This is a genomic window from Acidovorax sp. BLS4, from assembly GCF_032929295.1.
Taxonomy (GTDB): Bacteria; Pseudomonadota; Gammaproteobacteria; order Burkholderiales; family Burkholderiaceae_C; genus Paracidovorax.
On record NZ_CP136797.1, the window covers coordinates 4,150,000 to 4,206,593 of the forward strand.

Below are 56,594 nucleotides of genomic sequence, written 5' to 3' on the forward strand. Positions count from 1 at the left end.
GCCCACCCAGCACCGCCACCATGAGGTTGGGCGCGATGGCGAGCAGCAGCAGGCCCACGGCCTCGCCCAATGCCGCCCACAGGGCAACGCGATATGGCCCGAACTGGTCGGGCCAATGGCCAAGAAAAAGCCGTGATCCCACATATGCGAAGCCGAACACGTTGAATGCCAGGATGCCGTTGTCGATGCCCTTGGCCGCCATGTACAGCGAGACGAACGAGGCCAGCGCGGCATACCCCATGGACCCCAGCGCCAGGGTGACGCCAGGAAGGCACGCCGACCGAGGAAAGAGGGCGCTTTTGGCCGCCGCGGGCACCTTTGGGGGCGCGGGCTTGGCCATGACGAAAGCGAAGCCGGCCAGGGGCGCGGCAACGCAGAGCATCCAGACGGCGGAGAACCCGGCTGCCTGCATCAGCGCCGCGCCGGTCAGTGCCCCCAGCGTCACGCCCGACCACATGCTCACCCCGTAGAGCCCGATGATCTTTCCGCGCCGGGCTGTGGGCGCAAGCCCCACCAGCCAGGTGGCCCCGGCGGTGAAGGCGCAACCTTCGCCCATGCCGTGCAGCACCCGTACGGCAGTCAGCACATCCACCCGCTGCGCCATGGCGTAGCCGGCGCCGGCCAGCACGCAAAGGAGGGCGCCCAGCAGCATCAGCGTCCGGTGCCCGATGCGGTCCGACAGCCGGCCGGCGACGGGCCGGGTGAGCACCACCGCCACCGCGATGGCGGCGATGACAGTGCCCACGTCCACATCGCTGCCGCCGAGCGTGTCCTTGACGTAGAAGGGCAGCACCGACAGCGTGGCGCCGATGCCCAGATGGCAAAAGAAAAGGCCGAGGAAGATCGGCATGAAAGGCCGGTAGAAAGCCAGGCCGGTCTGTGGGGCGTTCATGGGGGCAGTCCTTGTCGGGTGGGCACGCGGGCCATCCCGCGCGCGGTGCTGCGGGGCTCAGTCGGCCTTCACGACATGGAAGAAGTGCGTGGGCAGGTGCACTGCCAGCCCTTCGTAGATCTCCGCGCAGACCGCCGTGCCTTCCGTGGCGAAGGTGCCGGCGGGTGGCGTGCCCACGCGGATGACCGACTTGCCCGTGTGCAGGATGCGCGCCGCAACCGCGAAATCGCCGACCAGCGCACAGCCCGGGGCCACCATGCGGGTGCGCACGATCTTCGTGCCGTTTTGCTGCAGGTCGCCCAGGATGCCTTTGCCCAGAAGGCCGTGGTAGTAGTCCACCGGGTTCACGATCATGGCGTGCGCGGTGGCACCGTTTTGCTCGATCGCGTTGCAGGCGGCCATGATGCCGTCGAAGTAGCTGGTGGCGTAGGGCAGCCGCGTTACGCCGGGATGGTTGAGCAGGCCGTGCGGGCCGAAGGTGAGCGCCTGGTTTTCCGCCGTGGCCAGGCGCACGAGAAGCCGGTAGTCGATGAATTCGGCGATGCCGCGCTCGTCGCCCGCCAGTTCCGGCGGCAGCTGGACCCAGGCCGAGATCGGGCGCACGATGCCTTCGCCCATGCCGAAGCGGAAGGTGGCCTCCTGGCGCAAGTCTCCTTCGTGGATGCCGCCGGTCTCCACTTTGGGGGGGCGGCTCTCGGACCAAAAGCGGTTGTGCGTCTCGCTCACCAGGCGCTTCCTGAAGAGCTGGCTCACCATCAGGCGGGGCCGGTCCTGCGTGGGCTTGAAGGCCTCGGTGATGGTGAAGTCGAAGTGCACTTCGGTCGTGTCCCCTTTTTTCAGGTACGCCTGGGCGAACTGTTCGCCGGAGGACAGGGCCTCGACGGGGCGGAGGGGGGCGATGGCATTGGCTTGGATCGACGACATGGTGTTGGCTGCTTTCTCTCGGTTGGGAAGGGGTGAGAACGACGTGAAAGGCGGAACGTGTCTGGAAGGGAACTGGGTGGCAATCGCGCGGACGCGCGAACCTCAAATGGCGTGCTGTACGAGCTGCTGGTAGAACGGGTAGTGGTGATCGAAGTACCCCTTCAGCAGCGGGTTGTTGGCCACGGTGTCCGGGTACGCCTTGGCGGTGGCCGCAAAGCCCGAACTGCGCATCGCGTCCAGATGCCATTGGCGGGTGCGGCTCCATTCCGGCCGATCGCCGGGCTGCCATTGAAGGGCCGAGGCGATGAAGGGCAGGCCGACTTCTTCGCAATAGCGCTGCACCACGGCCTGCGGTGTCTTGACCAGGCGGTCGGCATCGACGAGCACCGGGGCCGACCCCTTGAGCCGGGTGGCCAGCTCGAAGATCTCGAAAAGGTGTTCGTAGCCCACTTCATGCAAGGCGATGGTCGGCTTCATGTGGTACATCGAACTGATCGTCGGCGCAGGGTCGCGCACGATGAAGGTGTGTTCGATGTCCGCCACCTCCTCGGGGTGGTCGAACAGGTACCGGTAGCGGTGCTCCACCGTGTCCTTGAAGAACACGGGGCGATGCGCTGCCAGCGTGCGCAGGTGGTCGAAGAAGGCGCGCTCGGACCGCACCACCACCTGGCCGCCCGAACCATCGGGCAGGGGCACTTCGCCCGTGTCGAGCAGTGTCACCAGGGGCTCATGGATCACGGTGACGTCGTTGCGCTCGATCATCATGCGCAGGAAGGCGGTGGACAGCGCGCGTTGATGCGCCCACAGGGCAATGATCTGTTTCATGCAAGGCTCCGGAAAAAGGGGGCGAGAGGGGGCTCGGCCGGATGGCCCTTCACTGGGACCACGCGGTGGGCGAGCGGTCCCAGCGGTGCGCGCGCAGCGTCTGCAGCAGCGGAGCCTCCATCCGGCGCCCGTCGCTCACGCTCAGATTGGCCTCGACGTTGCGCAGCTGGCGCATGCCGGGAATCACCGTCGAGACTGCCGGGTGGTGCAGGATGAAACGCAGCGCCATCTCGGGCAATGCCATGCCCTCGGGCAACACCGTGCGCAGCCGCTCGGCGCGGTCCACGGTGGGGCCAAGGTTTTCCGGCCCGAAGTAGGTCGATCGCCAGTCCTCGGCCGGGAACACCGTGTCGTGGGACAGCGTTCCCGTCAGCCCGCCCTCATCGAAAGGCACCCGCGCGATGAGGCCGATGTCCTTCTGAGCAGCCACCTGGAACAGCCGGTCTTCCGGGGCCTGATCGAAGATGTTGTAGATCACCTGAATCACATCGATCAGCCCGGTGTCGATGGCCCGCAGGCAGTTGTCCGGCTCCCAGCGGTTGACGCTGATGCCGATGCCCTCGATCAGCCCTTCGGCACGCAGGTCCCCCAATGCGCGCTGCCATTCTTCTTCGTGCGCCCAGCGATCTTCCCAGACGTGCAGCTGCATCAGGTCGATGCGATCCGTGCCCAGGTTTTCCAGGCTCTTCATCGTGAACTCGCGGATGTGATCGGCCGGAAAGACGTCCTGCAGGCGGTCACTCGGTCGGGGCGGCCATTCACGGTTCTTCGGCGGGATCTTGGTTGCCACGTACAGCCGGTCGCCCGTGTGCGCACGCAGCAGGCTGCCCAGCATCTGCTCGCTGATGCCGCGCCCGTACACCCAGGCGGTGTCGAAGAAGTTGCAGCCCAGTTCCACCGCGCGCTCCAGGCAGCGCGGCGCCGTTTCGTAGTTGGCGCCAGTGAAGTTGCCCGGACCTCCCGCGATCCCCCACATGCCATAGCCCACTTCGCTCACCTGCCAGCCAAGCCGGCCCATTCGTCGATAGTGCATCGCGCCCACTCCTGTCGATCAAAGAAAAGAAATACGGGAAACCAAAGCAGTTGAGGGGATCAGCCCACGGCCGATGGCGCTGCGGCACCGGACCGGAGCAACTGCCGCGCGTAGCGGCCGATGGAGGCTGAGAAGTCCCTGCCGTCTTCCGCGGCCATGGCCTGCTCCAGCCCCGCACATTCGTCGCGCCGGAAAAGACGGGGGTTGTCCGTCAGCAGTGCGGACAGGGCGTCGGCGAAGGCCCGTTCATCGCCTGCGGCTGGCAGCAGGCGGCGGACCACGGTGAGTGCCCGCGGGCCGCCCGCTGCCACGGCCGCATCGAGCCGCTCCATCCAGGCCGTGCAGGACACCTGCGGCATCGGGGTGCCGGCGGCTTCGAAGATCGTCGGAAAGGCCATTCGCTGTGGATGCAGCAAATGGAAGGTGCGGCCCCATGCCTGGGGCGAACGCATGGCGAGCACCACGCGGCGCGCCACGTAGTCCGCAGGCGACCAGTCGGAGACGATCTCCGCGGCCGGCCGGACCCCCAGGTGCGCGATGGCCGTCAGCAGAAAGTGGGTCAGCGCGCGCTCATTGGGCAGCTGAAGCAGACCCTCTGCGGCGGCCGGCATGACCTCGCCCAGCCGGTAGATCGATACGTTGGCGCCTTGCCTTCGCGCTGCGTCGAGCAGGCGCTCCGCTGCCCATTTGGAGCGGCTGTAGCCACTGGCGGGCCGGACGCCCTGAGCGAGGTCGAAGTCCTCGGCGAGCGGCGAAGCCTGCAGCGCGGCGTGCTGGTCCAGCGTCCCGAGGGTGGAGATGTGGTGCAGCGGCTTGGCCCGGCCCTCCAGGGCCAGGCGCAGCGCCTCCCGGGTGCCCAGAACATTGGTCGCGCGGTGGGCGCCGTAGTCGTACAGAAAGTTGACCATCGCCCCGCAATGCAACACGGCGTCGCACGATTGCGAGAGCTGGCGCCAGGCGGCCGCTTCCAGGCCGAAGGCCGGCTGGCCCAGATCGCCCGGAACGGCCACCAGCCGGCCTGCAAAGTCCGGCCGCCACAGGCCTCGTTCCTGCAAGTCTTTTTCCATTGCCGACTGTGCGTTGCCGGCATGCCGGCACAGGGCATGCACCGTCGCGGTGGCGTCGCTCGACAGGATTTCGCGAACCAGGTGGCTGCCCACGAAACCGGTGGCACCCGTCATGAAGATGCTGGAAGGCCGCCTTGGTGCGTTGTGATCCGACCGGCGCGCTGCGACCCAGCCGGCGGGCAGCGTGGCGTCGCGTTCCATCGCCTGTTCGTCCTGGGGTTCCTGGCTTTCTTCGCGGCCTTCGCAATGGCCCGGGGTGGCGCTGCGCTGTTTCGCTTCGATGCAGCCAGCGATCTGCCGCGCGGTCGGCTGCGCCATCAGTTCCGCGATGCGCACGGGCACGCCAAAGCGTTTTTCCAGCGACACGATCAGCGACACGGCCTGCAGCGAATCGCCGCCATGGTCGAAAAATGGATCGTCCGCGCCCAGGGCCGGCTGGTGTAACTGACGGCGAAAGACCGCCAGCACGGCATCGGCCAGCGAAATGCCCGCGTCTTGCTGCACGGACGTGTCCGCCGCGGTGTCCAGGGCAGGGCGCTCGAGCTGGCTCAGCAGCGCCCTGCGGTCGAGCTTGCCGTTGTCGGTGGTCGGCATCTCTGCCAGCAGCACGATGTGCCGCGGCACGGTGTGGCGCGGCAATGCCCCGCGCAGGTGGGATTCCAGCGCGTCGCGTGTCAGGCCGGCATCGCCGGCGGCAAACAAGGCCAGTGCCCGGTCGTCACCTTGGCCCACGGTCATCGCTTTGGCGTGGTTCACGCCAGGGCATTGCTCCGCGGCGCTTTCGATTTCGCCCAGTTCGATGCGCACCCCACCGACCTTCACCTGAAAATCCCTGCGGCCCGAAAAGCGCAGCCGGCCCAGGCTGTCGAAATAGCCGAGGTCGCCGGTGCGGTAGAGCTTGGTCCCCGCAATCGAGGCAAAAGGGTTGTCCACAAAGGCGGCCGCCGTGCGCTGTGCATCGTGCAGATAGCCGTTACCGACGCACACGCCGCCCACCAGCAGTTCGCCCCGGGCGCCGGGCGGCAAGGGCCGAAGCGCCGAGTCCACGACGACGACATTGCAGTTGTCGATCGGCCGTCCCAGCGGGATCGACAGTCCGTCGGCATCCTCGACTGGGTGGAACACCATTCCGATCGAGGTTTCCGTCGGACCATACGCATTGGTGATGCGCAGCTCTGGCAGGATGGCACGCAGCCGGTGCACCATTTGCGGCGTGATCTCTTCGCCACCTACCACCAGTTCACGCAGCGTGGCGAGCCGACGGCGGATGTCATGGCTGTGCTCTGCCAGCACCACCAGTTGGTTGAACACGCTGGGCACGAAATCCGTCATGTCGACGCCGTGCCGTGCAATCGTCTCTACCGTGCCTTCGAGGTCGAGGTGGGCCCCCTCCTGCGGAATCACGGTGCTGCCCCCGGCCGTCAGCGGCCAAAACAACTGCCATACCGACGAATCGAAGGTGTGCCGCGTGTTCTGCAGCACGCACCGTATGCCGCCGTCGCGGTGGAAATAGCGCGTCATGAACTGGAACCGGTTGGACAGTCCCGCATGGTTGTTCATGGCGCATTTGGGCCGTCCGGTCGTTCCAGAAGTGAAGATGCCGTAGATGGCCTGTTCAGGGGCAATAGGAGCCTGGATGCGGGCGGCCGAGGTGCCGTCGAGAAGAGCGACGTCGACCGCCACCGCACGGTTCCGGTGGCTGGCCGGTACGTTGGAAGCGTCGGTGCACAGCACCGTGTGGCTGTTCAGCGCCTCCAAGGCTTGCTCGCGACGCTCCATCGGCCAGCCCGGGTCCAAAGGAACGAACGCAGCGCCCAGCTTCATCAGCGCGAAGTAGCAGACGGGCAGCTCCAGGCTGTTGCCCAGCAGCACCGGAACGGGCGTGGCCGACCCGGTTCCCCGGGCTGCCAGCAGGCCGGCCAAAGCGTTGGCTTTGCCGTTGAAGTCCCGGTAACTGAGCGCTGAATTGCCGAAAAAATACGCTACCTTGTCCCTGTGGCGATCCGCCGATTGTTCCAGCCAATCGGGAATCGAAAGAAACGGTCCATATTCGTGTGAATGGCCGGAGAGCATATTGATTGCATATTGAAGCGATGCAACTCCAATGCCCGCTGCCTGCGACGCGGATATATTCTTGTCCCCCATCATGGTGCACAGGATTTCCAGATACATCTCGGCAATGGCATTGCAGGCTGGTGCTGCAAAATCGCGGGCATTGGCAATCACCACGGCGGACGCTATTTCATTTTCCAGTTGGCAGTGGATCAGAATTTTAGCGGATCCGATTTCAATGGGAGTGGTGTGGTCCGCCAGTTGCACCATGAGCGCACCATTTTCGGGAATTTTTCTGGATAAATCGATGAATGCACCAACTTGGCTGGCAGGGCATTTTCTCCATTGGGCATCGGTATTGGCAGGCCACAAGGCACGGAACATCGGTTGATGCACTGCCGGCCGCACCTCGAAGCCCGACGTGCGTGGCACGCGGCTGCGCCAGAAGTCCAGCACCGCGACGGGGATTTGCAGGTCGAGCCGGTCGCAGAGCTCGAATGCGGCCACGGCAGCCAATGCCCTGAAGTCCATCCGCGCTTCGCCGTCCGGCACAACCTCTGCCCGACGCGAGTACTGCCCCAGAACGTGGCTGCCGAGGGCGTAGGTGCCACCGGACATTTCTTTTTCTGTGGGATTTTCTGAAGGCTGCCTTGGTGCTTGGGGCTTCGCGCTGTTCACCGTTTCAGGAGCGATCGAAAAATGGCTTGAATCCACCCGCATTGGAATTCCCCTGTTTGTTTTCCATGTTCGCAACCCCATGCCTGCAGTGCTTTCGCAATGGGTGAATACCCATTGCGAAAGCAAAAGACAAAGCTTCGCCCAACTGGATAAATCCAGCGGATTAAAGCGATTCCTTTTTCTGAAGATCCCCGATCCCGTGCTTTTGGTCGATCTGAATTTTTTCGGGGGTTTTTGTTGCGGATTCAGTTTCTAAAAAAACAGGTTTGTTTGTCGATGCCTTTTTTGATCTTTATTTGTATGGTGTGTAAATTATTGTTTCTGTAACTGCTTTTTAATTCGCATTTTTATATTTCGGATAAAAGCCCGGCTGCCTTGCCGCATTAACCGTGGGTTTTTGGGGTTTTTTTAGAGGATTCGAAGCCGTGCGTTCGCTTTGCTTGCGTTATCTGCTCAGCCACGCCGCTTGCTGGCGAAGCTAAAAAACTCGCATCGATATTGGTTCATGGCGGCCTGCAGGATCGCCTTCCCCTCGGCTGAGCAGACGGATTTGGGCATGGGTGGGCCTGGGAAACCGCTTTTGGGAGCCTTTGAACTCAGGAATGGACGGCCGCGACGGGCATGGAAGCGGCGCAAGCGCTCCGCTTTCGACGGAGAGGCTTGGGATGAACCTGCTGAAGCGGCGTCGGGCAACGCGCAGATGGCTGCCGCTCCGGCTGCTGGTGCCGCGCGTGCGAACGTGTGAGTGGGGCGCCTCTTCGATTCCAGGGCGCTGGGCGGGCGACTCAGGGCGATGGCATTCCGGTGCCAGATCAGCACCCACGGCCCTTGGACAGATCTGCCCCGGGGGCAGATGGATCGGTGGTGGCTAAGGCTTTGCCTCGGCGGCAGGGGATTGCGCCGCCGGTGCCAGCGGGTAGCGAATCGCATCAGGGGGACCGAGCACCGCCATCTGGTCGATCACCGTGACCACATCGGCCGTCTCTGCCAGTTGTTTCACGAATGCCTCCCGGTCGAAGTCGGCGGCCACGCAGCCCTGTACGTAGATGATGCGTCGCTGGAGCATGAGCCACAGGGTCGACTTGCGGTCCCATTGCGTCTGCTCCGCGATGTGGGTAAGTCGCCGTTTCACGGCCTCGCTGATTTCGCCGTCGTACCGATAGCCGCTGGACAGGCGGCAAGTGCCCTGGATGTAGCAGCTGTTGCCGCGTTCGGCGCGGTAGTGTTCCTCGCGCTGCCATTCCTGCCGGGTCAGCAGCGGCCCCAGGGGTTGCGGGCAGTCCGCCACGGCATGGGAGATCTGAAAGAAAGGGTCGTTGCCCCAATTGCGCAGGTCTTGGTCTGCGCGTGCGGGCGCAATGAAAGCCAGAGCCAGCATGGCGCTGGCAGCCCAACGCGCCTTTTCGGATTGCCGCATGGTGTTTGTTCTCCCTTGGTGTCGATGAGCCTCGCCGGCCTTCAGCGGCGGCCTGCGCTCTCCTGCCTGCGCCAGATTTGGCGAAGGCCCCGCTGTCAGGTCAGTGTGAGCGTACCAATGCTTCCGATCGGTGTCGATGCTTGTACAGGCAGGCATGGCCGGCATCCCTCTGAGCAGGGTGCCCGGTGGAGCGGGACTCAGTTCACGCGCCGCTTGTCCAGCTTGCGTGCCAGGGTGCGCCGGTGCATGCCGAGGCGCCGCGCGGTTTCCGAAATGTTGAAGCCGGTTTCGGCCAGCACCTCGTGGATGCGCTCCCATTCCAGCGTCTTGATCGAGCTGGAGCGGTTGGTCAGCTCCACTTCGATATTGCCCTCGGTTAGGCCGAAGGCGGCCTCGATGTCGTCGGTGTTGGAAGGCTTGGCGAGGTAGTGGCATGCGCCGAGCTTCACGGCCTCCACGGCCGTGGCGATGCTGGCGAAGCCCGTCAGCACGACGATCAGCATGTCTTCGTTGGCGGAGTGGAGCTTCTGCACGCAGGCCAGGCCCGAGGCCTCGCCCTTGAGCTTCAGGTCCACCACGGCGTAGCCCGGCGTGTGCCCGTCCAGCAGCGCCTCCACCTCGGGCAGGTTGGCCGCATGCAGCACGTGGTAGCCGCGCCGTTCGAACGAGCGCGCCAGCGTGCGTGCGAAGGCCTCGTCGTCCTCCACGATCAGCAACAGGCGGTCAGCGTCCATGGTCCGGGGTCTCCTGCAGCGCGACGGCTGCCAGCGGAAGGGTAATGGTGACGGCGGCGCCGCCGGCCGCGCGGTTGCGCGCGGTGATGGTGCCCCCGAGGGTGCGCGCCACGTTGGTGGCCAGGTAAAGCCCCAACCCACCGCCCGGCCGGCCCTTGCTGGACTGGTAGGGCTTGCCGAGTTGCTCCAGCATGGCCGGGGCGAAACCGGGGCCGGCATCGGTGACGGTGATGAGCAGGGCATCGGCCTCCTGCTCAGCCGCCAGGCCCACCCAATGCGGCGACGCATCCCGTGCATTGTCCAACACGTTGAAGACCATCTGCTGCAGGGTGACATCCGAGACCATGGGGCGGTCTTCGCCGAACTGGTTGTCGTAGGCGAACGTGCCCACGGGCCGCGTGCTGCGCCACTCCTCGGCCAGTTGGTCGAGGAAGGTGCACACGGTGGTCTGCATCGATTCCTCGCCCCGGGTTTCTCCGGCCGACAGCAGGATGCCGCTCACGATGGTCTTGCAGCGCCGCACCTGGGCCTGCATCTCGGCGATCTCGGCCTGCAGCTCGGCATCCTGCGCCAGGGCCGGCATGCGGCGCCAGTCGCCTAGGATCACGGCCAGGGTGGACAACGGCGTGCCCAGCTCGTGGGCCGCGCCAGAGGCCAGCAGCCCGGTGCGGACGATGTGGTCTTCTTCGGCGGCGCGCTGGCGCATGGTGGCCAGCCGGGCGTCGCGCTGGCGCAGGTTGCGGCCGATGCGCGTGATGAAGATCACCAGCAGCACGGCGTTCAGCATGAAGCACACCAGCATGCCCAGCACGTAGGGGCTGTACAGCCCCCGGTCGTGGTCCAGCGGCAGGGCGAGCGGGCGGCTGAACAGGGCCAGCCCGCACAGGCAGGCCACCGTCATGGCGACGATGGTCCAGGTGTAGCCCGCGCGCAGCAGCACGGCGGCCAGCGTGACCTGCAGCAGGTACAGGAAGACAAACGGGTTGGTGGTGCCGCCGCTCAGGTAGAGCTGGGCGGTGAGCATGGCCACGTCCACCACCATGGCGAAGAACAGCTCCACGTTGCGCACGCGGCGGCCGATGCGCCAGCGCAGCAGGCTGGCCGTGTTGAACACGACCAGGGCGCCCAGCACCATCAGCATGGCCTGCAGCGGCAGGATGATGCCCAGGCTGTAGTGCACCACCTCGATGGTGAAAAGCTGCCCGATCACGGCGATCCAGCGCAGCTGGATCAGCTGCTGCAGGTTCTTGAGCCCGGTGGAGTCCGCTACTGCCGCCCGCGTGCGCGGCGCGGGCCGTTCGGCCGGGGCGTCAGGGGACAGCGGCATCGGTGGCGGGCGAAGCGTGGTGCTGGCGGCGCCTGCGGTCGTCGCGCCATACGTACCAGGCACCCGCGGCCACCATCAGGGCCAGCGTGTACCAGGTGATGGCATAGACCAGGTGGCTGTTGGGGAAACGCACCACCGTCAGGCCGCCGACGGGCCACTGGAGGGCGTCCGCTGACGTGCCCGTGGTGGCGGTGGCGGTGGCGGTGGGTGCGGCGGAGCGGGGGGCGGCGTCCTCGTCCACGAAATAGGGCGCGATGCCGGCCACGCCGCGCGCGGCGGCAATGGCGGCCACATCTCGGGAGAACCAGCGGTCGGCGGTGGGGTCGTTGTGCCGCAAAAACCCACCTCCGGGCTCGCTCAGTCGCAGCAGGCCGGTCACCTCGGTCTCGCCCTGGGGCGCGGGGGCGGTGCGTGCGGCGGGATCGCGGGCCTGCGGCGGCACGAAGCCCCGGTTGACCAGCACGGCCGTGCCATCGGCCTGCCGCAGCGGCGTCACCACCCAGAAGCCGGCGCCCAGCGTGGTGTTGGCCTGTACCAGCGCCTCCTTGGCGTGGTCGAAGGTGCCGCGAAGGCGCACATGGCGGTACTCGGCGTCGCGCGCCGCATCGGGGCTGCGCTGCCATTCGGCGGGGGAGGGGGGGGCGGTGGGAGCGGCATGGATGCGTTGCTCCACGCGCTCGATGAGATCCAGTTTCCAGGCGCGGCGTGCCACTTGCCAACTGCCCAGCGCCACGAGCGTGGCAAACACCAGCAGCGCGCACACCCCCATCGCGGCCAGTCCCGCCCGGGAGCGGGGCGGGGCGGGCCTGTCCGCGCCCGTGGCGGGCGCGGGAGAGGATGCAGTCGCGCTGCCGGAGATCGGGGTCAAGGCATGTTCTTCATGTCGTGGATCGACATGGGCATCATGTTGTGGTTGAGGTGGAACATCACCCACAGCGAGCCCGCCAGCGTGATGACCACGAGCACGACGGTAAAGACCAGTGCCAGCATGTTCCAGCCGCCTTCGGACTTGGTGTTCATGTGCAGGAAGTACACCATGTGCACCACGATCTGCACCGCGGCGAAGCCCAGGATGACCAGGGCCGTGGTGCTCGACTGCTCGAACACCTTGCCCATCACGAGCCAGAACGGAATCGCGGTCAGGATGACCGATGCGACGAAGCCGATCACGTAGTCGCGCATGGAGCCGTGGCTGGCGCCATCGTCTTCATGGTGGTGATCGTGGTGGTCGTCGTGGCCGTGGTGGCCATCGTGGGTGTCGGTGAGGTTCTGGTGGTTGTGGGGGGTGCTCATGGCAGGACTCCCATCAGGTAGACGAAGGTGAAGACGCCGATCCAGACCACGTCCAGAAAGTGCCAGAACATGGACAGGCACAGCAGGCGGCGGCGGTTGGCGGGGGTCAGGCCGTGCTTCTTGAGCTGGAACAGCAGCACGACGAGCCAGATGATGCCGAAGGTGACGTGCAGGCCGTGCGTGCCCACCAGGCCGAAGAAGGCCGACAGGAACGCGCTGCGCTGCGGACCGGCGCCTTCGTGGATCAGGTGGTTGAACTCGTACAGCTCCAGGCCGATGAAGGCCGCGCCCAGCAGGCCGGTGATGGCCAGCCACACGATGGTGCGGTTGACCTTCTTCTTTTGCATCTCCAGCATGGCAAAGCCATACGTGATGGACGACAGCAGCAGCATGGACGTGTTCAGCGCCACCAGCGGCAGGTCGAACAGGTCGGCGCCGGACGGGCCGGCGGCGTAGCTGCGGCCCAGCACGCCGTAGACGGCGAACAGGCAGGCGAAGATGAGGCAGTCGCTCATCAGGTAGATCCAGAAGCCCAGCAGGGTGCCGTTCTGCGGATGGTGTTCTTCCGTGAGGTGGAAGACCGGTTTCGCCGGGGCGCCCGAGGCGCCGGGGTGGTGGAGTGCGGTGGTATCAGACATGGCTGGCCAGGAGACGGGTGCGATCGGCTTCGGTGCGGGCAACGGTGTCCGCATCGATGTAGTAGTCGCGTTGGTAGTTGAAGGTGTGGGCGATGCTCACGACCAGCAGGGCGGCGAACGACACGCCGGCCAGCAGCCACATGTGCCAGATCAGCGCGAAGCCCAGCACCGTGCAGATGCCGGCGATGACCACGCCAGCGGCCGTGTTCTTGGGCATGTGCACCGGGATGAAGCCGCTCAGCGGACGCTCGTAGCCGCGCTGCTTCATGTCGTGCCAGGCATCGTTGTCATGCACTTGCGGCGTGAACGCGAAGTTGTAGGCAGGTGGCGGCGACGACGTGGACCATTCCAGCGTGCGGCCACCCCATGGATCGCCCGTCGTGTCGCGCAGGGCTTCGCGGTTGCGCCAGCTGACCACCAGCTGGATCAGGAAGCTGCCGATGCCCAGGGCGATCAGCACGGCGCCGAAGGCGGCGATCTGGAACCAGATCTGCAGCGACATGTCCTCGAAGTGGCTCATGCGGCGCGTGACGCCCATCAGGCCCAGCACGTACAGCGGCATGAAGGCCATCCAGAAGCCGATCAGCCAGAACCAGAACGAGCACTTGCCCCAGAACGGGTCGAGCTTGTAGCCGAAGGCCTTGGGATACCAGTAGTTGATGCCGGCGAACAGGCCGAACACCACGCCGCCGATGATCACGTTGTGAAAGTGGGCGATCAGGAACAGGCTGTTGTGCAGCACGAAGTCGGCCGGTGGCACCGCCAGCAGCACGCCGGTCATCCCGCCGATCACGAAGGTCACCATGAAGCCGATGGTCCAGAGCATGGGCACCTCGAATTGGATGCGGCCCTTGTACATGGTGAACAGCCAGTTGAAGATCTTCGCCCCGGTCGGGATCGAGATGATCATGGTCGTGATGCCGAAGAACGAGTTCACGCTGGCGCCCGAGCCCATCGTGAAGAAGTGGTGCAGCCACACCAGGTACGACAGGATGGTGATCACCACCGTGGCATAGACCATGGAGGCGTAGCCGAACAGCTTCTTGCGGCTGAACGTGGAGACGACTTCGGAGAACACGCCGAACAGCGGCAGGATCAGGATGTAGACCTCAGGGTGGCCCCAGATCCAGATCAGGTTCACGTACATCATCGAGTTGCCGCCGAAGTCGTTCGTGAAGAAGTTAAAACCGGCGTAGCGGTCCAGCGACAGCAGCGCCAGCACGGCCGTCAGCACCGGGAAGGCGGCGACGATCAGCACGTTGGTGCACAGCGAGGTCCACGTGAACACCGGCATCTTCATGAGGCTCATGCCGGGCGCGCGCATCTTCACGATGGTCACCAGCAGGTTGACCCCTGACAGCAGCGTGCCCACCCCCGCGATCTGCAGCGACCAGATGTAGTAGTCCACCCCCACGTCCGGACTGTGCAGGATGCCCGAGAGCGGCGGATACGCCAGCCAGCCGGTCTTGGCGAACTCGCCCACGAACAGCGAGGCCATCACCAGCACGGCGCCGCTGGTGGTCATCCAGAAGCTGAAGTTGTTGAGGAACGGGAAGGCCACGTCGCGCGCGCCGATCTGCAGCGGCACCACGTAGTTCATCAGGCCCGTGACCAGCGGCATCGCCACGAAGAAGATCATGATCACGCCGTGGGCGGTGAAGATCTGGTCGTAGTGGTGCGGCGGCAGGAAGCCGGGGTTGTCACCGAAGGCGATGGCCTGCTGCATCCGCATCATGATCGCGTCGGCGAAGCCGCGCAGCAGCATCACCAGCCCGAGGATGATGTACATGATGCCGATCTTCTTGTGGTCGATGCTGGTGAACCACTCGCGCCACAGGTAGCCCCATAGCTTGAAGTACGTCAGCGCACCGAGCACGGCGATGCCGCCGAGCACGACGGCGGCGAACGTCGCGATCAGGATCGGTTCGTGCAGTGGGATGGCCTCCCAGGAGAGGCGGCCAAAGATAAGTCGGGTGAGGTCTGTAGGATCGGACATCGGAGGTCGCGTGCCGTTGGCGCGTGAAAAGTGAGGGGTCTGAACGCGTGCCGCTTAGATCGGCTGCGTGGCAGGGGCCGGGGAGGCCGTCGCGGCGCCCTCGGGGTTCGTGACGGTGCACATGGCGCCCACGTAGCTGCGGGCGGGCGTGTCGGCCAGGCCCAGGCGCGAGCGGGTGGCGTCGTCCAGCGAGGCCACGTTGAACGAACCGGGCTTGCCCAGGCCGCCATTGGCATCGATCGCCATCATGTCCTTCATGCACATGCGGTTGGCTTCCACGCAGCGGTTCAGAATGGCGTCATACAGGCCGGGGGCCACGGTGGCCCAGCGGCGCACTGGGTCGCGTTCGCTGGGCTTTTCCAGCTGCAGGTAGCCGTCGCGGCCCAGTTCGCCGCCCGCGTCCTTGGCCTGCTTGACCCACTGGTCGAAGCCCGCCTGGTCCACGCCATGGAAACGGAAGCGCATGCCCGAGAAGCCCGCACCGCTGTAGTTGGCGGAGAAGCCCTCGAAATTGCCCTGCGCGTTGATCACGGCGTGCAGCTTGGTTTCCATGCCCGGCATGGCGTAGATCTGGCCGGCCAGGGCCGGGATGTAGAACGAGTTCATGACCGTCGAGGCGGTGATCTTGAACTGGATCGGGCGGTCCACCGGCGCTGCGATCTCGTTCACCGTGGCGATGCCCTGCTCGGGATACAGGAACAGCCACTTCCAGTCCAGCGCGACGACCTCGATCACCAGGGGCTTGGCGCCTTCCGGCACGGCACGGCCTTCGCTGATGCGGTCCAGGGGGCGGTAGGGGTCCAGTTTGTGAGTGCTGACCCAGGTGATGGCCCCCAGGGCGATGATGATCGCCAGCGGCGCCGACCAGATGATGAGCTCCAGGCCCGTGGAGTGGTCCCAGTCCGGCTGGTACTCGGCCTCGGTGTTGGCCTGGCGATAGCGCCAGGCGAACAGGAAGGTGAGGAAGATCACCGGCACGATGATCAGCAGCATCAGGACGGTCGAGACGATGATCAGGTCGCGCTGCTGTGCGGCGATGTCGCCGGAGGGGCTGAGCACGACGGCATTGCAGCCGGCGAGCAGCGCGGCCGCGGGCACTGCGAGCAGTCCGCGAAGTCGGTGGGTGGAGGGCATACCGGGCAAGAAAGGTGGAAGGCGGCACGGATGGCCGCGGGAAGGCGTCGAATCTACGTGAAAACCATTGTGGTGTGAATGGGACGTTTTGTCCTACAGTGGGTTGCGGCTGCCAGAGACAGTTCACTGGCCCGCCAAAGCAAAAACTGCTGGTGCATTCAAAAAGGAGCACGCCGATGACCACATTGACACAGCATTTTCCCGGATCTTCATCGCGCGCCACCACGGAAGAAGACTCCCGGCCCGTACAGAACGGACACTCCCCCGTCGCTCCCGAGGAGATAGCGATCGGCGTGGTGATCGGCCGCGCTTCCGAGTATTTCGACTTCTTCGTCTACGGCATCGCCTCGGTGCTGGTCTTTCCCACCGTGTTCTTTCCCTTCGTGGACCGGCTGCAGGGCACGCTCTACGCCTTCGCCGTCTTCTCGCTGGCCTTCGTCGCACGCCCCTTCGGCACCGCGCTGTTCATGGCCATGCAGCGCCGCTGGGGCCGCGGTACCAAGCTGACGGCCGCGCTGTTCCTGCTGGGTTTTTCCACAGCCGGCATGGCCTTCCTGCCCGGGTATGAAAGCCTGGGGGCCTATTCCATCGTGCTGCTGGCCCTGTTCCGCATCCTGCAGGGGGTGGCGATGGGCGGTTCATGGGACGGACTGCCCTCGCTGCTGGCGCTGAACGCGCCGGCCAGCCGCCGCGGCTGGTACGCCATGCTGGGCCAGTTGGGCGCGCCCACCGGCTTCATCATCGCCAGTGCCCTGTTCCTGTTCCTGCATGCCAGCCTGTCGGCGGAAGACTTCATCTCCTGGGGTTGGCGCTATCCGTTCTACGTGGCCTTCGCCATCAACGTGGTCGCGCTGTTCGCCCGCCTGCGCCTGGTTGTGACGGATGAGTACACCAAGCTGCTGGAAGAGCGCGAACTGGAACCCACACCCATCGGCGAGATGGTGCGCACCCAGGGCTACAACGTCTTCATCGGCGGCTTCGCGGCGCTGGCCAGCTACGCGCTGTTCCACCTGGTGACCGTGTTTCCCCTGTCCTGGGCGGCCCTGTACCCCGAGCAGCCGATCAATGACGTGTTGTTCGTCCAGCTGATCGGCGGCGTGCTGGCCATCGGCAGCATGATCGCGTCAGGCGTGATCGCCGACCGCCTGGGCCGGCGCACCACGCTGGGCGTGCTGGCGGTGATGATCGCCGTCTACAGCGGTTTCGCGCCCACGCTGATCGGTGGCGGCGCCGTGGCGCTGGATGCGTTCATCCTGATCGGTTTCGTGCTGCTGGGCCTGTCGTACGGCCAGGCGGCCGGCGCGGTGACCGCCAATTTCGCGTCCAAGTACCGCTATACCGGCGCGGCCTTCACCGCCGACCTGGCCTGGCTGGTGGGCGCGGCATTCGCACCGCTGGTGGCGCTCGGCCTGTCCGCGCACTTCGGCCTGTTTGCGGTGAGCCTGTACCTGCTGTCCGCGGCGGCCTGCACGCTGGGGGCCTTGAGCGTCAACCGCATGATCGAACGGCGCGACTGAGATCGGGACCGGGCGGAAGGCGGGCCGGCGCACGGCGCCGGCCGCCACCTTGGGTTGGCGGTATTTGCTATTGAAAAAATAGCAAAATGCCCTAGAAGAATATGGGTTTCAAGCCATTTCGGCTTGAAACCCTTTTTTGTTGCGGCTTCCCTGGTCGCTTTGGCTGAGGCTGGATGGCCAGTGGCCGTCGGGGCGCGCGCCTGAAGAGCATCCCGGGCAACCGGCAACCGGCGGCCAGCCTCAATCCCGCGGTCGGAATCCGATGACGAGGGACGAGGGCACCCGCCCGTCCACATCGCGTGGCAGGGTTTCGGTCTTGTCCAGCGCGCGCATCACGGCGTCGTCCCAGGCCTTGTTGCCGCTCGATTTGGTGATGCGGGTGCCCACGATGGTGCCGTCGGGCGAGGCCCGCACTTCCACCTCGGTGCGCAGGTTGTCCGAAATGGCGTCGGGATAGACGATGTTCGGCTTGACCTTGGCGGCCACCTTGCCGCCATAGCTGCCGGACGGGCCGGCACTGCGCTGGGCACTGCCCGTGGCGGTTTCGCCGCCCGTGGCGCCGGCCAGGCCCTGCATGCGGCGCAGGTTTTCCTGGCGCAGGGCTTCGGCCTGCTTGTTCTGCGCGGCTTCGGCCTTGCGCTTTTCTTCCGCCTTGCGCTTGTCCTCGGCCTGTTTCTTCTGCTGCTCCTGGCGGTCCTGCTCGGCCTGCTTTTCGCGGCGCTCCTTCTCCGCCTTTTCGCGTTCTGCCTTGTCGGCCTTCTCGCGCTGTTCCTTCTCTTTTTCCTTTTGCAGGCGTTCCTTCTTGTCCTGCTCGGCCTGTTCCTTGCGCTCACGCTCGCGCTTTTCGCGCTCGGCCTGCTGCTGGCGTTCCTTCTTTTCCTGCTCCAGGCGCTTTTTCTCGCGTTCGAGGGCGATGTCGGCTTCGCGCGTGTCGGGCTCCGCCTTCGGTGGCGGGGGCGGTGGGGGCGGCGGCGCCGGCACCGGGGGCGTTGGGGGTGGCGCGGGGGTGGGCTCGGGCTGCGGCGTCGGCGGGGGCGGCACGTCGCGGGGCGCGGCCTGCTGCGGAATCCGATCCCAGATTTCCGCTTCCACGGCAGGCATGTCCGCGCTGGTCTTCCAGTTCACGCCCCAGGTCAGGGCGCCCAGCAGCGCCGCGTGCACGAGCACGGCCAGCGCCACGGCGCGCAGGCGCCCGGGCGGACGGGTGGGGGCGAACTGGTCGCGGTCGTTGGAGGCGTGCATGCGATCGAAAAAAGGCGAAAACGGTGCGGAGGATCGAGGGCGGCGAGGGCCCCGTCAGCCGCCGGACTTGACCGACAGGCCCACGCGCTGCACGCCCGCCCTCTGCAACGCATCCATGGCCTTCACCACGGTTTCATACGTCACGGTCTTGTCGGCGCTGATGAGGATGGGCGTATCGGGCGGCTGCGTGGCCTGCCAGGCCTTCGCGGCGGCGCCCAGGCCCTGCAGGGTGATCGGGCGCTCGGCGTCGCCGGTCTTGAGCTGCAGGCTGCCGTCCTTCTGGATGATGACCTGGCCGAACGACTTGGGCGGCTTGGCGCCCTTGCCGACGGAGGGCACGTTGATGGCGCTGGGCGTGAGCATGGGCGCGGTCACCATGAAGATGATCAGCAGCACCAGCATCACGTCGATGAAGGGCACCATGTTGATTTCGTTGATGGTGCGGCGCCGGCCGCCGCCGCGTGAAGCCATTGCGGGCATGCTGCTGTCTCCTGTGCTGCTCAGTGGCCCGAGGCCGACGACGTGGGCTGCGCGCCCAGGTTGCGCTGCAGGATGTTGGAGAACTCCTCGATGAAGGTCTCCTGCTGAATGGCCACGCGGTCGATGTCGCGCGCGAAGCGGTTGTAGGCGATCACGGCCGGAATGGCGGCGAACAGGCCGATGGCCGTGGCCACCAGCGCTTCGGCGATGCCCGGGGCGACCGTGGCCAGGGTGACCTGCTCCATGCCGGCGAAACCGGTGAAGGCATGCATGATCCCCCACACGGTGCCGAACAGGCCCACGTAGGGCGAGACGGATCCCACGGAGGCCAGGAAGGACAGGCTGGACTCGACCACGTCCATCTCGCGCTGGAAGCTCGCGCGCATCGCGCGGCGGGCGCCGTCGAGCAGCGTGCCGGCGTCCGAGATGCGGCGCTCGCGCAGTTTCTGGTACTCGCGCATGCCGCTGGCGAAGATGCGTTCCATGGGGCCGGCGTTCTTGGCGTTCTGCGCGGCGCTGGAGTACAGGTCGTTCAGGCTGGTGCCCGACCAGAACTCGCGCTCGAAGTCTTCGTTGAGCGACTTCACGCGCTTCAGGGCAAACAGCTTGCGGAAGATCGCGGCCCAGCTGGCCACGGACACGCCGATCAGCAGCAGCATGACGAGCTGCACCACCCAGCTGGCGTTGAGCACCAAATTCAGGATGGACATGTCTTGGGAGTTCATGATGAGAGTTGTTCCAGAAGGGGGCCCGGGATGCGTGCGGGACGCAGGGTGGCGGCATCGACCCATCCGATGCGGATGGTGCCTTCACACAGTAGCACGGGCTGGGATTCGATCATTTGCTCTGGTTTCAGGAGCGCTTGCTGGCGTATTGTCAGGGATGCGCGGCCACCCTCTTGCAAAGAGGCCGTAACAATCAGTTCATCGTCGAGGCGCGCCGGCCGCAGGTAGCGCAGGCGCGCGTCCGTTACGACAAACATGCCGCCCGTGAGTTCCCGCAGGTTCTGCTGCCCCAGGCCCAGCGAACGCAGCCATTCGGTGCGGGCACGCTCGAAGAACTTGAGGTAGTTGGCATAGAACACGATGCCACCGGCGTCGGTGTCCTCCCAGTAGATGCGCAGGGGCCACTCGAACAGGGCCGAGGCCCGAAGGGGGGCGTTCTCCGTTGCCATGCCGGCCTTCAACCGAGCAGCGCGCTCAGGCGCGCCACGGACTCTTCCAGCTGCGCCATCGAATTGGCCGTGGAAAAACGCACGAAGCGCTGTGGCTCGAACGCGCCGAAGTCGCGGCCCGGCGTCACGGCCACATGGGCGCGGCGCATTACCTCGTAGGCGAAGTCCCAGCTGCCCGAGACGCCCAGGCGCTTGGCGGCCTGCGTGCAGTCGGCCCAGGCATAGAAGGCGCCGTCCGGCACCACGGGCACCGGCAGGCCCAGCGCCTGCAGCGCGGGAATGAAGTAGTCGCGCCGGGCCTTGAACTCGGCGCGGCGGCGCTCGTATTCGGCGATGCTCTCGGGCTCGAAGCAGGCGAGGGCTGCATGCTGCGACACGGTGCTGGCGCAGATGAACAGGTTCTGCGCCAGCCGCTCGACCACCGGCACCATGGCCTCGGGCACGACCATCCAGCCCAGGCGCCAGCCGGTCATGTTGAAGTACTTGCTGAAGCTGTTGATGCTGATGACGTTCTCGTCGATGGCCAGCGCCGTGTGGCCGAAGCGCTCCTCGTACGACAGGCCCAGGTAGATCTCGTCGATCAGCGTCACCCCGCCCCGCGATTGCACGGCCGCATGGATGCGGCGCAGTTCCTCGGGCGCAATCGAGGTGCCGGTGGGGTTGGAGGGCGAGGCCAGCAGCACGCCGCGCGTCTTCGGCCCCCAGGCCGCCTCGACCTTGGCGGCGCTCAGCTGGTAGCGCTCTTCTGCCGTGGTGGGAATGAGCACCGCCTTGCCTTCCGCCGCGCTCACGAAGTGGCGGTTGCACGGGTAGCTCGGGTCGGGCATGAGGATCTCGTCGCCCGCATCGATGAGGGCCAGGCACGCGAGCTGCAGCGCGGCCGAGGCCCCCGCCGTGACCACGATCCGCCGGGCCGGCACCTGCACGCCGAAGCGGTCGGCATACCAGCCGCTGATGCGCTCGCGCAGCGGCTCCAGGCCCAGGGCGTTGGTGTATTGCGTGGTGCCGCGCTGCACGGCGCGGGCGGCCGCCTCCTGCACCAACGGCGGCGCGGTGAAGTCGGGCTCGCCGATGTTCAGGAAGATCATCGGCTCTCGCGTACCGGCGACCTCGCGCGCCAGGGCCTGGGCGGCCTTGGCCACTTCCATCACATAGAACGGTTCGATGCGCTCGGCGCGGGAGGAAAACTGCATGGAAAAGGTTCCTGCCCGCGCGGCGCGGGCGTGGGGATGGGATGCCCGCCGGGGCACGGCGCGGGGGCGGGGCCGGACCGGCCCCGGGCGCTCAGGCGCCGTCCGCCGGGGCCTGCGGTGGCTGCGCCGGGTTCGCGCCCTTGTCGGCCGCGACTTCGGTGGCGCGCAGCGTGGGGGCCAGGCCGTTGAGCACGCCGTTGACGTACTTGTGGCCGTCGGTGCCGCCGAACTCCTTGGCCAGCTCGATGCATTCGTTGATGACCACGCGCCACGGCACGTCCAGGCAGTGCTGGAACTCGTACACGCCGATCCACATGGCCGCATGCTCGATGGGCGAGATCTCGGCCATCTTGCGATCGAGCTGCGGGGTGATCAGGGCGTCGAGCGCCTCGGCCGATTCGATGCAGCCGTGCAGCAGCGCGTCGTAGTGGGCGGCATCGGCCTTGTGAAAGCCCGCCAGGTCGCGGGTGAAGGTGTCGATGGCGGTGGCGTCGTTGCGGCCCACCAGGTGCTGGTAGAGCGCCTGCAGCGCGAACTCGCGCGCGCGGCTGCGGTTGGATTTGGAGGCGGCCTTGCGGGCGCCGGTGCTGGTCACGCCGGTGCGCGCCTGCCGTGGCGGGCGCTTGGCGCCGCCGGGGTGCGAGGAGGTGGAATCGCTCACGACAGCTCCTCCAGCAGGTTGGCCATTTCCACGGCCACGCGGGCGGCGTCCTGGCCTTTTTCGGTCTGGCGGGCGATGGCCTGCTCCATGTTCTCGGTGGTGATGATGGCATTGGCCACCGGCACGTGGTAGTCGAGCGAGATGCGGCTCACGCCCGCGCCCGATTCGTTGGCCACCAGTTCGAAGTGGTAGGTTTCGCCGCGGATGATGCAGCCCAGAGCGATCAGTGCGTCGTATTCGTCGCGTTCGGCCATGGCCTGCAGGGCCACCGGCACTTCCAGCGCGCCGGGCACCAGCACGTGGTGGATGTGCTTTTCCTGCACGCCCAGCGCCAGCAGTTCGGCACGGCAGGCCGCGGCCAGGGTGTTGGTGATGCTCTCGTTGAAACGGGCCTGCACGATGCCGATGTGCAGCTTCTTGCCGTCGAGCTTGTCCGCTGTTCCTTTGTCTGCGCCAAACATGTCTTATTCCTTGGGAAGGTATCCGGTGATCTCGAGGCCGTAGCCCGCCATGCTGGGCATGCGGCGCGGCGGGCCCATCAGTTGCATCTTGTGAACGCCGCATTCGCGCAGGATCTGCGCGCCCACGCCGTAGGTGCGCAGGTCCATGCGGCCGCGTTCGGGCGCATGGGCCGAGCGGGCGCGCCCTTCAAACTGCTCCAGCAACTGCTCGGCGCTTTCGCCGCAGTTGAGCAGCACGGCCACGCCCTGGCCTTGGGCGGCGATGTACTGCAGGCTGCTGTCCAGGCCCCAGGAGTGCATGGAGCGGTTGACCTCCAGCGCGTCCAGCACCGACAGGGGCTCGTGCACGCGCACGGGCACGCTGTCATCCGGGCCCCACTGGCCCTTCACGAGCGCCAGGTGCACGGCCTGGCTGGGTTCGTCGCGGAAGGCGTGGGCGGTGAACTCGCCGAAGGCGGTCTGCAGCGGGCGCGTGCCCACTTTCTGCACCAGCGATTCGTTGCGGCTGCGGTATTCGATGAGGTCGGCGATGGTGCCGATCTTGAGGCCGTGCTCGGCCGCGAAGATCTGCAGGTCGGGCAGGCGGGCCATGGTGCCGTCGTCCTTCATCACCTCGCAGATCACGGCGCTGGCGCTGCAGCCGGCCATGGCGGCCAGGTCGCAGCCGGCTTCGGTGTGGCCGGCGCGCATGAGCACGCCGCCATCCACGGCCTGCAGCGGGAAGATGTGGCCGGGCTGCACCAGGTCGGCGGCCACGGCGTGGGGCGCCACGGCGGCCTGCACGGTGCGGGCGCGGTCGGCGGCGGAGATGCCGGTGGTCACGCCCTCCGCCGCCTCGATGGAGGCAGTGAACGCCGTGCCCATCTTGGTGCCATTTCGGGCCACCATGGGGGCCAGCTTCAGCAGTTCGCAGCGTTCGCGGGTGAGGGTCAGGCAGATCAGGCCGCGGCCGAAGCGCGCCATGAAGTTGATGGCCTCGGGGGTGACGTGGTCGGCGGCCAGGACCAGGTCGCCTTCGTTCTCGCGGTCTTCCTCGTCCACTAGGATGACGATGCGCCCGGCGCGCATCTCGGCCACGATGTCTTGCACCGGCGAGATGGGCGCAGGGGTCAGGGGGGTGTTCATGGAGGGCAGGGCTTTCGGTGGGCCGCGCGGGTGGCGTGCACCGCACGCTGGTCCGGCCACGGCCCGGACGGAGCCGCCTCCAAAGAGCGGGCGGTGCGGCGCTGGCCGCACGGTGCGGGAGCGCTACGCGCCCCAAAGGCGGCGATTTTAGTCCACTTAGTGGACTTGGGGCGCGGGCGAGGCGGGCCGCGTCCGGCCGCCCTCGCGCCCGGCCAGGGCACCGGCCACCATCACCCACGCCAGCAGCAGCAGGGACAGCAGTTTGAGGCCGCTGGCCACCGTCAGCACCGTGGGCCAGTGCGGGTGGTGCATGTGCAGCGTGGCGTAGTTTTCCACCAGGTCCGACAGCACGAGGGCCAGCATCGTCCAGTGGGCATGGCGGTAGAGCCCGCCCAGGGCCCAGCCCGGCGGCACGGCCCGCGCGACCAGCCGCCGCAGGGCCCAGGCCACCGGATAGGCCAGCCACAACGCATAGCTGGCGAGCAGGGCCCAGTCCCAGGCGATGGCGCGGCGCACGCTGTCGGTGCCGCCGCAGACCACGCCCCAGCCGGCGTGCCAGTGCGCCGTCACCTGAAAGCCCGAGGGCAGGCCTTGGACCCAACCCGGCGCCGACTGCAGGTCGCAGGCGGCCTGCCCGAACTGGAACGTGATGGCGAACAGCACGGCGGTGACGACCGCCAGCGCCACGCCCAGCCAGCGCCAGGGCTGCGTGCGCGGCACGGTGTTGGCGGGCACGGCGCCGTCCACCGGGCGGGCCGTGGGGTCGATGAAGTCGCTGGGAAAGCGCTCGCGGGCATTGAGGCCGGTCCAGACCCAGTAGGGGCAGTCGTAGGCTTGGTCGTGCATGGCCGTGAGCGGGTCGCCGGGCTGCAACTGGCCCCGGTCCACGCGCAGGCCCTTGGCGAAGGCCTCGTCCACCATCCATTTGAGCGTGAGATTGGACAGCCCGTCGCGCGCGTACGAGCCGCCCACGTCGCTGTGCACGCCGCGGAACCAGCGCTGGTCGTAGCTGCGCCAGGGGCGCTCCCGCTCGGTGAAGTGCGGGTCGGCATAGCGCCGGGGCGAGTACTTGCTGCGCGATTCGTACAGCGACATGGCATGGCGCACGTTGGCGAACCGCTTGCGGGCGAACTCGGTGGAGTTGGTGATCTTGATGCCGCCCAGCAGCCCGCTGCCGATGGCCTCCACCGTGTCCCACACGCCCACGAAGTGCACGAGCGGCGTGCGTCCCAGCGAGAAATTGTCGATCACGTCGCGCGCGAAGGCCTCGCGGCTCCTGGTGCCGGCCTGGTTCTTCTGGCCGCTCGGTGCGAAATAGGTGCGCACCAGGGTTTCGATGAGCGGCAGGCCCTCGGTGTGGATGAGGCCGTACATGTTGATCATGCCGGCCACCGCCCGCGCGGTGAACGCGCCGCGCGAGAAGCCGAACAGGTAGATGCGGTCGCCCGGCCGGTAGGTGTGCACGAGGAACTTGTAGGCCTCGGCGATGTTGGGAAACACGCCGCTGCCCAGCGCCAGCCCAGCCAGTTGCCGCAGCTGGTTCCTGGCCTTGGACAGGATGCCGTCCGCCGGGAATTCATTGGTGGTGCCCACGCCAGGGTCGTAATAGACCAGTTGCGTGGGCTCGCTGCCCGATGCGTCCCGGCCCTTGCCAAGCATGCGCAGCAGCTTCACCACGTTGGTGTCCTGCTGGTTGCCCAGGATGTTGCCGGTGCCGTCGAACAGCAGCACGAGGTTGCGGCCCGGCTGCGCGGCCCATTGCTCGTCCGCGGCGATGCATTCGGCCAGGATGGCCTCGCGTGTGGGCGCGCGGTCGGCGGCGTCCGGTGCCGTGGCGTTGGCATGGGCGGCCGGTGCGGCCGGCGTGTTTTTGGCGTTCATGGTGTCCTCCCTCCCGTGGCGATGCGTGTCCGGGAGATTCTGGGCGAGGAACGCGCGCCGCAGCAAGGGTGCCCGCCCCATGGGAGCGCGGGGTGGGCACGGGTTCAGATCATTTCAGCCGGCTTCAGATGCCGGGCGCTTCCAGCCGCACGTCGCCCACCGGGTAGGCCACGCAGGGCAGCACGCAGCCCTCGGCGCGCTCCTCGGCCGACAGGCCGGGCCATTCGATGGCGTAGCGCACCTCGCCTTCGGCCAGCAGGCCGATGCAGGTGCGGCAGGTGCCGTTGCGGCACGAACTGGGCCAGTCGATGCCGCCTTGCTCCAGCGACAGCAGCAAGGGCTGCTCGGGCCAGGCATCGCACTGGGTGCCGTCGTCGCCGACGCGGGCGGTGAAAAAGGGAACGGAAGAAGGGTCACTCATGGCGAACGGCCACAGGAGGGCAGTGAACGAGAGGGTTAAGGATGAAAAAGGCTTCCAGTGCAATCAACACTAGGGCATATAGCTATGTTTTTGATAGCATCCATGGGCCGTGGCGCTGAGAACCCCGGATTGCCTAAAAAGAAGGCAGTCGAGCGGTAAGCTTTCAAAATCAACGACTTGGCGCCGTCATACAGGGCTTGTCCCGAGTTATCCACATGATTGTCCAGCGGCATCAGGGATAACCACAGCCCTGTGGGCAACCGGGTGCCTAAAAATGAGGCGGCGCACCGGTTTCCTTGCAAAATCAAGGGCTTGGCGTCGCCATACAGGCGTTGTCCCGGGTTATCCACATGATTGTCCAGTGCGGGCAGGGATAACCCGAGGGGCCCGGTCACGCGCCGACCTTGACGCCTTTCCAGAACGCGAAGCGGCCGCGGATCGACTCGGCTTCGGGCTTGGGGTCGGCATAGGTCCAGACGGCGTCGGGGTTCAGTTCGCCGTTGACCAGCAGCGACCGGTAGGTGGCCTGGCCCTTCCAGGGGCACATGGTCTTGTGGTTGCTGAAGGTGAAGTATTCCGGCTTCAGCGCGCTCTCGGGGAAGTAATGGTTTCCCTCGACCAGCACGGTGTCGTCGCTCTCGGCGACGGTCACGCCGTTCCAGATGGCTTTCATGGGGGTGGTCCTTTGCAATGAAAAAAATGCGGGCTGCACTGATGGGATGGAGATCGCGCGAGCAGCCATCCCATGAATCGCAGGCCATGGGCCGGGGCGCGGCAGCGCGTTGAAGGCCGGACGATGGGCCGTGGCAACGCGTCGCGGCCTTGCCGGAAGAGCACCTTACCCGAATTTGCCCGCGTCCTTGTCGTCGCCGCCGCCACGCGGCGGCAGTGCACCGCCCCTGTTCCGCCCGGCTCAGGGCCGCAGGTCGGGCGATGGCGTGAGCGGCACCCCCTGCGCGCGTGCCGCCGCTTCCTGCGCCGCCATGGCTCGGCCGAAAGCGGGCCGCTCGCGCAGGCGGGCCCAGTAGGCCGCCACGGCAGGTGTGAACGCGGCGGCCAGCGCCAGGTGTTCGGCCAGCAGCAGCGCATAGCCCACCGACACATCCGCCGCCGTGAAGCGCCCGGCACACAAATAGGGCTGCTGTGCCAGCCGGGGTTCCAGCGTGCGCAGCCGCGCCAGGAACCAGCGGTCGTAGTCGTCGGCCACCTGGGGGCTGCGGCGCTCGGCCGGCTCGAAATACCGGTAGCGCAGCACCAGGGTCTGCGGGAAGGTGAGCGTGGCTTCGCCGAAATGCAGGTCGTTGAGATAGCGGCCGAAATCGCGCTCGCCCACCTCGACCTGCAGGGGAGTGGGTGCGTGGCGCGCGCACAGGTATTGGCACATGGCGGCGGATTCGGTCATGCGGGTCTCGCCATCGACCAGCAGCGGCACAGTGCCCAGCGGGTTTTCGCCGAGGAATTCGCGCGCGTGGACACGCGGCGGGAAAGGCAGCATCTGCAGTGCATACGGCGCATTCAGCTCCTCCAGCATCCACAAAGGGCGGAAAGAGCGTGCGCTGAGGCAGTGATGGAGCGTGATCATGGACGTGTTCCCGGCGGTCACGCCGCCATCGATGCAGAGGGGCCCTCCAGCTTAGGGGCGGTGCCGGGCGCTGCAGCGACAAAGCGTTCGCAAAAGCTGCCAATTTGTTGTCGGGGCGCTGCGTGCCGGGGCATCGATCCGCAGCGTCCAGGGGATCAGGACAGACCGTGGCTGCCGACCCATGCGGCCAGCGCCTGCGCGCTGCGGAACTCGTCGCAGGCGCGGGCCGGCACGCCGGGGTAGCGTGCGTTCCACATCCTGGCGAGCGCCTGGCCCGGGCCCACCTCGACCACGCAGCGCACCCCCCGCGCGTGCAGGTTGTCCATGCATTCGTCCCAGCGCACGGTGCGGGCGATCTGCGCCGCCAGCGCGTCGCGGGCCTGCGGCACGCTGGCGATGCGGTCGGCCGCGTTGCTGAACAGCGCGGTGCGCGGGCGTGCGAGAGCCGTGCCCTCCAGCACCTGGCGAAACGCATCGGCCGCCGGCTGCAGGGCCGGCGTGTGCGATGCCACGCCCACGCGCAGCCGCGTGCAGTGGCCGCCTTGGGCTGTGGCCAGCGCTTCGGCACGGTCCAGCGCGGCCAGCGCGCCGCCCAGCACCACGCTGTCCGGGCCGTTGCGAATCGCCATGGCCAGGCCGGTGTCGCGTACCAGGGCGTCGATGGCGGCCGGCGCCATGCGGCTCACGCCGATCAGGCCGCCGGGATGGCCGGCGGCGCAGCGGTCCATGGCCTCGGCGCGCGCCTGGGCGAGCGACAGCGCGGTGGCGGCATCGAACACGCCGGCTGCACTGAAGGCGGCCAGCTCGCCCACGCTGTAGCCCGCGATGGCGGCCGGCGGTGGCAGCAGCGGGGACAGGGCGTCCCAGGCAGCCAGGGCCAGGCCGGTGAGCAGCACCTGGGCGTGGGCATTGCGCGCGGCCCAATCGGCGTCCTGCAGCGCGGCGCGCCAGTCGGGCACGCCGAGGCGGTCGTTCACCGCGCGCACTGGGGCGCCATCGGCCAGCCAGGGCAGCATGCCGGGATGCTGCATGCCCTGGCCCGAAAACACCATGGCATAGCTCATGGTGCGCAGCCCGCCGGTGGCGCCATGCGGACCACCCAGCAGGCGGCGGCCAGCAGGTCGGCCGAACCGCCGGGCGACAGGCGCCGCGCGACGAAATCGCGGCCGATGGCGTGCGCGGCCTCCAGGCCGCCGGGCCGCCCGGCGCCGCCCGCGGCCAGAAAACCCCGCGCACAGGCCTGGGCGTGGCGCAGGCCTTCCAGGCCACCCCGGTGGGCGAGGTTGCTGTCGTCCAGCACGGCCATCACGGAAAACAGCGTGTCCACGCGTGCCTGCTGCACGCCGAGCCCGCGGGCGAGCCCATGGCGCAGCGCGGGCACTGCGGTGTCGAACAGCACGGGGAAACCGAGCGCCGCCTCCTGCGCCGCGCCGCGCAGGCCATGGCGCGCCGCGGCAATGCCGCCGGGCAGCCGCGGCGCGCGCAGCGTGCGTTCGGCGCGCTCGGCCAGCGCCGCGCCCCAGTGGCGGCGCAGTGCCTCGCGCAGCGCGGCGGGCTGCAGGGGTGTGCCTTCGCGCGCCAGGGCCCCCGCCGCGGCGCACAGCAGGCCCAGCGTGAAGATCGCACCCCGGTGGGTGTTGACGCCACCGGTGGCCGCCACCATGCGCGCTTCGGCCTCGATGCCGCAGCGCTCCAGCGCCGGGAACCCTTCGCTGGCCTGGCCCAGCGCGGCGATGCGCACGAAATAGACGCGCAGCGCGAACAGGCTGCGCATGAAGGTGCGGGCATCCATGTCGGTGTGGCTGCCGTTGTCGGTAAGGGTCACCAGCCCGGGCTTGGGCGACAAGGCCAGCTCGTCGTAGAGCGACAGCGTGGCGGCGCGGCCGATGGCCTGCGGGGCCGGGTCCGGGCGCGGGTCGCTCGCAGACCGGCGCCGTGCGTTGGCGGTCATGGCAGCGGCTCCTCTGCGGCCGGTTCCTCCGCCGGTTCCGTGGCCGGCCAGAAGGGGGCTTGCGCCAGCGCGGCGCCAGCCAGGCGCTTGACCATCACGGCTTTGCCGCGGCCTGCACGCCAGGCGCTCCACTCGCGCCAGGCCACGGCGGCGCCATTGGCGAACAGCAGTTCCCCGTCGAGCCGGGGCTGCGCCTTCGGGAAGGCGTGCAGGCAGGCGGCGGCGGCATCGGCCTGCGCGGGGCTGGCCACGCCGATGCACAGGTCGGCATCGGAGCCGCTGCGCAGGTGGTCCAGCCCGGTGATGAGCTGCCAGCCGTGGCTGCCGTAGATGCGGGCGGCCACGCCGCAGGCCTGCAGCGCCTCGCACAGGCGGCCCCAGGCGGCCTTCGATCCGGTCGGCATCAGCGGCTGGGCCAGCAAGGCCGGGGGAAAGGCATCGAAGTAGAGGATGTCTTCGCGCGCCACGCGCAGCGCCAGGCGGCGCCGTGCCCAGCGGCCGGGGGCCGGCAGGCCCAGCGCGATGCTGCCGTCCGGGCCGGGCGGCTGGGTGGTCACCACGAGCGGGAGGCGCCGCGCGGCCCAGTGATCGAGGCATTCGCGGGCCTCGCCGTCCCAGGGCAGGGCGAGCTGGCGCTGCCAGCCGGCGTCGGACAGGCAGGCGAGCTGGTGGCGCTGCAGGGGCAGGGCGGTGGCCATGGGTGCGGGTGCGTGAATGGGCGAGTCTGGTGCTATCAGGCCGCGTCCAGCACGCGCTGCGCCACGGCGGCGGCGAGCTGGCGGCCGCCGCGCGCGGCGCCGTCTTGGGCCCGCACGTCGTCGGTGGGCGTGTGGGCCAGGGCCTCGCGCAGCGCGGCGGCCAGGTCGCCTTCCCACAGCGCGCGCACGCCGCCCATGGCCACGTAGTTGTCCACGCCGGGGGCGAACACGGGGTTGGACTGCGACAGCTCGGTGAGCCGGGCCTCGGGCAGCTTGGTCACGCGCGCCATGGCGGGAATGCGCATCACGCGGATCTCAGCCTCGGGCAGTGCGTAGCAGGCGTCGGCGATCAGGCCCGAGGTGATGAAGCCGCCCGAGAGCGCCTGGTCGTAGACCAGCCCGACCACGCGGTGGCCGTGCCGGCGCGCGAGGTCGATGGCCATTCCCAGGTGTGCCATGGCGCGGTTGATGCCCAGCAGTTCGTCGCGCCGGCGCAATTGCTGGCCCTGCGTGTCGATGAGCAGCAGGATGGCGCGGCCGGGGTGCTGCGCCACGGTGTCCAGCACCGCGCGGGCCTGGGCCAGCGCCAGCCGCACGCCGATGGGCGCATGGTTTGTGGTGCCGATCACGGCCAGGGGCTGGCCGTCGAAGGTGGGTGTGCCCAAGAGCAGGTCGCCATCGGCCACGATGCCGTGCTGCGCGCCGAAGAGCCTTTCGGCCAGGGTGTTCCATTGCATGTCGGTTCCTTCTCGTTCGTTGCTGCGGGTTCAGGCCGGGCGCAGGCCCTGCACCGCCGCCACGTCCAGCTCGGGCACCCGGGCGGCATCGGCCACGCCCAGGGCCTGCCACAGGGCGGTGGCGTCGTCGGCGGGGGCATCGTCCGGCAGGTGCTCCAGCGCGGCCATGCGGGCGGCCAGCAGTGCGTGCTCGGCCTCCAGCGCCGCCGGCGTGACGGGCCGCGCGGCCCCGAGCGCGGCAATGGCAGCGGCCCGGAAGGCGGCCACGTCGTCCTCCACCAGCGCGTCGCAGTCGCCCGTGAGCCAGCGGTGCTTGCCGCCGCTGGTGCGCCACACCAGGGCGCGGTCGCGCGCGTCGTACTCCTCCACGCCGTGCGAGGCCTCGATCACCTCGGGCCCCGACATGGCGAGGCGGCCCATGTCGCTCATCACCACGTGGTCGGCGCAGCGCGCCACGATGCCCATGCCGCCGAAGCAGCCGTTGGCGCCGCCGATCAGCACCACCACGGGGATGCCGGCAGCGCGCACGTCCAGCACGGCGCGCATGACCTCCGAGACGGCGATCAGCCCGGCGTTGGCCTCGTGCAGCCGCACGCCGCCGGACTCGGCCAGCAGCAGCACGGCCGTGGGCCGGTCGCGCAGCGCGCGCCGCAGCAGGCCCACGAGCTTGGCGCCATGCACTTCGCCCACGCCGCCGCCCATGAACTCGCCCTCCTGCGCGGCCACGAAGATGGGCCGCCCGCCCAGCGTGGCGCGGCCGACGGCCACGCCGTCGTCGAAGGCCGAGGGCACGCCCAGTTGCGCCAGGTGCGGGCTGGTCACGCGCTCGGCCGGCGGCAGCCACTCATGGAAGCTGCCGGGATCCAGCAGGTGGGCCAGGCGCTCGCGCGCGCTGCATTCCGCGTAGCTCAAACTCATGATCGCGCTCCCGGCAGTTCGGCCACGGCCTGGTCGAGCCGCAGTCCCACCACGGCGGGCGTGGCGCCCATGTCGTTGATGGCGATGCGCACGCCGGCCAAGGCGTGGCGCGCATGGAAGTCGTCCAGTACCGCCTGCCAGATCGGGCCGAAGCCGCGCGCGGAGGTTTCCACGCGCACCGAGCAGCCTGTGCCGCTGTCGGGCTCCAGCAGCACCTCGAGGTTGCCGGAGCCGACCACGCCGACCAGCACGGGGGCGAAGGGGCCTGTGGGTCGGCCGCCGGGAAAGGAAAAGTCCAGGGTTTCGAGCCCTGCGGGAATGTCGCTCATGGGGTGCCTCCTACCAGTTCCGGAATCTCTTGGGCGGCTGGTACAGTCCGCCCGACGCGCGAACCAGGTCGCGCATGCTGCGCGCGGCCAGCAGGTTGCGCGTGGCATCGCGCGGGTCGATGCCCAGATCCTGCGGGCGGTGGATCACGCCGCGGTCGCGCAGGTTCTCCACCGCGCGCCGGTCGCGGGCCAGGCCCACCGCGGTGTAGCCTGCCACGCCGCGGATGGCCTGCTCGCGCTCTTCATCGCTGCGGCACAGCAGCAGGTTGGCGATGCCTTCCTCGGTGAGGATGTGGGTCACGTCGTCGCCGTAGATCATGATGGGCGGCAGCGCCATGCCGGCCTGCTCCTGCAGCGTCCAGGCGTCCAGCCGTTCCACGAACGCGGGCTGCATGTGCTCGCGGAAGGTCTCCACCATCTGCACCACGAGCTTTTGCCCGCGCGGCGTGCCGGCCGCGCCGGTGCGGCCCGCCCGCGCCTGCGCGCCCGCCTTGAGCCAGGCGGGGCTGGCATGGCGCCGGCCGCGCGCATCGGCCCCCATGTTGGGCGCGCCGCCGAAGCCCGCGATGCGCCCCAGGGTGGCGGTGGAGCTGTTGCCGTCCAGGTCGATCTGCAGGGTGGAGCCGATGAACAGGTCGCAGGCATAGTGCCCAGCGGCCTGGCAGAAGGCGCGGTTACTGCGCAGGCTGCCGTCCGGCCCGGTGAAGAACACGTCCGAGCGCGCGCGGATGTAGTCCTCCATGCCCAGCTCGGAGCCGAAGGAGTGCACCGATTCCACCCAGCCCGCCTCGATGGCCGGGATCAGCGCCGGGTGCGGGTTGAGCGCCCAGTGCCGGGCGATCTTGCCCTTGAGGCCCAGCGACTCGCCGTAGGTGGGCAGCAGCAGTTCGATCGCGGCGGTGTCGAAGCCGATGCCGTGGTTCAGGCGCTGCACGCCGTACTCGCCGTAGATACCCTTGATCGCCATCATGGCCATGAGCACCTGGATCTCGCTGATCTGCGCCGGATCGCGCGTGAACAGCGGCTCGATGAAGTGCGGGCGCGGGGCCTGCACGACGAAGCTCACCCAGCCGGCCGGGATGTCCACGCGTGGCAGCGTGGTGGTGCGGCCGTCCACCATCTCGTTGACCTGTGCGATCACGATGCCGCCCGAGAAGGCTGTGGCCTCCACGATGGCGGGCGTGTCCTCGGTGTTGGGCCCGGTGTAGAGGTTGCCCTCGGCATCGGCCGCCTGCGCGGCGATCAGCGCGACCTGCGGCGTGAGGTCGATGAAGTAGCGCGCGAACAGCTCCAGGTAGGTGTGGATGGCGCCGATCTCGATGCGGCCGGCCGACACCAGCCGCGCGATGCGCGCGCTCTGCGGGCCCGAGAAGCTGAAATCGAGCCGCGAGGCGATGCCGTTCTCGAACACATCCAGGTGCTGCGGCAGCGCCAGCACCGACTGCACCATGTGCAGGTGGTGCACGCGCGCCGGATCGACCTGCACCAGCGCATCGGCCAGGAAGTCGGCCTGCTTCTGGTTGTTGCCTTCGAGGCAGACGCGGTCGCCGGGCTCCAGCACGGCTTCGAGGAGCGTGCCGATGGCGGCGGCATCGACCCTTTTGCCGGCCAGCGGCATGCCGTGCGCAGCCAGCGCGCGGTCGGCCCGCGCGAGCCGGGCGGCGCGGCGGTCCGCGCGGGTGTTCCAGTCTCTGGGGTTCATGGGAGTTTGTGGTGGGTTGGAAGATTGGACGGGCAGGGGCTGGCGGCTGGTCAGAGCACGACGAACAGCAGCCACACCACCACGGGTGCGATCAGTGTGACAGCGGCGCCATACACCATGAGCTGGCGGAAAAACACCTCGCGGTTGACGCCGCGCGCATTGGCCAGCACCAGCGCGCCGTTGGTGGAGAAGGGGCTCACATCGACGATGGTGGACGACACGGCCATGGCCGCGATGAACCCCACCGCGCCCACGCCGGCATCGCCCGAGCCGCCGCCTTGCAGGAACGGCACGGCCAGCGGGATCAGCGAGCCCAGCACCGCCGTGGACGAGGCGAAGGCCGAGACCACCGCGCCGACGAAGCACAGCAGCAGCGCCGCCATCAGCGGCGAGGTGAGCGCGGCCACGCTGTGGCCCACGAAGTCGATGGTGCCCATCTTGTCCATCACACCCACGAAGGTGCTGACGCCCACGATCAGCATGATCTCGGGCCACGACACCTGGCCCAGCGCGCGCTTTTGCAGGTTGGGCGCCATCAGCGTGAGCAGCAGGCCGATGGTGATGGAGACGAAGCCGATGTCCTGCTTGAAGAACAGCGTTAGCACGGCCAGGGTGAGCAGGCCGATGACGGTGACCGCCTGGTACCAGCGCGCACCCTCCGCTTGCGGCGCGGACGGGGCGGCGTTCATGAGCGAGTCGTCGGTCTGGGCGGCGGTGCGGCGCTCCTCGGCCAGCGAGTCGCCCTCGGCGTTGCCATAGACCTGGGCGCCGCCCTGGCCGTGGGCCACCTGCGGCAGGTCGAACGGGGTGTTGCGGGCGCCGGTGCGCTGGCGCGCCAGCTTCAGCCCGCCCATGGCCACGAACAGCGCCATGGCCACGGCCAGGTTCACCGCGAGGCTGGCCGCCATGGTGGCGATGGGGTTCAGCGGCAGGCCGGCCGTGGCCACGATCTTGTTGGTGATGCCGCCGTAGATGCTGATCGGCGAGAAGCCGCCGCCCTGCGCGCCGTGGATGACGAGCAGGCCCATCATCAGCGGGTTGATGCCGTACTTGGCCGCGAAGCCCAGTGCGATGGGCGCGATGATGGCGACCGCCGCCGGGCTGACGGCCCCCACGCCCGTGAGCGCCGCGGCGATGAAGAACATGATCCACGGGATCGCCGCGATGCGCCCACGCACCGCGCGCACCGCCAGCTTGACCAGCCAGTCGATCGTGCCGTTGTTCTGCGCCAGCGCGAACAGGTAGGTGATGCCCACCAGCGTCAGGAACAGGTCGGCAGGAAATCCCGCCATGATGGCCTTGGCATTCATGCCGGCCACGAGCGTGCCGACCAGGAAGGCCCCGACGAAGGCGATGACGCCCATGTTGATGGGCAGTACGGTGGCGATGACGAACATGCTGGCGAGCGCGCAGATGGATATCCAGTGGGAAGTCATTGAATTTGTCTCCTGTCCGTGGTGCCCCGCGGTGGCACATGCCGGTGGCTGTGCTCATCGATTCGGGGCTTTGTTCTTGCAGGGGACGATACGCAGCCGGGCGGTGCGGATCAATGCCAGCGGTGTGCCGACACTTACGCTAATCGAAACGATCCAGGGTGACCCCCGTAGGGGCTGCCCCAGAAGGTTGGCAGGACGGCTCAGGACAGCGCCGCCTTGGCGGTGCGGCAGACCGCCAGCAGGGCGAGCAGGTTGGGGTCGCGCTCGCGGGTGCGCAGGAAGTGCAGCGCGATGGTCTGGCGCATGCGGTAGCGCGGCTGCAGCGCGATGAGCCGCACGTTGGGCGGCAGCACGCCACGCACCCGACCGGGCAGCAGGGTGCAGCCCACGCCGCCGCTCACCAGGTTCATCAGCGAGAAGATGTCCTCGGTCTGCATCACCACGTCGGGGGTGAAGCCGGCCACCCGGAACGTCTCCATGAATCCCTGGTAGGTCACGAAGCCTTCCGTGAGGCTGACGAAGCGCTCGCTGGCGCAGGCTGCCAGGTCGATGGGCTGGTCGGGCGGGTAGGGCGAGTCGGCTGGCGCGGCGAAGTGGATGTCGTCCTCGAACAGGGGCTCGCACTCGAGGTCGGGCATATCGCCGGACGAGCCCATCAGCGCGGCATCGATGGCGCCGTTGCGCAGCTTTTGCCGCAGGTCGGCGTCCGAGCCCAGCACCAGTTCGGTCTGCAGTTCGGGCAGGCGCCGCTTCATGCCCATCACGAGGGTGGGCACCGTGCGGCTGGTCAGCGAATAGAGCGATCCGATGCGGATGCGGTCGGACGAATACCCGGCCACCGCCCGCGTGGAGCGGATGCCCTCGGCCAGTGTGCCCAGCAGCTCGCGCGCGACCTCCGCCAGGTGGTGAGCGGCCTCGGTGGGGTGCAGGTGGCGACCTTCGTGGCGGAACAGGGGGCAGCGCAGCGCGTCCTCCAGCGAGTGCAGGGCGCGGTGCACGCTGACCGCGCTGATGTCCAGGCTCTCCGCCGCGCGCGCGAGATTGCCGGCCTCCAGGAAGACCCGCAGGATGTGCAGCTTGCGAAGGGTGATGTCGTCATCGGGACGGTGGGGCATGGCCATGCGGTAGGGGCTCGATCAGAATTCGTGCTGGGCCGATTGCAGCACATTGCACGGCCGCTTTTGCAAAACCATTCACTGGCCCGCGGGGCCCACAGGAGAGAGAAACCCATGGCAATCGATTTCAAGGGCCGCGTGGCCATCGTGACGGGCGCGGGCGGCGGCCTGGGCCGCCAGCACGCACTGGCGCTGGCGGCGCGCGGCGCGAAGGTGCTGGTCAACGACCTGGGCGGTGCGGTGGACGGCAGCGGCGCGACCGTGGGGGCGGCGCAGGCCGTGGTGGACGAGATCCGCGCGGCCGGCGGCGAGGCGCTGGCCAACGGCGCCTCGGTGACCGACTTCGCGGCCGTGCAGGGCATGGTGCAGCAGGCCGTCGATGCCTGGGGCCGCGTGGACATCCTGGTCAACAACGCCGGCATCCTGCGCGACAAGTCGTTCGGCAAGATGGACATGGACGATTTCCGCCTCGTGGTGGATGTGCACCTGATGGGCGCGGCCCACTGCTGCAAGGCCGTGTGGGCGCACATGGTGGCGCAGCAATACGGCCGCATCGTGATGACGACCTCGTCCACCGGCCTGTACGGCAACTTCGGCCAGGCCAACTACGGCGCCGCCAAGCTGGCCCAGGTCGGGCTGATGCAGACGCTCGCCATCGAAGGGGCCAAGCACGGCATCCACGTGAACGCGCTCGCGCCCACCGCCGCCACCCGCATGACCGAGGGCCTGATGCCCGAGGAGGTGCTGGCCGCGCTCAAGCCCGAGGCCGTGGTGCCGGCCATGCTGGTGCTGGCGCACGAAAGCGCGCCCACGCGCACCATCCTGTGCGCGGGCGCCGGCACCTTCGAGGCGGCGCACGTCACGCTCACGCAGGGGGTGCATCTGGGCATTGGGCCCGATGTGCCCGAGCAGCTCGCCGCGCGCCTGGCCGAGGTGACCGACCGCACCGGCGAACAGGTGCCGCAAAGCGGCGCGGCCCAGGGCACGAACGAGGTGCGCCTGGCCCGGCGGTGATGGAGTGATTGCCCGGTACCGAGGCGCTCGCCTGGCAGATTGCAAATATTGCTGCCAGACGCGCGCTCGGCGACGTGGTCGGTTGGATTCGCCGGCTGAACAAAGGCTTCGCATGCGGCCTGCCTCGCCTGGGTGGTTGGCTTTAGTGTTGGGCCTGCAACTCAAATACAAGGGAATCCATGCTTCTTCTTTCACCCGTCTTCAAATCTGGCGCGTTCGTCACGGCTGGGCTCGCTCTGCTTGCCGCGTTGAGTACCACCCCTGTTCTTGCCCAAAGCGGACAAACGATCACGGCCTCCGGCCTCGGGCCCAACACGACCAGTCCGACCCGCCGCCAGGTGCGGGATGCGACTTTCTTCGATGCCCAGCAGAAATGCAGGACGGGGCCTTTCCCCGCTCAGCCCGTTCAGATGCTCGGCATCGGTGTCGCCCCCACGGTTCAGAACGGCCAAAGATTGTTTTTCGCTGAATGGCGCTGCGGCTGAAGTCTGCGGTTGGCTGATTCTTTTCCATCGGGCATGGGCGCCAGCGGTGGGGCGCGGGATGCAGCGCTCGCCTTTCTGCGCACCGGCTCGGCCGCGAGCGCCTCGCGCAGGATGCGGCGGATCTCCAGGATCGCCCGGGGGTTCTCCTGCACGCTGTGGTGCGAGGTCAGCACCAGCTCCGACTCGGCACCTGCCAGGTGGGCGCTGCCGTAGGGCACGATGCCATCGCTCGACTGCGCGAGCGGGGTTCCTGGGTCTTCGCGGCCCATGATGGAGTGGTAGCGCACGCCCGGGCCGATCGGCAGGTCGGCGGCCGCGCGCACGAACGGATCGGTGTCGCCCAGGTTGTCGATGCTGTTGGGCAGGCGCGGCGGCACCCCGCCCTCGACGGGCTGCGCGGCATGGGCTCTGGCCAGCACGCGGGTGGCATCGCCGAAGCGCTCCAGCACGGCCAGCGGCAGCGTCACCATGTTGGCCAGCCAGCGCGAGAGGGTCTTGTTGGCGAACGGCGTTCCCCGGTGGGGCGCGGCGATGAAGACCGCCCGGGTCACCTGCGGCAGGGGATGGAACACCAGGAAGGGGCCCAGGTCCTCACGCAGCCGGGCCAGGTCTTGCGGGGGCAGCACGGGGCGGCCGATGACCTGGTCCCACAGCGTGCCGCCCGATTCCGACACCAGCAGCCGCGCCAGCACGCCGCCCATGCTGTGGCCCACCAGCACGATGTCGCGCGATGCGCGCGCCGTGCCGTCGGGATCGAAGTGCGCCAGCGTCTGCAACAGGGCCTCCCGGATGTCGTGCTGGTTGAGGGCCAGCGGCGCATTGGTGGGGTAGTACACCTGCCACACCTGGTAGGCGTCCCGCAACTGCGCATCGCCCAGAACCTCGTTGGCCACGTTGATCCATGCCTCGGGGCTGCTGGCCAGCCCGTGCAGCATGACGATGGTGCGGCGGTTCGGGTCATAGGGCTGCATGAGGTGGATGCGCGGCGCGTCCAGCCGGTCGCTCCAGCCCAGCAGCGTGCGCATGGCCTGCGTGGCAAAGCCCGAGCGCGCCAGCCACAGGCCGTACCCCGCGGTGAAGTTGCCCGCCAGCGGCACCTGCTGCCCGCCCAGTTCCACCCGGGCGGTATGGTAGGGGTCGTAGATCGCCACCTGCACCTCCTGCGTGCGCAGTACCTCGCCCAGCGTCTTGCCGGGAAACCGCAGCAGCGCGGTGGCCGCGGGGTAGGGCATTTCCTTGAACGGTGCGGGCGCTCGCTCGCCCGGCTCGGGGACGGACGCCGCCACCAGCTCCGTGCCGAAGCCATCGCGCCGGTAGGTGTTGCGAACGCCGGAAAACCGCAGCGTGGTGGCCGGGATCAGTTCCTCGGGCAGCGGGGCGTCGCTGGGCAGGCGGATGTCCGAGGCGTCGCTGGAAATCCGCCAGGCGCCGAGGGTGCGCGCCTCGTCCGACCGGCGCCCTTCGGCGCGGTAGCGCTGGAACAGCAGGGTCACCACGCGCTGCGTGGCGAAGTTGTAGTAGTCGCGCACCTGCGTCTGCCGGTCCTCGAACGCGCGCTCGCCGGGGGAGCGCTGCGTGAAGAACAGATAGGCCCAGGCGTGGCGGGCCGATTCCATCCAGGCATCGAGCGCCTCGTCCGGCGGCAGCGGCGCGCTGCGGTCGCGTTCGCCTTCGAGGCCCACCTGCAGCCAGACCTCGGCCAGCGCCGACAGGCGCTGCTCCTCGCTGATGCCGTTCGAGGCGGCCAGCTGGTTGCGGCAGTCGGCCAGGTCGTCCGCGCAGGTGTCGGCATCGCTGCCGATCACGCGCAGCACCTCTTCGGTGGCCTCGCTGACCCGGCCGCTGGTGAGCACGTCGCCGCGCCGCTGCGACAGGTATTCGCGCGGGGACATCGACGACACCGTCACCCCCGCGCAGCCGCACAGCACGGCCGCTGCGCACAGCGCGGCGAGCCCCCGAAACCCTGACCAGGGTGTGCGGCGCGGGGCAGGGGACCAGGTGCGGTGGAGCGGCGGCGGGGTGGGTGGCGACATGGGGCGGGCCGGGCGGCGACGGGGTGGCCGATGTTACCCGGCGGCCCCGCGAATGGGGCGCTGCCTGACGCCGCGGCGCGCGGCGCTGCGGTACGCTTGCCGGCCTATGAGGATCTCTCCGGAACACCGCCTGCGGGCTGCCTTGCGCGTGGCGCTGAGCCACTATGTCTTCAACGGCCTGTCGGTGGCCTTCGGCCTGCTGCTCATCTCGGCCGGGGTGCACGGGTGGCTGGGCGCGGCGGCCGCCGCCTCGGCGTCGGTCGGGGTCATCGTCACGGCGCCGCCCGACCTGCCCGGCCCGGCGCGGGGCAAGTTCTGGCAGATGCTGCCGGCGCCCCTGCTGGGCGTGCCGCTCTTTTTCGGGGTGCAGATGCTGCACCCGTCGGAGCTGGCCCTGGGAATGCTGATCGTGCCAGCCAGCTTCGTCGCGTTCCTGGCCATGGCCTGGGGCAAGCGCGGCGTGCCGATCGCGGTGGCCTTGATGTTCTCCATGGTGTTCTCCATGGCCGTGCCGCCCACGCCGGGCGTGGACCCGTTGACGGCGGCGCTGGCCACCACCGGGCATTTCGCGCTCGGGGCGGCTTTGTATGTGGTGTATTCGGTGGTGGCCAACCATGCGCTCAACGCGCGCTACCGCGTGCAGTCGGTGGCGGATGCGCTGCTGGCGCTCGCCGCGCTGATGCGCGTGCAGGCACGGCAATTCACGCCGGTCGATCTGCAGGGCCCGCCCGCGCCCGCCTTGGCGGGGGCCTTGCTGCACCGGCAGGCGGCCCTGGCCGAGCAGTTGCAGGCCGCGCGCAACATCGTGCTGGAGTCGCCCCGCACGCCGCGGCGCCAGCGGCTGGCCGGCATGCTGCTGCTGGTGCTGGAAATGCGCGACCACCTGCTGGCCTGCGAGCTGGACCTGGACACGCTCAAGGCCCACCCCGGCCATGCGCCCGTGGTGGTCGGGCTGCGCGACGTGCTGCACCACGTGGCCGACGAGATGGAGCGCCTGGCCGATGCCATGCTCATCGGCCGCAGGCCCACCGCCTTCGCCGACCACCGGCCCCACCTGGCGGCCCTGCGCTGGGACGAAGTGCCTCAGCCCCAACCCGGACCGGAGAGCGCCAACCCGTCGCCCCGCCTCCTGGCGCGCGGGCTGGCGGACCGCATCGGCCACATCAACGACGAGGCGCTGCGCATGATCGCCCTGGCCCGCGGCGAGGCCGAGCCCAACCTGGCCGTGGTGCGCGCGAACTGGCAGATGTTCGTGAGCCCCACCGCGTGGTCGTGGCATCCGTTCAACGGCCTGTGGCGCTGGGATGCGCCGCCGCTGCGCCATGCCATCCGCGCGGCGCTGGCCATGGGCGTGGGCTACGCGGTGGCGCAGGCACTGCCCTGGGGCACGCACGCCTACTGGATTTTGCTGACCATCGTGGTAGTGCTGCGCGGCAGCCTGGCGCAGACCCTGGAGCGGCGCAACAGCCGCGTGGCCGGCACGCTGCTGGGCTGCGTGCTGGCGCTGGGGCTGCTGTCCATGCACCCCACCGCGCTGGGCCTGATCGTGTGCCTCACGCTGGCGCAGGCCGTGGCCCATGGCTTTGCCGTGCGGCGCTACCTCATCACCGCGGTGGCGGCCACCGTGCTCGGGCTGGTGCAGTCGCACATGCTGCATGCGGGCAGCAGCACGGCCTTCGCGCTGTTCGAGCGGCTGGCCGATACCCTGATCGGCACCGGCGTGGCCTGGGCGTTTTCCTATGTGCTGCCCTCGTGGGAGCGCACGCAGATCCCCGCCCTCGTGTCGCGCACCCTGGCCGCTCAGGCGTTGCATGCGCGCGAGGCGCTGGCCCTGGGGCAATTGCAGGCCGTGGACAACGCGCCCGAGCTGGCCTGGCGGCTGGCGCGGCGCGAGGCCTACGACAGTCTCTCGGCCCTGGTGCAGGCCACGCAGCGGTCGCTGTCGGAGCCGCGCGCCGTGCGCCCGCCGCTCGAACCCCTGGAGCGGCTGCAGGTGCACTGCTACCAGTTGCTGGCCCAGCTCACGGCCGTGAAGACCATGCTGCTGCTGCGCCGCGGCCACCTGGAGCCCGAGCGGCTGCAGGCGCCGCTGGCCACCACGGCCGAGGCCATCGGCAACGCCCTGTCCGCGCCCCGTGCTGCGGCGGATGCCGCCATGCCCCCCCGCGTCTCGCCCGGCCCCGAGCCGCTGCCCGACCCGTTCGATGCCCAGCTCGGCCCGTGGCTGCTGCGCCGCCTGGGCCTGGCGGTGGGGCTGGCCGAGGAGCTGCGGAGCGATGCGGACCAGGTGCTGCAAAGCATGAACACGAAGGCGACTGACGCGCAGCCCGTGGCCGAACGCAGCGCCTGAGGGCGGCCGAGGGCGCGGCCCCGGGAACGCGCTCAGTCCCGGTGGGCCTGGATCTCGCCTTCCTCGTCGCCTTCGGGCACGGTGGGCAGGCGCGCTTGCGCAGGCGTAGCGGCCGTGGCCTTCCATTGCCCGGCCGGCTCCACCTCATGGCCGGGGTCCGCGCGGAGCACGGGCTCGTACAAGATCCACTGCGCCACGGTGCGCATGGCCTCGGCGCCCCGGTTGTTCTGTCGCTTCAGGAAGAAGTCCAGGCCGCGCTCGCGCAGGATCTTGGCTTTTTCGCGCAGCAGCAGCAGGGTGGGCTCCCACAGTTCGTCCCTCACCACGAGGTCGTCGAAGCCCTGCGCATGCACCTGGGCCTCCCGCAGGCGCGTGGCTCCCTGCTCCCGGCACAGCGCAGCGCGCTTCATATGCTCCACTCCTTCGTCCCGTCGGCGCGCCATCACCGGCGACCGGCCGGTCTTGCCCATCGCCTTGCGCTGCATGCGTGCTGCGGCCTGCTCCAGGTGCTCCGCGGCGGCGGCCGTCTGGTCCGCCTCCAGCGCCTTGCGTGCCTGCTTCAGATGCGCGCGGGTGGAGCGCAGGTCCATGCCGGCCGCCTCGAATTCCGTGGCTGCGCTTTCGTATCCCGCGCAGGCCGCCTCGAACTGCGCCTTGGCAGCTTCGCCATCCATGCGGGCGAGCGCGCGGAACATGTCCAGCGCGGGGGCGGCGGGCGCCTTCATCGCCTTGTCGGCGAACATGGCCGCCAGGCCGTTGCCCTGTGCGAACGCCCGGGTCTGCTCCATGAAATGTTCGAGCTGCAGCTCGGACGCGGCATGCTTCAAGTCGTCCTCCACCGCAGCGCCCAGCTTGCCCACCCCGTAGGCGGACCAGCTGTCCCACTCGTCGCGCACGAGCTGCTGGAACACGTCGAACTCCGAGACATCGGTGGCGCGGTCGCTGCGCATCGGGTCGATCTCGTCGTCGAACACGAACAGCGTGCAAAAGTGGGTCACGGCCTTGGAGACCAGCTCCCGGCCGTAGCTGGCATCCAGCAGCCCCAGGCTGCCGCTGGCCTTCTGGCGCGGGCCGTTCTTCGGATCGTCCTGCACGGATTCCGCGAACTGCACCCCCAGCGTGGCGCGGCCCGACACCTCCACCTTCATCTGGGCCGTGGCATCGCGGTAGATGGTGGTCATGTAGCCGGCCACCGTGGTGCGGGTCTGGCCGTTGTCCTGCCGGGATTTGACGCCCACGCCCGCTGACACGCCGGCCCGCCGCCCCTTGCCCGCCACCTCGCCCACCCGCACGCCCGCGCTGAGCGACACGTTGGTCTCGGTGCCCATACTGCTGCGCTGCGCGTCGTCGATGATCCCCATGCTCAGCTCGGGATGGTGGGCCAGCAGCTCACGCATCCAGTCCCGGCGGGCCGGCTGCCCATCCCCGGTGGGGGCCGCCATGTCGAACAGATGCTCCAGCGCGTCGATGAACTGCGCGTCCAGCTGGGGCTCGCGGTTCTTGGTCAGCCGGGGCATGCGCATCTGCACGCCGTTTTCCACGCTCCGCTCGCCGCGCCAGCGCCAGTCGGCCCCGCCGGTCACGCCGAAGCTGGCCTGGTCGGTGTCCATCGCGACCGAGTAGCCGGTGTTCACCCCGGCACCGGCCTGTACCTGGTTGGTGGACTGGGACGTGATCTGCAGGTACATGCCGGTGCGGCCCCGGTACAGCTCCAGGATGCGGTCCTCGTTGTGCTGCACGCCGCCGATGAGCTTGACGCCCAGGCCCACGGCGCTCGTGATCGCCGCGGCCGCCGACAGCGGGCCGAGGTTGACACCGTAGGTCTTCTGGCCCAGCAGCTTCATCCGGTCGCGCCATTCGAGGTGCTGGGCCACATCGCGCAGCAGGTTGAACAGCGCCCGGCTGTTGGTGGCGTTGGCCGGGTCCCCGTCGTGCAGCAGGTTGAGGGCCTTGTACAGGGCCACGTGGAAGGCATTGCCCTGGGCGTGCACGTGTTCTCCATCGGTGCTGACCGATGGCGTGGCGGGGCCATTGTTCGCCTCTTGCAGCGGCTCGCTCAGCAAGGCGTGCTGCAGCAGGGCGAGGGCTTGCACGCCGGTGTGCGGCTGGGCGCGCAGCTGCTCCCATGCGAAGCGCATCGCGGGCGATTCCGTGGCGGTGGTGATCTCGCCGCCACGGCGGGCGGCTTTTCGCGCTGCATCGCGCCGCGCGGCATCGCATTGCGCCCGGATGCTTTCGAGCAGGGCGTTGTCCAGCACCATGGAAGCGCGCTCGGTGCCTTCGGGCGCCCAGCGCATCTTCTCGGCGATGGCCTGCCAGGCCAGCTCGGATTCGGAGGGCACCTCGGTCGCAGGCCGTTGCGCACGCGCGCCCCGGAGGTATTGGGTGAGGTGGTCCGCCGCCTTCTCCAGCTCTTCTTCCGCCCGGCGGTTCGGGGTGGGCAAGGCGGTGGCCGATCCCACCTGCAGGGCCTGCGGCAGCGAGCGCAGCGGGTTGATCTTCTGGCTCCGCCGGCTCTTGGGGTCGGCGGTGCTGGGCGCGTCGCCCTCGGTGTGGTCGATGTCGTGCAGCCAGTCCGCGATTTTCTGCAGGTGCTGGTTGGCGCGGTCGTAGGGGGAGCCTTTGGCGTTGCTGCGGTAGCCGTTGCGGATGGCGTGGTAGGCCGCGCGCTCATCGTCCGTGCAGGCGGCCAGGGCCTGGGCCGGGTCCGCGGCATGCAGGGCCGTGCGGGCGGCATGGGAGGCGCCGGCCAGCCATTCGCGCAACTGCGGCGTGGGCGCGGCCCGCATCGCAGCTTCGGTCTGCAGCGCCAGGCGTGCGGTGTGGCGGCGGGTGTGGTCGGGCGTGCCTTCGGCGGCCGGTGCCAGCAGGTGGCCCAGCACCTGGGTGCCGCGCGGCATGCGGGCCAGCAGCTCCACCGTGCGCTGCGTGGCGGCGTCCAGCGCCGGGGCCGTGTCCGGGCCCGCAGCCGGGTCGGGCAGCAGCGTGCCCCAGGTGTGGGTGCGCAGGGCCTGCAGCGTCTGCAGCGCCACCTCGGCATGGCCCCCGCTGGTGTCGGCCAGGGCCTTGATTGCCATCGTCAGCGCGCCTGCGGGCGCGATGGCCTCGGCGCCGTGGCGGGTCGGGTCGATGGCCTTCACCCAGTCGCGGAGCGCCTCGCGCAGGGCGGCAATCGCGGGCGAGCTTCGGTACACCTCGAAGCCGGGCAGGCGCCGCAATTGCAAGTCGATGATCTCGCCGTAGGTCTTTTGCAGGGCTTCGGTCGCCGTCCGGTGGCGGCGCTGGGCGTGCTCCAGTTGCAGTTCGGCCTCCTTGCGGCGTCGGGCCAGTGCCGGCTGCAGCGACTTCAGATCGTCGGCGCCGGCTTCGAATTCGAACAGTTCGCGTGCCTGATCCGTGGCCAGCTTCTGGATGTCTTTCAGCTCGGCGTCCTTGCCCTGGCTGCTTCGCTCCAGTTCGGCGTGCTTGGCGGCTTGCCGGCTTCTCAGCGCCTGCAACGCCTCGATGTGCCGGGTCAGCGCTTCCTGATCGCTGCCGCCCCGGTCACCTGCCGCATCGTTTTCTGCGAGCGATCGGTCGAGCCTTTGGTCCAGCCGATGAAGCGCAGCCCGCAAGCTGGCCATGGATTTTTGTTCGCTGGCGAGCCGGTGTGCCTGGTCGGCCAGGCTGGCCGCCCTTTGGCCGCGCTCGCTGGCCTCTTCACTCAGGCGCGTTTCATGGTGCTGCACCAGCCGCTCCATGGCGATGGCCTTGTCCACGGCGATCTGGGCCAGCCGCACGGTTTCGGCGGCCTTCATCTGCCCGGTCAGCACCGGCTCCAGGCTCTCCCATTGACCGCGGCTGCGCGAAGGGAGGCGCGAGGGGTCCTTCGGGGTGTTCTGGTAGCGGAGCATTTCCTCGACGGGCTTCGGGTGGCCCCGCGCCATGCCGAAACAACTGCCTACCTTGGTCGCCAACTGGCCCAGCACCGATTTGGGCTTGCGCGGGGGCATGGCCGCGGCATCGGCGGCGGGCAGTGGCTGCGCGAGGTATTTGCGCGCTGCCCGGCCTGCGTCGTACAGGGGCGACAGCAGTTCGTTCTGCGCTGCACGCGGATCGAGCTGGTGCAGCTTGTGGTGGGCCTGCTTGTGGCTGGCCGGCGCGCCGGCGTGGGCACTCGATGTCGAGTTGCCGGGCAGGCCTGCGGACGAGATGGTGGGACGCACTGAGAGTTTGGGCATGGTGTCCAGTCATTCATGGGCGTCGTGTGCGTTCCGCGGGCGAGGGGTGCCCGGGAACAGTGGCTGGACCGGGCGCATTGCACGCCCTGCGTTGGCTGGCCACGACACGCGCGATGTTGCAGTGCGGCACCCGGGCCGGCGGACCTGCCTGCGAAGAGGGGTGCGGCCGCGCGAAGCCAAGGTCTTGATCTGGTGCGCCAGCGAGAGTGTGCCGGCCGTGCTAAGTTCCGGGCCGAACCGACGATCAGGTGATAAAGAAACGACCAAATGATGATGAGCCATCTGCAGCGGAAAATCCACGCGCAGCCCGCCAGCCGACTGGCTGGCATGCGCCGTGGCATCGAAAAAGAGGGACTGCGGGTGCTGCCCACGGGAGGGCTGGCACTCACGCCGCACCCGGCGGCGCTCGGCTCGGCGCTGACCCATCCCCACATCACCACCGACTACAGCGAGTCGCAGATCGAGCTGATCACGGGCGCGCGCCTGGGCGTGCAGGAATGCCTGGACGAACTCACCGAGATCCACCAGTTCGTCTACCGCAGCCTGCAGGCTTCGGGCGGCGAGATGCTGTGGCTGTCCAGCATGCCCTGCGGCCTGCCCACCGACGAGACCATTCCCCTGGCGCGCTACGGCTCGTCCAACGTGGGGCGCGCCAAGAGCGTGTACCGCATGGGGCTGGGCCACCGCTACGGCCGGCGCATGCAGACCATCTCGGGCATCCACTACAACTGGTCGCTACCCGATGTGACCAGCGACGAATACTTCGCGCTGATCCGCAACTTCCGCCGCCATGCCTTCGTGCTGCTGTACCTGTTCGGCGCCTCGCCCGCGCTGTGCCCATGCTTCGTGCAGGGGCGCGAGCACGGCCTGCAGCGCCTGGGCGGCGAGGCGCTCTACCTGCCGCACGCCACCTCGCTGCGCATGGGCCGCCTGGGCTACCAGAGCGATGCGCAGGCCACGCTGGCGGTGAGCTACAACGGCCTGGACGGCTACGCCGCCTCGCTGCGCGAAGCCCTGAGCCGGCCGTACCCCGCCTACGAGGCGCTGGGCGTGCGCAACCCCGGGGGCGAATACAACCAGCTGGGCACCAGCCTGCTGCAGATCGAGAACGAGTTCTACGGCACCATCCGCCCCAAGCGCACCGTGCGCTCGGGCGAGCGGCCCCTGAACGCGCTGCGCGACCGGGGGGTCGAATACGTCGAGGTGCGGCTGATGGACCTGGACCCGTTCGCGCCGCTGGGCATCGAGACGCAGACCATGCGCCTGCTGGACGTGTTCCTGCTGCATTGCCTGCTGTCCGACAGCCCGCCCGACACGCCGCAGGAGATCGCCGAGCTGCAGCGCAACCAGCACCTGACCGCCGAGCGCGGCCGCGAGCCGGGCCTGCTGCTGCAGCGCGCCGGGCGCGAGATCCCGCTGGCCGAATGGGGCGCGCAGGTGCTGGCCGAATGTGAGCCACTGGCCGCGGCGCTGGACGCCGCGCACGGCACCGGCGACTACGGCAGCGCGCTGGCCGATGCGCGGCGCCTCATGCAGCAGCCGCAGGCCACGCCGTCGGCCCGCGTGCTCGACCGCATGGCCGAGGCGCACGGCAAGAGCTTCAGCGCCTTCGCGCTGGAGCGATCGCAATGGGCGCGCGACACGCTGCTGGCCATGCCCTGGACCGAGGCGCAGCAGGCCCGGTTCGAGGCCGCCGCCGCGCAATCGGTGGCCGAGCAAAAGGCCATCGAAGCGGCGGACACCCTGCCGTTCGAAGCCTGGCGCGAGCAGTACATGGCGGTGCCCGTCCACGGGTGATACCGGCGCGGCCCGGGCATCGCCGGGACGGCCGCCCGCGCTGAGCGCCTAGCCCGGCTTGCGGGCCTGCGCCGCACTGCGGATGCCCTGCAGCGTGCCCGTGGGCGTGATGGCCTCCGGGTCCAGAAGGCAGTGCAGCACGCAGGGCAGGCCGCTGGCCCGGGCGCGTGCCAGCGCCGGGGCGAACTCCGCCGTCGTCTCCACCCGCTCGCCATGCCCGCCGAAGGCCGCGGCATAGGCCTTGAAATCCGGGTTCTTCAACTGGGTGGCGCTCACGCGGCCGGGGTATTCGCGCTCCTGGTGCATGCGGATGGTGCCGTACATGGCGTTGTCTAGCAGCACCACGATGATGGGCAGGCCGTACTGCACGGCGGTGGCGAACTCCTGCCCGTGCATCAGAAAGTCGCCGTCGCCCGCGAACACCACCACCTCGCGCTGCGGCCACAGCCGCTTGGCCCCCACGCCGGCCGGCAGGCCGTAGCCCATCGATCCACTGGTGGGCGCCAGCTGGCTGGCATAGGCGGTGAACGGCCAGAAGCGGTGCACCCAGGTGGCGAAGTTGCCCGCGCCGTTGCAAAAGATCGCATCGGTCGGCAGCACCTCGCGCAGGTGGCGCATGACCTCGCCCATCTGCAGCGGGCCCGGGATCCGGATCGGGTCCGGATCGCTCCAGGCCAGGTACTCGGCGCGGGCGGCCTGCGTGTGCGCCGTCCAGCGCACCGCGGCGGGCGGCTGCAGCGCGGCAAGTGCGTTGGCAAAGGCCTGTGGCGTGGCGTGGATGGACTGCGTTGCCCGGTACAGGCGTCCCAGTTCGTTGGCATCGGCATGCACATGCACCAGGGGCTGCGCCGGCACGGGAATGTCGAACAGCTCGTAGCCTTGCGACGGAATCTCCGACAGGCGCCCGCCCACCACCAGCACCAGATCGCTCCCGCGAATGCGCGCCAGCAGCTTGGGGTTCACCCCCAGGCCCAGGTCGCCACCGTAGCTGGCGTGGTCGGCCGGGAACAGCATCTGCCGGCGGAACGAGCAGTACACCGGCAGCGACCAAGCCGTGGCGAACGCCACGAAGTCGCGCACCGCCTGCTCTGACCACCGGCTCCCGCCCAGGATGGCGACGGGACGCTCGGCGGCGGCCAGGCGCTCGGCCAGTTCCTGCAGCGCGGCCGCGCCGGGGTGGGTTTCCGGCACCGTGTAGGGCAGGGCGTCGGCCACCTGCACGGCATCGGTCAGCATGTCCTCGGGCAGCGCCACCACCACCGGGCCCGGGCGGCCCGACGTGGCGACGTGGAAGGCGCGAGACACCAGTTCGGGCACGCGGCGCGCGTCGTCGATCTGCACCACCCACTTGGCCATGGTGCCGAACACCGCGCCGTAGTCCAGCTCCTGGAACGCCTCGCGGCCCAGCGCGCCGCGCGCCACCTGGCCCACGAACACGATGAGCGGCGTCGAATCCTGGTGCGCGATGTGGATGCCGGCCGAGGCATTGGTCACCCCCGGGCCACGCGTCACGAAGCAGATGCCGGGCTGCCCGGTGAGCTTGCCCTGCGCCTCGGCCATCATGGCCGCGCCGCCCTCCTGGCGGCACACGGTGACGGCGATCTGCGCGTCGTGCAGGGCATCCAGCACGGCCAGGTAGCTTTCGCCGGGCACGCAGAAAAGCTGTTGCACGCCGTGCAGGATGAGCTGGTCCACGAGGACCTGGCCGCCGGTGCGGGGAGAAACGGTGGAAGTCATGAAGGCGTCGATCAAGGGCGTTGAAGGAATGGAAACATGGCGGGCCGGCTCACCGCAGCGCCGCGCAGGCGTCCTGGATGCGCTGGCAGGCCGTCTGCAGCTGGGCCATCGAGGTAGCGTACGAGATGCGGAAGTACGGCGCCAGCCCGAAATACGTGCCCGGCACCACCGCCACCTCGTACTCGGCCAGCAGGTACTGGCAAAAGTCCACGTCGGTCTTGAGCAGCGCGCCGCCCGGCGTGGTGCGGCCCAGCGTGCCGGCGCAACTGGCATAGGTGTAGAACGCGCCCTCGGGCGTGCGGCAGCGCAGGCCGGGCGCCTGGTTCAGCGCCTGCACCACGAAGTCGCGCCGGGCCTGGAAATCCGCGCAGCGCTCGGCCACGATGGCCTGCGGCCCGGTCAGCGCCTCGATGGCCGCCGCCTGGCTGATGGAGGAGGGGCACGAGGTGCATTGGCTCTGCACCACCGCCATGGCGGCGATCAGCTCGCGCGGGCCGCCGGCGAAGCCGATGCGCCAACCCGTCATGGCATAGGCCTTGGACACGCCGTTCACCGTGAGGCAGCGGTTTTTCAGGCGCGGCTCCAGCGCGGCTGGCGTGGCGAAGGCCGCGCCGTCGTACAGGATGTGCTCGTAGATGTCGTCCGACAGCAGCCACACCTGCGGGTGGCGCAGCAGCACGTCCAGCAGCGGGCGCAACTGCGCGGCGCTGTAGGCGGCCCCGGTGGGGTTGGAGGGCGAGTTGAGCAGCAACCAGCGCGTGCGCGGCGTGATGGCCGCCTCCAGCGCGGCCGGCGTCAGCCGAAAACCGTCCGCCTCGGTGCACGGCACGGTGACCGGCACGCCGCCCGCGATCGTCACCACGTCGGCATACGACGACCAGTAGGGCGCGGGCAGGATCACCTCGTCGCCCGGGTCCAGCGTGGCCATGAACGCGTTGTAGAGCACCTGCTTGGCGCCCGTGCCCACGGTGATCTCGTCCAGGGCGAAGTCCAGGCCGTTGTCCCGCCGGAACTTCTCGCGCACCGCCTCCTTCATCGCCGGGCTGCCGTCCAGCACCGTGTAGCGGGTCTCTCCGCGCGCCAGCGCCCGGCGCGCCGCCTCCAGGATGTGGTCGGGCGTGTCGAAGTCGGGCTCGCCCGCACCCAGCACGATCACCGGCCGGCCCGAGCGCTTGAGCGCGTTGGCATGGTCCGTGATGCGCAGGATGGGCGACACGCCCAGCGCCGCGATGCGCCGCGCGGGCGTGAAGGTGCCGGCCGGGGCCGCGCCGTTGGTCAGAGCCGTGGGCAAGGCGGTGGCGGTCATTTGAGGTAGGCCTCCAGCGGCTTGTCGTTGGGCGCCGCGATCAGTTGCCGCAGCGTGCCGCTCATGGGCAGGTTCAGGCTCAGGTTGCGCGGCGGGATGGGGCTGGTGAACCACTTGGCGTAGATCTTTTCCAGCTCGCCCGTCTGCATCAGCCGCACCAGCACGCCGTCCACCCCGGCCTTGAACGCGGGGTCGTCCTTGCGGAACAGCAGCGCGATCGGCTCCGATCCCATCGGCTCACCCGCGATGCGGTAGGCCGCCGGGTCCTTGGAGGTGGCAATGGCGCCCGCCAGCAGGTTGTCGTCCAGCACGAAGGCATCGGCGCGGCCCGACTCCATCAGCAAAAAGCTCTCCTGGTGGTCCTTGCCCAGCAGCGTCTTGATGGGGGCGCCCAGCGCGCGCTCCTGCTTGCGCAGCATCTGCACGGCGGTGGTGCCGGCCGACGCGGCCACGGTGCGCCCGCCCAGTTGGCTGACCGAGTTCAAATCCGAATCCGCGCGCACCGCCATGCGCACCTCGCTCACGTAGGTGGTCACGGCAAAGGCCACCTGCTGCTGGCGCGCCGTGTTGTTGGTGGTGGGCCCGCAGCCGATGTCGATGGTGCCGTTCTGCACCAGCGCCAGCGTGTTCTGCGCGGTCACCGCCATGTATTCGAGCCGGGCCTGCGGCGCGATCTCCTTCATCACGCGCTCGCACAGCTCCACGTGGTAGCCCACGAACTTCTCGTTCGCGCCCAGGGCGTAGGCCATGGGCGGCGAGGCCTCGCGCACCCCCAGCACCACCTTGCCGGCGGCCTTGATCTTCTCCAGCGTGGGCTGCTGCGCCGATGGGTTGGCGGGCGGTGCGGACGCCTGCGCGGCGGCTGCGCCGCACCAGAAAAAGGCCGCAGCGGCCGTGGCCGCGCCAGCCAGGGCCTTGAGGGGGAATGCCATGGGTGCTTGTCTCCTGTGGGGATGGGCTGGGCCCGTGGGGGCCCAGGCCGGGGGACCGTGGCGGCGGGGGATCCGGCGCGCCGCGGCCGATCGCTCAGTCGGCGATGTCGAAGGTCACGCCCTGCGCCAGGGGCAGGGCGGTGGAATAGTTGATGGTGTTGGTCGCGCGGCGCATGTAGGCCTTCCAGCTGTCCGACCCCGCCTCGCGGCCGCCGCCGGTCTCCTTCTCGCCGCCGAAGGCCCCGCCGATCTCGGCGCCGCTCGGGCCGATGTTCACGTTGGCAATGCCGCAGTCCGACCCCGCGGCCGACATGAACTGCTCGGCCTCGCGCACGTTCAGCGTGAAGATCGACGACGACAGGCCCGCGCCCACCGCGTTGTTCATGGCGATGGCCTCCTCCAGCGTGCCGTAGCGCACCACGTACAGGATGGGCGCGAAGGTTTCATGCAGCGCCGGGCCTTCGTGCTTTGGCAGCTCCACCAGCGCCGGGCGCACATAGTACGCCTCGCTGCCCGCGATGCCCTCCACCCGGTCGCCGCCGTGCACCGTGGCGCCCAGCGCGCGGCTTTGCGCCAGCGCCTTTTGCATGCCCTCGAAGGCCGGCCGGTCGATCAGCGGGCCCACCAGCGTGCCGGGCGTGCGCGGGTCGCCCACCTGCACGCTGGCATACACCTTGGCGAGCTGGGGCACCAGCTGGTCGTAGATGCTCTCGTGCACGAACAGCCGGCGTAGCGTGGTGCAGCGCTGGCCCGCCGTGCCCATGGCCGAGAAGGCGATGCCGCGCAGCGCCAGGCCCAGGTCGGCCGTGGGCGCCACGATGGCCGCGTTGTTGCCGCCCAGCTCCAGGATGCCGCGCGCAAAGCGGGCCGCCAGGCGCGGGCCCACGGCCCGGCCCATGGCGGTGGAGCCCGTGGCCGACAGCACCGGCACGCGCGCGTCATCCACCAGCACCTCGCCCAGGTCGCGCTGGCCGATGATCAGCTCCAGCAGGCCCGCGGGCGCATCGGCGCCGAAGCGGGCGATGGCGCGCTTCGCGATCGCGTGCGTGGCCAGCGCCGTGAGCGGGGTTTTTTCCGACGGCTTCCACACCACCGGATCGCCGCACACCAGCGCCAGCGCGGCATTCCAGGACCACACCGCCACGGGAAAATTGAACGCCGAGATCACACCGCACACGCCCAGCGGGTGCCATGTTTCCATCATGCGGTGGCCGGTGCGCTCGGTGGCGATCGTCAGGCCGTACAACTGGCGCGACAGGCCCACGGCGAAGTCGCAGATGTCGATCATCTCCTGCACCTCGCCCAGCCCCTCGGACGGCACCTTGCCCGCCTCGATGGTCACCAGCAAGCCCAGGTCGGCCTTGGCCGCGCGCAGCTCTTCGCCCAGCAGGCGCACCAGCTCGCCCCGGCGCGGCGCCGGCACATTGCGCCAGGCCTGGAAGGCCGCATGCGCCCGCCCGATGGCCGCGGTGGCCTCGGCCGCGCTGTGCTGCGGCACCGCGCCGATCGCCTCGCCCGTGATGGGCGAGCGCACCGGCAGGCTGCCGCCCGTGTAGGCCGAGCGCGGCACGCCCAGGCGTTGCAGCAATTGATCCACCTCCGCCGAGACGGCAGAGGCGGGCGTGGCGGGTGAGGAAGGGTTGGCGGCGTTGGCAGACATGGCGGTGGTGCTCGCAGTCAAAAAAACAAGAACGGTAAAACGCGACGAGGAAAAGAAGCAAGAAAGCGTGCGCCAATATCCCCCAATCGCGCCTGCCTGCATAGCAAAATAACGGAACGACTTGATGTAAAAATGGAATCAAGTTCCGGGTTGGTAAAAACCCTTGCCCTAGTCGAATCTGCGCTGGCCAGCAATGCCTTTCGCAGAGTCATTCCCTTGGAGCATGACCTTGCTGCGCCGCGCCTTTCTCCCGTCCATGGCCGACCTGCTGGCCTTCGAAGCCGCCGCCCGCCACCACAGCGTGTCGCGCGCGGCCGAAGAACTGCACCTGACCCAGAGCGCCGTCTCGCGCCAGATCCGCCAGCTGGAGGCGCAACTGGGCACCGCCCTGTTCCACCGCGTGCGCCAGCGCGTGGTGCTCACCGACGCCGGCCGCGTCTACGCCGCCGATCTGCAGGGCGTGCTGCAGCAGCTGTCGGCCATCACGCAAAAAGCCATGGCCTTCAGCAGCACCGACGGCCTGCTCAACCTGGCCGTGCTGCCCACCCTGGGCACCCGCTGGCTCATCCCGCGCCTGGGCGGCTTCATGGCGCTGCACCCGGAGGTGACGGTCAATTTTGCGGCGCGTTCCGAGCCGTTCGACTTTGCCGGCACCCCGTTCGATGCCGCCATCCACTTCGGCACGCCCCACTGGGCCGGGGCGGTGTGCGAATACCTCATGCACGAAGAAGTGGTGCCGGTGTGCAGCCCGGGCTACCAAAGCCAGCACGGCATCCACACCCCGCAAGACCTGGCGCGCGTGGTGCTGCTGCAGCAGAGCACGCGGCCCACGCAGTGGTCGGAATGGTTCGAATTGGTGGGCGAGCCAACCAGCCTGGCGCTGCGCGGGCCACGGCACGAGCAGTTCGCCATGATTGCGCAGGCGGCGGTGTCGGGGCTGGGGGCGGCGCTGCTGCCGCGGTTCTTGATCGAGCCGGAGCTGGCGGCGGGGAGCCTGGTGGAGCTGTCGGATACCGTGCTGACCAGCGGCGATGCGTATTACCTGGTGTATCCGGAGGCGCGGGCGGAGGCGCCGTTGGTGAAGGCGTTCAGGGATTGGGTGGTGGGGGAGAGCGGGGGTGGGATGTGAGGATCGAGTGAAAGACTGCGCAGGCTGATGGCAGACAGCCGTTGACGCTCGCAGCCAGGAGGCGGTGGCTGGTGCCGCCACGCCGGTCCTGGTGCCGAGAGCGCTGCGTCCCTGCCGGCCGTCGCGGTGGACCGGCAGGGGGCGCGGCGCTCGAAGGCATGTCTCACCTGCGCTGCGACGGCCTGGAGGATCAGGCGACCGGCAAGGCGCGCCGGGGGGCTTGGCCGCGCGGCAGCGTGGCGGGGCGGGGGCTGGCCGCGAGGCGGCTGGGGACCGTGGCGGGTGACAGGCTGTGGTCCGCCGGGCGTTCGAGCTGAAAGACCGCCACGAGCTCGCTGAGCTGCTCGGATTGCGAGCGCAGGCTGGCCGCTGCGGCCGCGCTCTGCTCTACCAGTGCAGCGTTTTGCTGCGTCACCTGGTCCAGGTGGTTGACGGCCTCGCCCACCTGGCCGATGCCGCTGCTCTGTTCGGCCGAGGCGTTGGCGATCTCGCTGATGAGGGCGCTGACCTGCCGCACCTGCGCCACGATGCCGTCCATCCTCTGGCCGGCATCGTCCGCGAGCTGGCTGCCATTGCTCACCTTGCCCACGCTGTCGGTGATGAGGGTCTTGATCTCCTTGGCCGCCTGTGCGGAGCGCTGCGCCAGCGTGCGCACCTCGCTGGCCACGACGGCGAATCCCCGGCCCTGCTCGCCGGCCCGGGCCGCTTCCACTGCGGCGTTTAGCGCGAGGATGTTGGTCTGGAAGGCGATGGAGTCAATGACGCCGATGATGTCGGAGATCTTGCCGGACGACGCTGCGATCTCCTGCATCGTGCCCACCACGCGGCCGACGATGGCACCGCCCTGTTCGGCGGCCTGGGTTGCGCGTGCCGCCAGCTGGGTGGCCTCGCGGGCCGAGTCCGAATTGGTCTTGACGGTGCTGCTCAGCTCCTCCATCGACGCGGCCGTCTCCTCCAGGCTGCTGGCCTGCTGCTCGGTGCGTTGGCTCAAGTCCGCGTTGCCCATGGCGATTTCGGCGGCGCCGGTGGCGATGTTCTCGCTGCCGTGGCGCACCTGGCCCACCATGTCAACGAGCTGGTTGTTCATGTGCTGCAGGGCCTGCAGCAACTCCGCCGGTTCGTCCTTGCCGTGGATCTCGAACGTCGAGGTAAGGTCGCCCCGGGCCACCGCGGTGGCCACAGCCACGCCGGTCGCCAGTGGCTGGGTGATGGAGCGCGTCACGACGACGGCAAGCGTCAGTCCGCTCAGCAGGGAGACCGCGATCACGGTCACGAACACGACCAGCGCGCGTTGGTAG

Annotated in this window: 47 protein-coding genes (2 of these 47 only partly in view); 6 read left to right on the forward strand and 41 right to left on the reverse strand. The window is 68.9% G+C overall.

The genetic code is table 11. From position 1 onward, the window contains the following. The 5 genes from R1Z03_RS19100 to R1Z03_RS19120 all read right to left on the reverse strand — a co-directional run. Window positions 1-892, reverse strand: partial view of an MFS transporter gene (locus tag R1Z03_RS19100; RefSeq protein WP_317353986.1) — the 5' portion only. 281 nt of this gene lie to the left of the window's left edge; 892 of the gene's 1,173 nt are visible here — the first part of the coding sequence; the start codon lies at window positions 890-892; its stop codon lies off the left edge, out of view. A gap of 57 nt (window positions 893-949) precedes the next feature. Next, a complete protein-coding gene (locus R1Z03_RS19105; protein WP_284403369.1) occupies window positions 950-1,816 on the reverse strand; it encodes a family 3 encapsulin nanocompartment shell protein in 867 nt (288 codons plus the stop codon). Between the two features lie 102 nt (window positions 1,817-1,918). Continuing rightward, window positions 1,919-2,641: a hypothetical protein gene (locus R1Z03_RS19110; protein WP_284403371.1), complete on the reverse strand. Its 723-nt coding sequence runs from the start codon at window positions 2,639-2,641 to the stop codon at window positions 1,919-1,921. A 49-nt stretch (window positions 2,642-2,690) separates the two neighbouring features. Then, window positions 2,691-3,674 (reverse strand): aldo/keto reductase, encoded by a 984-nt coding sequence (locus R1Z03_RS19115; RefSeq protein WP_317353994.1) that lies wholly within the window; start codon window positions 3,672-3,674, stop codon window positions 2,691-2,693. Window positions 3,675-3,733: 59 nt separating this feature from the next. Then, a complete protein-coding gene (locus R1Z03_RS19120; protein ID WP_317353998.1) occupies window positions 3,734-7,411 on the reverse strand; it encodes a non-ribosomal peptide synthetase in 3,678 nt (1,225 codons plus the stop codon). 10 nt (window positions 7,412-7,421) lie between these two features. Between R1Z03_RS19120 and R1Z03_RS19125 the strand changes: the two genes are divergently transcribed. Then, window positions 7,422-7,727, forward strand: a complete 306-nt coding sequence (locus R1Z03_RS19125) for a hypothetical protein (protein ID WP_317354001.1) — start codon at window positions 7,422-7,424, stop codon at window positions 7,725-7,727. 612 nt (window positions 7,728-8,339) lie between these two features. On the opposite strand, the gene R1Z03_RS19130 is transcribed toward R1Z03_RS19125, so the two are convergent. The 8 genes from R1Z03_RS19130 to cyoA all read right to left on the reverse strand — a co-directional run bounded on the left by R1Z03_RS19130 (window position 8,340) and on the right by cyoA (window position 16,010). Beyond that, complete coding sequence (locus R1Z03_RS19130; RefSeq protein WP_317354004.1) at window positions 8,340-8,888, reverse strand: BON domain-containing protein; 549 nt, start codon at window positions 8,886-8,888, stop codon at window positions 8,340-8,342. A 197-nt stretch (window positions 8,889-9,085) separates the two neighbouring features. Then, complete coding sequence (locus tag R1Z03_RS19135) at window positions 9,086-9,622, reverse strand: response regulator transcription factor (protein ID WP_284399448.1); 537 nt, start codon at window positions 9,620-9,622, stop codon at window positions 9,086-9,088. Continuing rightward, complete coding sequence (locus R1Z03_RS19140; RefSeq protein WP_317354009.1) at window positions 9,612-10,949, reverse strand: ATP-binding protein; 1,338 nt, start codon at window positions 10,947-10,949, stop codon at window positions 9,612-9,614. Before R1Z03_RS19140 ends, R1Z03_RS19135 begins: the two co-directional genes overlap by 11 nt. After that, window positions 10,933-11,817: an SURF1 family protein gene (locus R1Z03_RS19145; protein WP_372588170.1), complete on the reverse strand. Its 885-nt coding sequence runs from the start codon at window positions 11,815-11,817 to the stop codon at window positions 10,933-10,935. Before R1Z03_RS19145 ends, R1Z03_RS19140 begins: the two co-directional genes overlap by 17 nt. Further along, window positions 11,814-12,242, reverse strand: a complete 429-nt coding sequence (cyoD, locus tag R1Z03_RS19150) for a cytochrome o ubiquinol oxidase subunit IV (protein WP_272564074.1) — start codon at window positions 12,240-12,242, stop codon at window positions 11,814-11,816. The genes R1Z03_RS19145 and cyoD overlap by 4 nt, the downstream gene beginning before the upstream one ends. Next, the gene (cyoC, locus tag R1Z03_RS19155) at window positions 12,239-12,880 is read right to left on the reverse strand and encodes a cytochrome o ubiquinol oxidase subunit III (RefSeq protein ID WP_284403380.1); all 642 of its coding nucleotides are present in this window, start codon (window positions 12,878-12,880) and stop codon (window positions 12,239-12,241) included. The genes cyoD and cyoC overlap by 4 nt, the downstream gene beginning before the upstream one ends. Further along, window positions 12,873-14,876 (reverse strand): cytochrome o ubiquinol oxidase subunit I, encoded by a 2,004-nt coding sequence (gene cyoB / locus R1Z03_RS19160; protein WP_317354014.1) that lies wholly within the window; start codon window positions 14,874-14,876, stop codon window positions 12,873-12,875. Before cyoB ends, cyoC begins: the two co-directional genes overlap by 8 nt. A 54-nt stretch (window positions 14,877-14,930) precedes the next feature. Beyond that, window positions 14,931-16,010 carry a ubiquinol oxidase subunit II gene (gene cyoA, locus R1Z03_RS19165; protein ID WP_272564071.1) on the reverse strand — a complete coding sequence of 360 codons (1,080 nt, stop codon included), beginning with the start codon at window positions 16,008-16,010 and terminating at the stop codon, window positions 14,931-14,933. Between the two features lie 176 nt (window positions 16,011-16,186). Between cyoA and R1Z03_RS19170 the strand changes: the two genes are divergently transcribed. After that, window positions 16,187-17,527: an MFS transporter gene (locus R1Z03_RS19170; protein WP_284428810.1), complete on the forward strand. Its 1,341-nt coding sequence runs from the start codon at window positions 16,187-16,189 to the stop codon at window positions 17,525-17,527. 240 nt (window positions 17,528-17,767) lie between these two features. On the opposite strand, the gene tolA is transcribed toward R1Z03_RS19170, so the two are convergent. The 21 genes from tolA to R1Z03_RS19275 all read right to left on the reverse strand — a co-directional run bounded on the left by tolA (window position 17,768) and on the right by R1Z03_RS19275 (window position 36,633). Beyond that, window positions 17,768-18,769, reverse strand: coding sequence for a cell envelope integrity protein TolA (gene tolA, locus R1Z03_RS19175; protein ID WP_317354020.1), 1,002 nt, complete (start codon window positions 18,767-18,769; stop codon window positions 17,768-17,770). 54 nt (window positions 18,770-18,823) lie between these two features. Beyond that, window positions 18,824-19,249: a biopolymer transporter ExbD gene (locus R1Z03_RS19180; RefSeq protein ID WP_272564068.1), complete on the reverse strand. Its 426-nt coding sequence runs from the start codon at window positions 19,247-19,249 to the stop codon at window positions 18,824-18,826. A gap of 20 nt (window positions 19,250-19,269) precedes the next feature. Next, window positions 19,270-19,974, reverse strand: coding sequence for a protein TolQ (gene tolQ, locus R1Z03_RS19185; RefSeq protein ID WP_272564067.1), 705 nt, complete (start codon window positions 19,972-19,974; stop codon window positions 19,270-19,272). Next, window positions 19,971-20,423, reverse strand: a complete 453-nt coding sequence (locus R1Z03_RS19190) for a YbgC/FadM family acyl-CoA thioesterase (RefSeq protein ID WP_317354024.1) — start codon at window positions 20,421-20,423, stop codon at window positions 19,971-19,973. Before R1Z03_RS19190 ends, tolQ begins: the two co-directional genes overlap by 4 nt. An 8-nt stretch (window positions 20,424-20,431) precedes the next feature. Beyond that, window positions 20,432-21,616, reverse strand: coding sequence for a pyridoxal phosphate-dependent aminotransferase (locus R1Z03_RS19195; RefSeq protein ID WP_317354027.1), 1,185 nt, complete (start codon window positions 21,614-21,616; stop codon window positions 20,432-20,434). A 91-nt stretch (window positions 21,617-21,707) separates the two neighbouring features. Further along, window positions 21,708-22,277, reverse strand: a complete 570-nt coding sequence (nusB, locus tag R1Z03_RS19200) for a transcription antitermination factor NusB (RefSeq protein WP_284428808.1) — start codon at window positions 22,275-22,277, stop codon at window positions 21,708-21,710. After that, on the reverse strand, window positions 22,274-22,738 hold the full coding sequence (gene ribH / locus R1Z03_RS19205; RefSeq protein ID WP_284399473.1) for a 6,7-dimethyl-8-ribityllumazine synthase: 465 nt from the start codon (window positions 22,736-22,738) through the stop codon (window positions 22,274-22,276). The genes nusB and ribH overlap by 4 nt, the downstream gene beginning before the upstream one ends. Before the next feature lie 3 nt (window positions 22,739-22,741). Then, on the reverse strand, window positions 22,742-23,863 hold the full coding sequence (ribBA, locus tag R1Z03_RS19210; RefSeq protein WP_284399476.1) for a bifunctional 3,4-dihydroxy-2-butanone-4-phosphate synthase/GTP cyclohydrolase II: 1,122 nt from the start codon (window positions 23,861-23,863) through the stop codon (window positions 22,742-22,744). 156 nt (window positions 23,864-24,019) lie between these two features. Further along, entirely contained in the window at window positions 24,020-25,744 is a 1,725-nt protein-coding gene (locus tag R1Z03_RS19215) for a DUF2235 domain-containing protein (protein ID WP_317354033.1), read from the reverse strand. A gap of 124 nt (window positions 25,745-25,868) precedes the next feature. Then, the gene (locus R1Z03_RS19220) at window positions 25,869-26,165 is read right to left on the reverse strand and encodes a 2Fe-2S iron-sulfur cluster-binding protein (RefSeq protein WP_317354036.1); all 297 of its coding nucleotides are present in this window, start codon (window positions 26,163-26,165) and stop codon (window positions 25,869-25,871) included. A 391-nt stretch (window positions 26,166-26,556) separates the two neighbouring features. After that, window positions 26,557-26,838 carry a DUF427 domain-containing protein gene (locus R1Z03_RS19225; RefSeq protein ID WP_092739949.1) on the reverse strand — a complete coding sequence of 94 codons (282 nt, stop codon included), beginning with the start codon at window positions 26,836-26,838 and terminating at the stop codon, window positions 26,557-26,559. Between the two features lie 240 nt (window positions 26,839-27,078). After that, a complete protein-coding gene (locus R1Z03_RS19230) occupies window positions 27,079-27,747 on the reverse strand; it encodes a glutathione S-transferase family protein (RefSeq protein WP_317354041.1) in 669 nt (222 codons plus the stop codon). 155 nt (window positions 27,748-27,902) lie between these two features. Continuing rightward, entirely contained in the window at window positions 27,903-28,811 is a 909-nt protein-coding gene (locus R1Z03_RS19235) for an acyltransferase domain-containing protein (RefSeq protein ID WP_317354043.1), read from the reverse strand. Then, entirely contained in the window at window positions 28,808-29,698 is an 891-nt protein-coding gene (gene mdcB, locus R1Z03_RS19240) for a triphosphoribosyl-dephospho-CoA synthase MdcB (RefSeq protein ID WP_317354044.1), read from the reverse strand. Before mdcB ends, R1Z03_RS19235 begins: the two co-directional genes overlap by 4 nt. Further along, window positions 29,695-30,396: a malonate decarboxylase holo-[acyl-carrier-protein] synthase gene (mdcG, locus tag R1Z03_RS19245; RefSeq protein ID WP_317354047.1), complete on the reverse strand. Its 702-nt coding sequence runs from the start codon at window positions 30,394-30,396 to the stop codon at window positions 29,695-29,697. Before mdcG ends, mdcB begins: the two co-directional genes overlap by 4 nt. Before the next feature lie 35 nt (window positions 30,397-30,431). Beyond that, window positions 30,432-31,133 (reverse strand): biotin-independent malonate decarboxylase subunit gamma, encoded by a 702-nt coding sequence (locus R1Z03_RS19250; RefSeq protein WP_317354050.1) that lies wholly within the window; start codon window positions 31,131-31,133, stop codon window positions 30,432-30,434. A 30-nt stretch (window positions 31,134-31,163) separates the two neighbouring features. Beyond that, complete coding sequence (locus tag R1Z03_RS19255) at window positions 31,164-32,051, reverse strand: biotin-independent malonate decarboxylase subunit beta (protein WP_317354052.1); 888 nt, start codon at window positions 32,049-32,051, stop codon at window positions 31,164-31,166. Further along, window positions 32,048-32,380 (reverse strand): malonate decarboxylase acyl carrier protein, encoded by a 333-nt coding sequence (mdcC, locus tag R1Z03_RS19260; RefSeq protein WP_284403407.1) that lies wholly within the window; start codon window positions 32,378-32,380, stop codon window positions 32,048-32,050. The genes R1Z03_RS19255 and mdcC overlap by 4 nt, the downstream gene beginning before the upstream one ends. Before the next feature lie 10 nt (window positions 32,381-32,390). Beyond that, window positions 32,391-34,082: a malonate decarboxylase subunit alpha gene (gene mdcA / locus R1Z03_RS19265; protein WP_272564052.1), complete on the reverse strand. Its 1,692-nt coding sequence runs from the start codon at window positions 34,080-34,082 to the stop codon at window positions 32,391-32,393. A gap of 50 nt (window positions 34,083-34,132) precedes the next feature. Then, window positions 34,133-35,518, reverse strand: a complete 1,386-nt coding sequence (locus R1Z03_RS19270) for an SLC13 family permease (protein WP_284428799.1) — start codon at window positions 35,516-35,518, stop codon at window positions 34,133-34,135. Window positions 35,519-35,718: 200 nt separating this feature from the next. Then, window positions 35,719-36,633, reverse strand: coding sequence for a LysR family transcriptional regulator (locus R1Z03_RS19275; RefSeq protein WP_284429562.1), 915 nt, complete (start codon window positions 36,631-36,633; stop codon window positions 35,719-35,721). A 114-nt stretch (window positions 36,634-36,747) separates the two neighbouring features. Here R1Z03_RS19275 and R1Z03_RS19280 point away from each other — a divergent pair, with 114 nt between their 5' ends. After that, window positions 36,748-37,647, forward strand: coding sequence for an SDR family NAD(P)-dependent oxidoreductase (locus R1Z03_RS19280; protein ID WP_317354063.1), 900 nt, complete (start codon window positions 36,748-36,750; stop codon window positions 37,645-37,647). A gap of 439 nt (window positions 37,648-38,086) precedes the next feature. Here the strand turns inward: R1Z03_RS19280 and R1Z03_RS19285 are convergent, their stop codons facing one another. Continuing rightward, complete coding sequence (locus tag R1Z03_RS19285) at window positions 38,087-40,165, reverse strand: alpha/beta fold hydrolase (protein WP_317354066.1); 2,079 nt, start codon at window positions 40,163-40,165, stop codon at window positions 38,087-38,089. Window positions 40,166-40,271: 106 nt separating this feature from the next. On the opposite strand from R1Z03_RS19285, the gene R1Z03_RS19290 reads away from it, so the two are divergent. Beyond that, window positions 40,272-42,515: an FUSC family protein gene (locus R1Z03_RS19290; protein ID WP_317354069.1), complete on the forward strand. Its 2,244-nt coding sequence runs from the start codon at window positions 40,272-40,274 to the stop codon at window positions 42,513-42,515. Window positions 42,516-42,547: 32 nt separating this feature from the next. Here R1Z03_RS19290 and xopZ read toward each other — a convergent pair whose 3' ends face one another. Next, complete coding sequence (gene xopZ, locus R1Z03_RS19295) at window positions 42,548-46,735, reverse strand: XopZ family type III secretion system effector (RefSeq protein WP_317354072.1); 4,188 nt, start codon at window positions 46,733-46,735, stop codon at window positions 42,548-42,550. A gap of 273 nt (window positions 46,736-47,008) precedes the next feature. Between xopZ and gshA the strand changes: the two genes are divergently transcribed. Further along, window positions 47,009-48,532, forward strand: a complete 1,524-nt coding sequence (gshA, locus tag R1Z03_RS19300) for a glutamate--cysteine ligase (protein WP_284424946.1) — start codon at window positions 47,009-47,011, stop codon at window positions 48,530-48,532. Window positions 48,533-48,580: 48 nt separating this feature from the next. Here gshA and R1Z03_RS19305 read toward each other — a convergent pair whose 3' ends face one another. The 4 genes from R1Z03_RS19305 to R1Z03_RS19320 all read right to left on the reverse strand — a co-directional run bounded on the left by R1Z03_RS19305 (window position 48,581) and on the right by R1Z03_RS19320 (window position 54,167). Next, window positions 48,581-50,269, reverse strand: a complete 1,689-nt coding sequence (locus tag R1Z03_RS19305) for a thiamine pyrophosphate-binding protein (protein ID WP_317354074.1) — start codon at window positions 50,267-50,269, stop codon at window positions 48,581-48,583. A 49-nt stretch (window positions 50,270-50,318) separates the two neighbouring features. After that, the gene (locus R1Z03_RS19310) at window positions 50,319-51,575 is read right to left on the reverse strand and encodes a pyridoxal phosphate-dependent aminotransferase (RefSeq protein WP_317354076.1); all 1,257 of its coding nucleotides are present in this window, start codon (window positions 51,573-51,575) and stop codon (window positions 50,319-50,321) included. Then, a complete protein-coding gene (locus tag R1Z03_RS19315; RefSeq protein WP_284399537.1) occupies window positions 51,572-52,507 on the reverse strand; it encodes an amino acid ABC transporter substrate-binding protein in 936 nt (311 codons plus the stop codon). The genes R1Z03_RS19310 and R1Z03_RS19315 overlap by 4 nt, the downstream gene beginning before the upstream one ends. Window positions 52,508-52,601: 94 nt before the next feature. Continuing rightward, on the reverse strand, window positions 52,602-54,167 hold the full coding sequence (locus tag R1Z03_RS19320; RefSeq protein WP_317354080.1) for an aldehyde dehydrogenase family protein: 1,566 nt from the start codon (window positions 54,165-54,167) through the stop codon (window positions 52,602-52,604). 223 nt (window positions 54,168-54,390) lie between these two features. Between R1Z03_RS19320 and R1Z03_RS19325 the strand changes: the two genes are divergently transcribed. Continuing rightward, complete coding sequence (locus R1Z03_RS19325) at window positions 54,391-55,296, forward strand: LysR family transcriptional regulator (RefSeq protein WP_317354082.1); 906 nt, start codon at window positions 54,391-54,393, stop codon at window positions 55,294-55,296. 190 nt (window positions 55,297-55,486) lie between these two features. On the opposite strand, the gene R1Z03_RS19330 is transcribed toward R1Z03_RS19325, so the two are convergent. Then, on the reverse strand, window positions 55,487-56,594 hold the 3' portion of the coding sequence (locus R1Z03_RS19330; RefSeq protein WP_317354085.1) for a methyl-accepting chemotaxis protein. It continues 563 nt past the right edge of the window; the window shows 1,108 of its 1,671 coding nt (coding positions 564-1,671); its start codon lies off the right edge, out of view; its stop codon occupies window positions 55,487-55,489.

What these genes read in the sequence shown, in the direction of transcription:
- R1Z03_RS19285 (WP_317354066.1), bottom strand. Translation starts at nt 40,165, where the DNA reads ATGTCGCCACCCACCCCGCCGCCGCTCCACCGCACCTGGTCCCCTGCC.
- R1Z03_RS19180 (WP_272564068.1), bottom strand. Translation starts at nt 19,249, where the DNA reads ATGCCCGCAATGGCTTCACGCGGCGGCGGCCGGCGCCGCACCATCAAC.
- tolQ (WP_272564067.1), bottom strand. Translation starts at nt 19,974, where the DNA reads ATGAACTCCCAAGACATGTCCATCCTGAATTTGGTGCTCAACGCCAGC.
- R1Z03_RS19270 (WP_284428799.1), bottom strand. Translation starts at nt 35,518, where the DNA reads ATGACTTCCCACTGGATATCCATCTGCGCGCTCGCCAGCATGTTCGTC.
- mdcC (WP_284403407.1), bottom strand. Translation starts at nt 32,380, where the DNA reads ATGAGCGACATTCCCGCAGGGCTCGAAACCCTGGACTTTTCCTTTCCC.
- R1Z03_RS19115 (WP_317353994.1), bottom strand. Translation starts at nt 3,674, where the DNA reads ATGCACTATCGACGAATGGGCCGGCTTGGCTGGCAGGTGAGCGAAGTG.
- tolA (WP_317354020.1), bottom strand. Translation starts at nt 18,769, where the DNA reads ATGCACGCCTCCAACGACCGCGACCAGTTCGCCCCCACCCGTCCGCCC.
- R1Z03_RS19130 (WP_317354004.1), bottom strand. Translation starts at nt 8,888, where the DNA reads ATGCGGCAATCCGAAAAGGCGCGTTGGGCTGCCAGCGCCATGCTGGCT.
- R1Z03_RS19220 (WP_317354036.1), bottom strand. Translation starts at nt 26,165, where the DNA reads ATGAGTGACCCTTCTTCCGTTCCCTTTTTCACCGCCCGCGTCGGCGAC.
- cyoA (WP_272564071.1), bottom strand. Translation starts at nt 16,010, where the DNA reads ATGCCCTCCACCCACCGACTTCGCGGACTGCTCGCAGTGCCCGCGGCC.
- R1Z03_RS19215 (WP_317354033.1), bottom strand. Translation starts at nt 25,744, where the DNA reads ATGAACGCCAAAAACACGCCGGCCGCACCGGCCGCCCATGCCAACGCC.
- mdcA (WP_272564052.1), bottom strand. Translation starts at nt 34,082, where the DNA reads ATGAACCCCAGAGACTGGAACACCCGCGCGGACCGCCGCGCCGCCCGG.
- cyoC (WP_284403380.1), bottom strand. Translation starts at nt 12,880, where the DNA reads ATGTCTGATACCACCGCACTCCACCACCCCGGCGCCTCGGGCGCCCCG.
- R1Z03_RS19120 (WP_317353998.1), bottom strand. Translation starts at nt 7,411, where the DNA reads ATGTCCGGTGGCACCTACGCCCTCGGCAGCCACGTTCTGGGGCAGTAC.
- R1Z03_RS19170 (WP_284428810.1), top strand. Translation starts at nt 16,187, where the DNA reads ATGACCACATTGACACAGCATTTTCCCGGATCTTCATCGCGCGCCACC.
- R1Z03_RS19140 (WP_317354009.1), bottom strand. Translation starts at nt 10,949, where the DNA reads ATGCCGCTGTCCCCTGACGCCCCGGCCGAACGGCCCGCGCCGCGCACG.
- R1Z03_RS19305 (WP_317354074.1), bottom strand. Translation starts at nt 50,269, where the DNA reads ATGACTTCCACCGTTTCTCCCCGCACCGGCGGCCAGGTCCTCGTGGAC.
- R1Z03_RS19135 (WP_284399448.1), bottom strand. Translation starts at nt 9,622, where the DNA reads ATGGACGCTGACCGCCTGTTGCTGATCGTGGAGGACGACGAGGCCTTC.
- xopZ (WP_317354072.1), bottom strand. Translation starts at nt 46,735, where the DNA reads ATGCCCAAACTCTCAGTGCGTCCCACCATCTCGTCCGCAGGCCTGCCC.
- R1Z03_RS19320 (WP_317354080.1), bottom strand. Translation starts at nt 54,167, where the DNA reads ATGTCTGCCAACGCCGCCAACCCTTCCTCACCCGCCACGCCCGCCTCT.
- R1Z03_RS19255 (WP_317354052.1), bottom strand. Translation starts at nt 32,051, where the DNA reads ATGAGTTTGAGCTACGCGGAATGCAGCGCGCGCGAGCGCCTGGCCCAC.
- cyoB (WP_317354014.1), bottom strand. Translation starts at nt 14,876, where the DNA reads ATGTCCGATCCTACAGACCTCACCCGACTTATCTTTGGCCGCCTCTCC.
- R1Z03_RS19190 (WP_317354024.1), bottom strand. Translation starts at nt 20,423, where the DNA reads ATGGCAACGGAGAACGCCCCCCTTCGGGCCTCGGCCCTGTTCGAGTGG.
- R1Z03_RS19290 (WP_317354069.1), top strand. Translation starts at nt 40,272, where the DNA reads ATGAGGATCTCTCCGGAACACCGCCTGCGGGCTGCCTTGCGCGTGGCG.
- cyoD (WP_272564074.1), bottom strand. Translation starts at nt 12,242, where the DNA reads ATGAGCACCCCCCACAACCACCAGAACCTCACCGACACCCACGATGGC.
- R1Z03_RS19225 (WP_092739949.1), bottom strand. Translation starts at nt 26,838, where the DNA reads ATGAAAGCCATCTGGAACGGCGTGACCGTCGCCGAGAGCGACGACACC.
- gshA (WP_284424946.1), top strand. Translation starts at nt 47,009, where the DNA reads ATGAGCCATCTGCAGCGGAAAATCCACGCGCAGCCCGCCAGCCGACTG.
- R1Z03_RS19195 (WP_317354027.1), bottom strand. Translation starts at nt 21,616, where the DNA reads ATGCAGTTTTCCTCCCGCGCCGAGCGCATCGAACCGTTCTATGTGATG.
- mdcG (WP_317354047.1), bottom strand. Translation starts at nt 30,396, where the DNA reads ATGGCCACCGCCCTGCCCCTGCAGCGCCACCAGCTCGCCTGCCTGTCC.
- R1Z03_RS19235 (WP_317354043.1), bottom strand. Translation starts at nt 28,811, where the DNA reads ATGAGCTATGCCATGGTGTTTTCGGGCCAGGGCATGCAGCATCCCGGC.
- R1Z03_RS19310 (WP_317354076.1), bottom strand. Translation starts at nt 51,575, where the DNA reads ATGACCGCCACCGCCTTGCCCACGGCTCTGACCAACGGCGCGGCCCCG.
- R1Z03_RS19105 (WP_284403369.1), bottom strand. Translation starts at nt 1,816, where the DNA reads ATGTCGTCGATCCAAGCCAATGCCATCGCCCCCCTCCGCCCCGTCGAG.
- mdcB (WP_317354044.1), bottom strand. Translation starts at nt 29,698, where the DNA reads ATGACCGCCAACGCACGGCGCCGGTCTGCGAGCGACCCGCGCCCGGAC.
- ribH (WP_284399473.1), bottom strand. Translation starts at nt 22,738, where the DNA reads ATGTTTGGCGCAGACAAAGGAACAGCGGACAAGCTCGACGGCAAGAAG.
- R1Z03_RS19325 (WP_317354082.1), top strand. Translation starts at nt 54,391, where the DNA reads ATGACCTTGCTGCGCCGCGCCTTTCTCCCGTCCATGGCCGACCTGCTG.
- R1Z03_RS19250 (WP_317354050.1), bottom strand. Translation starts at nt 31,133, where the DNA reads ATGCAATGGAACACCCTGGCCGAAAGGCTCTTCGGCGCGCAGCACGGC.
- ribBA (WP_284399476.1), bottom strand. Translation starts at nt 23,863, where the DNA reads ATGAACACCCCCCTGACCCCTGCGCCCATCTCGCCGGTGCAAGACATC.
- R1Z03_RS19275 (WP_284429562.1), bottom strand. Translation starts at nt 36,633, where the DNA reads ATGCCCCACCGTCCCGATGACGACATCACCCTTCGCAAGCTGCACATC.
- R1Z03_RS19280 (WP_317354063.1), top strand. Translation starts at nt 36,748, where the DNA reads ATGGCAATCGATTTCAAGGGCCGCGTGGCCATCGTGACGGGCGCGGGC.
- R1Z03_RS19110 (WP_284403371.1), bottom strand. Translation starts at nt 2,641, where the DNA reads ATGAAACAGATCATTGCCCTGTGGGCGCATCAACGCGCGCTGTCCACC.
- R1Z03_RS19315 (WP_284399537.1), bottom strand. Translation starts at nt 52,507, where the DNA reads ATGGCATTCCCCCTCAAGGCCCTGGCTGGCGCGGCCACGGCCGCTGCG.
- R1Z03_RS19230 (WP_317354041.1), bottom strand. Translation starts at nt 27,747, where the DNA reads ATGATCACGCTCCATCACTGCCTCAGCGCACGCTCTTTCCGCCCTTTG.